Here is a 55706-nt window from a genome sequence, read left to right as displayed (position 1 = left end):
AACATCGAGATATTCCAGCGCCCGCCCAGCTTGGTGAGGAAGTTGAACAGCGCCCCCGGCCGCTCGGGGAACTCGAAGCGCAGCACGATTTCGTCGCTGGCACCGGCCGAATGGCCACCGACCATGTGGCGGATGTGCAGCTTGGCCAGTTCGTTGTCGGTCAGGTCGGTCACCGGGAAGCCCTGATCGATCAGGTTCTGTACCAGCGCGGCCCGTGGGTCGTTTTCCGGGTGGGTCTGCACGCCGACGAAGATGTGCGCCTCATCGGAGGTGTGCTTGCGGTAGTTGAACTCGGTGATCTGGCGCTTGCCAATGGCTTCGCAGAAGGCCTTGAAACTGCCCGGGCGCTCGGGGATGGTCACGGCGATGATGGCTTCGCGTTTCTCGCCCAGCTCGGCACGCTCGGCCACATGACGCAGGCGGTCGAAGTTGACGTTGGCGCCCGAATCGATGGCAACCAGGGTCTGCCCGGTCACGCCTTTGAGCTCGACATACTTCTTGATGCCCGCCACGCCCAACGCGCCCGCAGGTTCGGTGATCGAGCGGGTATCGTCGTAGATATCCTTGATCGCCGCACAGATTTCATCAGTGCTGACCGTCACCACCTCATCCACATGAAGACGGCAGATGTCGAAGGTGTGCTGGCCGATCTGGGCCACTGCCACGCCGTCGGCGAACAGCCCGACCTGCGGCAGCACCACGCGCTCGCCAGCTGCCATCGCGGCCTGCAGGCAGTTGGAGTCATCCGGCTCGACGCCGATCACCTTGATTTCCGGGCGCAGGTATTTCACATAGGCCGCGATGCCGGCAATCAGCCCACCGCCGCCCACCGGGACGAAGATCGCGTCCAGCTGCCCCGGGTGCTGACGGAGGATTTCCATCGCCACGGTGCCCTGGCCGGCAATGGTGTGCGGGTCGTCATAGGGGTGGATATAGACGAAGCCTTTCTCGTCGACCAGCTTCAGCGAGTAGGCCAGCGCCTCGGGGAACGAGTCGCCATGCAACACCACCTTGCCGCCGCGCGAACGCACGCCTTCGACCTTGATCTCCGGGGTGGTCTTGGGCATCACGATGGTGGCCTTGATGCCCAGCTCGCGGGCCGCCAGGGCCACGCCCTGGGCATGGTTGCCGGCCGAGGCGGTGACCACGCCGCGGGCCAGTTCTTCCGGGGTCAGCTGCGCCAGCTTGTTGTACGCCCCGCGGATCTTGAACGAGAACACCGGCTGCAAGTCTTCGCGCTTGAGCAGAATCTGGTTGCCCAGGCGCTTGCTCAGCTGCCCGGCGCTGTGCAACGGGGTTTCGACGGCGACGTCGTAGACGCGCGAGGTGAGGATCTTCTTGACGTACTGTTCGAGCATCGGGAAAGCATCACTGGCCGCGGGACAAGGGCTGCGAGTCTACCCCAGCGCTACGTCGGGCGACCACAGCAAAGCCGCCCGAGCCGTTATACTAGGCTCCTTTCATTACCGCCCTGCCCCTTTCCGGAGCCCGCATGACCCAGGACCAACTCAAACAGGCCGTCGCCCAGGCCGCTGTCGACTTCATTCTGCCGAAGCTGGATGAAAAGAGCGTCGTCGGTGTCGGCACCGGTTCGACTGCCAACTTCTTCATTGACGCCCTGGCCCAGCACAAGACCGCCTTCGATGGTGCGGTCGCCAGCTCCGAGGCCACCGCCCAGCGTCTGAAGGGCCATGGCATCCCGGTCTACGAGCTGAACAGCGTCAGCGAGCTGGAGTTCTATGTCGACGGCGCCGACGAAAGTGACGCACACCTGAACCTGATCAAAGGCGGCGGCGCGGCCCTGACCCGCGAGAAGATCGTCGCGGCCGTGGCCAAGACTTTCATCTGCATCGCCGACGGCAGCAAGCTGGTGCCGGTGCTGGGCGCCTTCCCGCTGCCGGTCGAGGTCATCCCGATGGCCCGCAGCCACGTGGCGCGTCAGCTGGTCAAGCTGGGCGGCGACCCGGTGTACCGTGAAGGCGTGGTCACCGACAACGGCAACGTGATCCTCGATGTGCACAACCTGCAGATCACCAACCCGGTGGAGCTGGAAGCACAGATCAACGCCATCGTCGGCGTGGTGACCAACGGCCTGTTCGCGGCGCGCCCGGCGGACCTGCTGCTGCTGGGCACCGCCGAAGGCGTGAAGTCCCTCAAGGCCGAGTAACGGCATTCGCAAGCGAGCCGAACGCCCCGGTCAGTCGTTCTTCTTGAAGCGATAGAACAGGTTCGGCTCGCTGACCATGTACAGGTTGCCCTGATCATCCATGGCAACGCCTTCGGCACGCGGGATGGTGTGCTGCAGGCCATTGAAGCCACCCAGCAAGGTCATGAAGCTGACCTGCTGACCTTGCTCGTCAAGCTCCAGCAGCATGTTGGAATCGGCCGACAACACCAGCAGATGCCCCGTGCGCGGGTCGACCCCCAGGGCCGACAGGTTGCGCAGGTCGAGTTCATCGTTGGCCAAGACCTGTTTGTCACCCTTGAGCGGGCCACGCCCGTCGCTGCTCCAGGTGTACAGCTTCGGCGGCCGCTCCTCGCCAATCACCAGACGCTGGCGCATCGGGTCCCAAGCCACGCCTTCGAAGCCCTTGTTGCGCTTCACCGACTCGCCGAGGTCGTAACTCGGGAAGTCTGCGTGGTTCAGCGAAGCGGTCTGCGCATCCACCTTGACCACGGTCAGGTCGTGCAGGCGCTCATCGGTGATCGCCACGTTGCCATCTTCCATCACGGCGACGCCTTCCGGGTTGCTCCAGCCTACCAGCGGGATCTTGCGCAGCACGTCGCCGTCGAGGCTGAGTTCGACCAGGAACGGGTTTTTACCCATCACTGCAAACAGCGTGCGGGTGTGCGGGCTGTAGGCAACGTCCGAAGCTTCGTCATCTTCCATGCCCGGCAGCACCTTGGCGTCGATGTCGACCTGATAGTCCGGCAGCCACACGCTCTCGCTGCGTTCGGCGCTGGTTTCGAATCCTTCCTTGACCCACAGCATGCCGCGGTCATCCCAGTGCATGGCCACGGCCACGCCGTAACCGATCACCGCCGCAACGGCCAGGCCGAAGGGCCAGCGCAAGTAGAAGCGGCGCTTGGGGGATGCGGATGCGCTGGAGGATGCTGGCATGCGAAATTCCTGGGGATATGGGCGAAGATCCGCGCATTATCCGGATGGGGTGTGAAAAAAAGATCAATATCAGCCTGGGCGCGCTCTTTGTGGGAGCGGCCTTGCGTCGCGAAAGGGCTGCAGAGCAGCCCCAAGATTTCAGCGTAACCGCTGATAATGTCGGGGCCGCTTTGCGGCCCTTTCGCGACGCAAGGCCGCTCCCACATGAATCGCGACAGACTTTGAGATCAGAGCACCCGGCTCTCGAAGCGGCAGACGCCTGGCAGCTCCAGTACCAGCTCGTCACCGACAGCGAACGGCCCGACACCGGCCGGGGTGCCGGTCAGGATCACATCCCCGGCCTGCAGCGAGAAGTGCGCCGCCATGTACTGGATGATCGGCACGATCGGGTTGAGCATCATCGCGCTGTTGCCGTCCTGACGCACTTCACCATTGATGGTCAGGCGCACCGGAATATCGGTCACATCTTCAAAGGACGCAGCGGAAACGAACGGTGGCAGTACGCAAGCACCGTCAAAGCTCTTGCACAGCTCCCAAGGCAGGCCCTTTTCCTTGAGCTTGGCCTGCACGTCGCGCAGGGTCAGGTCCAGCGCCGGGGCGTAGCCGGAGATGGCGTCCAGCACTTCTTCCTCGGACGCAGTGGACGACAGCGGCTTGCCCAGCAGCACGGCAATTTCGGCCTCGTAGTGCACCGAGCCACGGTCGGTCGGGATCTTGAACCCGCCTTCCAGTGGCACCACGCAGCTACCCGGCTTGATGAACAGCAGCGGCTCGGAAGGAATGGGGTTGTCCAGTTCCTTGGCATGTTCGGCGTAGTTGCGGCCGATGCACACCACTTTGCCCAGCGGGAAATGAATGCGCGTGCCGTCTACGTACTGGTGCTGGTAACTCATGGCCGACTCCTTTGATTACTGCTTTTATTCAGGAGCGAAGATCTTACCCGGATTCATGATGCCATTAGGGTCGAATACGGCCTTGATTGCCTTCATGCAGGCAATTTCATCCGGCGAGCGGCTGTAGCCAAGGTAGTCGCGCTTGGTCATGCCCACGCCGTGCTCGGCCGAAATCGAACCGTTGTAACGCTGGACGATCTCGAATACCCACTTGTTGACCTTGGTGCACGAGGCAAAGAAGTCATCCTTGCTCATGTGCTCGGGCTTGAGGATGTTCAGGTGCAGGTTGCCGTCGCCGATGTGGCCGTACCAGACCACTTCATAGTCCGGGTAATGCTGGCTGACGATGGCATCGATATCGCGCAGGAACGCCGGCACCTTGGAAACGGTGACGGAAATGTCGTTCTTGTACGGGGTCCAGTGGGAGATGGTTTCGGACAAGTACTCACGCAGCTTCCACAGGTTCTTCAGCTGGGTTTCGCTCTGGCTCATCACCCCATCCAGCACCCAGCCCTGCTCGACGCAGTGCTCGAAGGTGGCCAGCGCTTCGTTGGCCACGTCCTCGGTGCTGGCTTCGAACTCCAGCAAGGCATAGAACGGGCAGTCGCTGACGAACGGGGCAGGCACATCGCCACGGGCCATGATCTTGGCCAGGCCCTTGTCGGAGAAGAACTCGAAGGCGGTCAGGTCGAGCTTGCCCTGAAAGGCATGCAGCACCGGCATGATCGAGTCGAAATCCGGTGTGCCCAGCACCATGGCAGTGAGGTTGCGCGGGGCGCGGTCCAGGCGCATGGTCGCTTCGACCACGAAGCCCAGGGTGCCCTCGGCGCCGATGAACAGCTGGCGCAGGTCGTATCCGGTGGCGTTCTTGATCAGGTCCTTGTTCAGTTCCAGCAGTTCGCCCTTGCCGGTGACCACTTTCAGACCGGCCACCCAGTTGCGGGTCATGCCGTAACGGATGACCTTGATACCGCCGGCATTGGTGCCGATGTTGCCGCCAATCTGGCTGGAACCACTGGAAGCGAAATCCACCGGGTAATAAAGGCCTTGTTCTTCGGCGAAGGCCTGCAACTGACGGGTGATCACTCCCGGCTGGCATACCACGGTACGGTCGAAGGCATTGAAATCGACAATCTGGTTCATATGGTCGAAGGCGACGACCACTTCGCCATTGGCCGCCACGGCGCCGGCGGAAAGCCCGGTACGCCCGCCGGACGGTACCAGCGCAACCTGGTGCTGGTTGGCCCAGCGGACGATGGCCTGCACCTGCTCTACTGTCTTGGGGAACACGATGGCCGTGGGCGCAGGCGGGTAATGCTTGGTCCAGTCCTTGCCGTAGGCTTCCAGGGAAGCGGGGTCGGTCAGGACCTTGCCAGGGTCGACAAGGGTCATCAGTTCATCAATTACAGCGGGGTGAGTCATCGCTGGAACTCTCGACTTATTCATAGTCACCCTGAGCACTCTTCACCTGTCGGGATAAGCTCAGATTGTGTCGCGTATGCTAGCATAGCCCTCCCGCTGTTCATGCTAAGGCTGCCGTAGCGCCTGGCATCAGTCCTCGCCATTTTTTCTCCGGGATACAGGTTTACGCAGATGAGCAAGACTTCTCTCGACAAGAGCAAGATCCGGTTCCTTCTTCTTGAAGGTGTGCACCAGAACGCAGTCGATACCCTCAAGGCTGCCGGCTACACCAACATCGAATACCTCACCGGTTCATTGCCGGATGCCGAGCTGAAGGAAAAGATCGCCGATGCCCACTTCATCGGCATCCGCTCGCGCACCCAACTGACCGAAGAAATCTTCGACTGCGCCAAGAAACTGGTCGCCGTCGGCTGCTTCTGCATCGGCACCAACCAGGTTGACCTGGCAGCCGCCCGCGAACGCGGTATCGCCGTGTTCAACGCACCGTATTCCAACACCCGTTCGGTGGCCGAGCTGGTGCTGGCCGAGGCTATCCTGCTGCTGCGCGGCATCCCTGAGAAGAACGCTTCCTGCCACCGTGGCGGCTGGATCAAGAGCGCGGCCAACTCCTTCGAGATCCGCGGCAAGAAGCTGGGCATCGTCGGCTACGGCTCGATCGGTACCCAACTGTCGGTCCTGGCAGAAAACCTGGGGATGCAGGTGTACTTCTACGACCCGCTGACCAAGCTGCCGCTGGGCAACGCCGTACAGGTCACCAGCCTCAACGAACTGCTGGGCCTGGCCGACATCGTGTCGCTGCACGTACCTGAGCTGCCGTCCACCCAGTGGATGATCGGCGAGAAAGAAATCCGTGCGATGAAGAAGGGCTCGATCCTGATCAACGCCGCCCGTGGCACCGTGGTCGAACTGGACCACCTGGCCGCCGCGATCAAGGACAAGCACCTGATCGGCGCCGCCATCGACGTGTTCCCGGTTGAGCCGCGCTCCAACGACGAAGAGTTCGAAAGCCCGCTGCGTGGCCTGGACAACGTGATCCTGACCCCGCACATCGGTGGTTCCACCGCCGAAGCCCAGGCCAACATCGGCCTGGAAGTGGCCGAGAAACTGGTCAAGTACAGCGACAACGGTACTTCCGTTTCGTCGGTCAACTTCCCGGAAGTTGCCCTGCCGGCGCACCCTGGCAAGCACCGCCTGCTGCACATCCACGAGAACATCCCGGGCGTGCTCAGCGAAATCAACAAAGTCTTCGCCGAGAACAGCATCAACATCTCCGGTCAGTTCCTGCAGACCAACGAGAAAGTCGGTTACGTAGTAATCGACGTTGACGCTGAGTACTCCGACCTGGCGCAAGAAAAGCTGCAACAGGTCAAAGGCACCATCCGTTCGCGCGTCCTGTTCTAAGGTCGCTGGCGGTATGAAAAAGGGAGGCCCTGGTGGCCTCCCTTTTTTATTTCACTTCTACAGTGATTTTCTTCGACTCGACACTCGGCTTGAACGGCACGTGATACTGGTCACCCAGCACCAGTTGCAGGGTGTGCTTGCCCGGCGCCAGGGTGATGGTCGTTTCGGTCTGTGCCTTGCCGAAATGCAGCACTTGCGGGCCGGCCGGCAACGCGGTACCGGCTGCTGGCATCAGGCTGGTCGGCAGCGGCATGTCAGCTGCAGGTTCCTTGTCTACATCCACCAGCAGGTGGTGGTGGCCCGTATGCGGGGTCTGGTCGCCCGCAGGCTTGAGCTCCATGCCCTCGATGCCGAACTTGACGGTGAAGGTCGCGTCGACCTGCTCGCCGTCTTTGGGGGAAAGGATGGAAACCTTGGCACCCGCGGGCGGCTCCTGGCTCTTCAGGGCATCTGCGGCGCTGGCGAACACCGAGACCCCCATCAGCAGACCGGCAACGGCAGCACGCGAAAATAGGCTGTTCATTCACTTCTCCTGTGATTCACTTATTGACCGCTGCCAGTAAACGAATGGCGGCGGTAGTTCACGATAGCCCACAAAGAGAAATATTTCAGTTAGGGTTAAACCTCGCCAAGGCTTCAAGGTCATAGGCTGCGCTCGACCGCGACGGGGAAGAAAGTCGCGGCGAAAGTTATTCATCTGCTTAAGAAAAAAGGGGCACTACATGCGTTCGACCATAGGCGTACTGCTGGCAGTACTGATCACTCCATTGGCTCAGGCCGAGCTGATAGACGAAATTGCCGACCGGGGCGAATTGCGCATTGCCGTAGAGGCCGATAACGCGCCTTACTCGTTCAAGGAAAACGACCGCCTGACCGGCTTCGAAATCGAGTTCGGCCAGGACCTGGCCCGTGAACTGGACCTGCGCGCCGAATTTGTCGAGGCGACGTCAGCGGAAGTGCTGCCCGGCGTGGAAAGTGGCAAGTATGACGTCTCGCTGATCCCGTCGAGCGAGTCGCCCAAGGCCGATGGCCCGTTCGACGTGAGCCAGGCATTTGGCGAAAAGAAGCTGGTGATTCCGTTCCAGAAGGACAACCCGGCGTTCGAAAGCGCGGTGAACAATGCACTTGATCGCCTGAAGAACAGTGGCCGTACGGCAGAACTGGAACAGAAGTGGTTCAGCAACCGGCAGCCAGATCAGCCAACGCCTGCTGCGCTTGCTCCAGCTCCAACTCACTGAACACCTGCACTCCTGCACGCCGCAGCAAGGCTGCGGCAACCCCTTCGCCTGGCACCTTCTTCCCGCTGAAGGTGCCGTCGTAGACCAAACGGTTGCCGCACGAAGGGCTACCTGCCTTCAGCACCGCCACCCGAATGCCATGGCGCCGCACCAGCGCCAGCGCCTGCTGCGCCCCGGCCAGAAACTCGGCACTGACGTCATCACCGGCCACCGTCAGCACCTGCGCCCCACCATCGAGCACCTGCGCGCCCTGGCCACCGGGGATCTCCGCCGGCGGGCGCGGTGTCGGCAAGCCGCCAGCCACCTCGGGGCACAGTGGCACCACACGCCCTTCGGCCTGCCACTGCTGCAACAAATCGGGATGCCCGCTGGCCCGGCCGTCATAACGCACCGGCTGCCCCAGCAAGCAGGCGCTCACCAAGACTTTGGGCAGATCAGAACGGGTCATTGCCGCGGCGCCGGAACCAGCCGGTCAATGACAGGCGCTCGCGCCCGGCTGGCAATACTTCGTGCGGCACCTCACCGGACAGGAAGATCGCCAGGCAGCCCGCCACCGGCTGCACATCGTGCTCGACATCATCCGCCAGGAACATGCGCAGTTGCCCGCCGTCTTCCGGCTGCCAGTCTTCGTTGAGGTAAAGCACCGCCGACACCATGCGCCGGTCATCGTCGCGGAAGCGGTCCAGGTGCCGGCGATAGAACGCCCCCGGTGGGTACAGGGCGAAGTGGCATTCGAAATCTTCCAGGCCCAGGAACAGGCCCTGGTTGATGGCCTGCCGCAACTGGTCCATGGCCGCCAGGTACTGGTCGCAGGCCTCGGCCTGGCCAGGGTCGATCCACTGGATCTGGTCGCCGCGAATGCTCTCACGCACCTCCTGGGCGTCACCGCGCCCAACCCCGGCCGGGTTGAGTTCGCCTTCGGCATCACGGCGCCGGCATTCGGCCGCCAGCGCGCGCACCAGGTCGGCAGGCAGAAAGAGCGCCTGCTGCGACCAGCCATGGGTGGCCAGATCGTCGACGACGGCCGCAAGCATCGGGTTTTCGGGGGAGATGTGCATGGCGCGCATCATATCCATTCACCTTGTCGGCGCACAGCGCCACTTGGCTGAGAAGCGTTCGGATTGCTCGACAAAACGGCGCCGGGCCTAGGACAATAGCCACCTGCCGACAGGAGTCCTGAATGCACCGTCTGTTTTCCCTGCTTCTGCTGATGATCTGCACCATGCCTGTCTGGGCAGACAGCCTCGATCAACTGTACAAGGCCGCCGGCTGGCCCGACCAGCGCGCCCATTTTTCCGATGCCGTGAGCGCCGCCCAACAGCGCTACCGCAATAGCCTGCCGCCTGCGGTTTACCAGGCGCTGGTCAACAACAGCAACCAGCGCTTCCAGGCCCAGGCAATGGACAACCGTGCCTTGGCCAAACTGCGCAGCACGCTGGCGAACCCGGCGCCGGCACTGGCCTTCTTCCAGTCGCCGCTGGGGCGCAAGATTGTCGCCGCCGAACTGCTGGCCACGCGCAAGGACCAGCTGGCCAAGAACGCCAAAGGCCTGCCGAAGATGCAGGCCAGCGACAACCGCATGCTGGTTATCGGCCACCTGGCCCAGGCCCTGCCAGCCCGCGAAGCCGGCGCCGAAGTCAGCCTGGCGATCGCCGGGGTGGCCGCCGACAGCCTGAGTTCGATGATCCCCGGGCTGTTCGGCGCCAGCCAGGCCCAGGGCCTGCTCGACGGCCAGCGCCAGCGTCTTAAGGGGCAGATCGGCGAAGACCTGAACAACACCCTGCTGTACGTCTACCGCGACCTGTCCGACGACGAACTGGAAGAGTTCGCCACCTTCGCCGAGTCGCCAGACGGCAAGGCCTATTACCAGGCCGCCGTGGCTGCGGTGCGTGCCGGCCTGGCGGTGGGCCAGAACAGCGCCGACCTCAAGTGATCAGCCCAGGCGCTGCTTGATGAAGTCGAAGTAGCGCCGGCGAATGTCCGGCAGCTCGTTGGCCAGGTGATGGCGCGCTTCAGGCAACATCAGGATCTGCGGCTCGCTGAACTTGGCCTTGAGCACTTCGAGGTTGTGGGGCCAATCCACCGTACCATCCGCTTCCCCCTGCACGATCAACGGCCGTCGCGCACAATGCGGCGCCGCCTCGATGCGCTTGACCCAGGCGATCAAGGCGCCGACCCAGGCCGTGGGCAGCCGCCGCGGCTGCAGCGGGTCGGCTTCGAGGAAGGGCAGGAAAGTCGGGTCGTTGGTGTTCTCGCTGAAGCGCCGCTCGATGCCATTGACGAAGTGGCGCAGTACCCGATAGCTGAACTTAGACCAGCGCCACGAGCGCGGCCGCACCAGCGGCGCCAGCAGGATCACCTCGCCATCGATCGGGCTGCGGTCACCTTGGTGCAGCAAGTGGTCCACGGCGATGGCGCCACCGGTGCTCTGCCCGCAGAGGTGCCAGGGGCGTGGCAGTTCAAGGCCTCGCGCCTGTTCGAACAAGGCCTCCAGCACCTGCTGGTACACCGCAAAATCACTGATGCTGGCGCGCTCGCCACTGGACAGGCCATGGCCCGGCAAGTCACAGCTGATCACCGCATAACCGAGCTTCAACGCCCACTCGATCACATGCCGATAGAGGCCCATGTGGTCGTAGTAGCCGTGCAACAGGAACAGCGTCGCAACTGGCTTTTCCGGTAGCCAGACCTGCCCAACCAGCTCGAACCCCGCCGCCTGGAAACCGCCCAGCCAGCTCTGTGCCGACAGGTTCAGGCCATAGAAGCGCTGATAATCCTGCGCTTGCGTGGACAACGGCTGGCGTTTGACCAAGGGGGCGAGGCTGGCACGCAAGGTATCGGGGTGAAAGGCAGCGGGCATCGGGTACATCCAAGGCGGAGCGAGTATTGATCTGGGATATTCAGCTCTGGCCGGCGTCGTGGCAAGCTTGCACACCTCGAACAGGCAGCACAGATCAGTTGTGGGAGCGGCCTTGTGTCGCGAAAGGGTCGCAAAGCGGCCCCAGCGATGTCTGCAGCGCTGCTGAAATCCTGGGGCTGCTTTGCAGCCCTTTCGCGACACAAGGCCGCTCCCACAAAAATGCCGCGGACATTTCATGAAAATTCGAAACATCAAACAGATATCGTTGGGCCTCGCACTGGTGCTCTGTGCCATTGTGCTTTGGCAAGCCTACACCACCTTCCAGTCCCGCTATCTGCGCCCGTTCGACAACCAGACCACGCTATTCGACGGTAGCCAGCTGCAACTGCCCGCCGAACTCGCCGGCCCCGGCCCGATCCGCGTGGTGCACTTCTGGGACCCGGCCTGCCCGTGCAACGTTGGCAACCAGCAGCACCTGGGCGACCTGATTACCCAATTCGCCGGTCAAGGCGTGGCCTTCCACGTCGTGCAAAAGCCCGGCAGCCATGGGCAGCTACCCGCCAACCTCGCCAGCCTGCAAGCCATCGTCCACTTGCCCGGCAGCGAACACCTGCCCGCCTCCCCCGCCGTGGCGATCTGGGACCGACAAGGTAACCTGGCCTACTTCGGCCCCTACAGCGAAGGCGCCGTGTGCAACGCCAGCAACAGCTTCATCGAGCCGATCATCAAGGCCTTGATCGCAGGGCGGCCCGTGCAGGCCACCAATACCTTGGCCATAGGGTGTTATTGCCCCTGGTAGATAGCGGGTACCCGATAGATATCTACAGCGTTGCCCCGCAGGACAATTTTTAGCCTGACGACATACAGATCATTGGAGAAACTGTATGTCGCATCGAGACCCCATCGTACTACCCGAAAGCCCGATAGACAGTACCCGCCTACCTTTTGATTCCGGCGTCCTCTGGGGTCACAACCGAATACCACCTCATCACCTGGTGTCCGCTTTCCGCCCAGGCCTCCTGGTCATCGACCTGGTTCCGCAGATCGAAAACGACAAGAAAACGGTCAAGCAGGAACACGACCAGCGCTAGGCCACCCTCGAACCGGACCTGGATCAGGCCATTCTTGCGCAGGCGGGCTCACTGGCCGGCCTCAGCGAGTCCCAGGCCATCGAGCGAAGAATCGCTGCGGTCAATCAGCTGCAGGCACAACTCGGCCCACGCCTGGACGCTGCGCGCCAGCAAGCCAACCATTTTTTTGGCACAGACCCGGAGCATCGCACCTTTCGCGAGTTCCTGGCGGCAGGACGTGCGCTGGGGGCTCAGGCTGATCCCCGCCAAACCTGGCTCGCTTCCTACCGGGCAGCGTTCGAGGTCAAGTACCTCGAGCAACAGCGCGACCAGCTGGTCCGGCGCCAGCATCTGCTGCGCAGCAACTTGTCCAGCGCCAGAGCCCGGGAAAACAGTAACGCCAGCATCGCCCGGTCACCGGACCGGGTTGAGCAGACGATCGTCCGCACGCTCACTGCCAATCACGAGCTACAAGTGGCAAACAGCACGCTGCAGCGCATGCTCACGGCCTTCGAGCGGCACCGGCATGAGGACATCGCCGAAGCCGCAGCACTGGAACATAGCCGCGAGCTAGAGCGGGAAACATCCGACCTGCTCAAGGCGCGCGGACATCGACACGCCGCAGGCACCCACAAACGCGTGCAATATTGGCGTCTGGCGTCGGACATTTCGCGGCTCGACTTCGACCTGAAGTTTCATGGCCCCAGGGCCACCGAAGCTCACCGGGCGCAAGCGGCTGCCTTGCAGGCCCAGGCGTCAGCCCATGCTGCCGAGCATGCAAGTACCTCGGCGACCGAAGAAGCAGTGGAAAAGCAGCTGCACCTGCAGGCGAACAGTGCCGTTGAAGCAGCCTTCGATGAGCAGGCTCTGCTCAGCACACTGACAGGGCGTACGCCGAGCAACACCCCCGTCACGTTCAATGCCTGGGTCGCCAGCACTCACCACGCGCTGGTGGTGACCACCTCAAGCGGCGGTACGGCGTACTTCGAACCGGTCTGGGATGCGCTGGGCACCGCCATCGGCAACGCGGCGCTGCGGCTGCTACCCGGTGCGGCCAGGTATTTGACGTTGCTGCTCTACGCCGCCCGCCTGGGCGACGGCGAACGCATGGGCGTCACAGTCCCGCTCGCCATGATGACGCCCGGCGCAGACCTTACTCAAGAGGCGAACCGCAAGGTTGGCCAGACCCTTGAGCTGCCGCTGCGGATGAATGCCGTACCCCAAGGCACACAGACCGAGGTGTACCTGGCGGCTGCGGATGGCAGCAGCATCCTGCGCGATGTACGCGTGCGCCAGGCGCAATGGGACAGCACCCAAGGCGCCTACCGTTTCACCGCCGAGGGTCCAGGCGGCGCGACGCTACTCTGGCACCCCGCGACGCCGCCTTCGACGCTGGACACCGAGGGCGAGTTTGGCAGCGTCATCCCAGGCGCCACCATCGTCGAGGACCTGCAAAAACATCTGCCGGGCAACATCATCGTCCCGCCGCAGCCTGACATCCGCACCTTCCCCGAACTGCCCGACCTGCAGATCGATGACTACGTCATCATCTTCCCCGCAGATTCGGGGCTGGCACCGATCTATGTGATGTTGCGCAGCCCACGGTATCTGCCGGGGGTTGCCAGTGGGAATGGAGCAGTTACGCCGGACAGGGTGCTGGATGCGGCTACTACGGCGGCAGGGGCGCCGATTCCTGCAAGAATTGCGGAAAAGCTGAGGGGACGGCGGTTTAGCAGGTTCGATAAGCTCAAGGAAGCGATATGGAGAGAGATAGCTGCGGATGAAGTTCTAAGACACCACATTTTGCCGCAGAGCATCGACGACATGATGCACGGGAAAGCACCATATGCCCCAAAAACCCACTGGGTCGGCAAACGGGCCAAATTAGAGATACATCACAAGATCGAGATCTCGAAGGGAGGCGCTGTCTATGACTTCGACAATCTCGTATTCATGACCCCAAGAGTACACATAGAACACCATAAGGAGAACAACTAATGATCATGAAAGAAAGGCTAGAAGATTACACAGAAGTCGAGTTTCTTATGCTAATCAAAGAGCTCTATCACAATATCGATGGCCTCAACAGCAATGAGCTTGAACGACGACGCGATTCAATAGTGTTAAATTTTGAGAAATTGACTGAGCACCCTGACGGATCAGATGTCATCTACTATCCTCCCGAAGGGGCAGATACAAGCCCGCAGGGCGTCGTCAACCGCGTTAAGGAATGGCGCGCCGCAAACGGCAAACCTGGCTTCAAACCCGCCTGACTCAAAGCCCTGCGGCCAACACCACAGGGCTTTTCATATCACCCTCGTACCCGCGCCGGGTTACCTACAACCATCACCCCCGCCGGCACATCACGGGTCACCACACTGCCTGCACCGACGATGGTGTTGTCACCAATGGTCACCCCCGGCAGGATGATCGCCGCCCCGCCGATCCACACATTGTTGCCAATGGTCACCGGCCGCCCACTCTCCAGCCCGCTACGGCGCACCTCGGGGTCGAGTGGATGGTCGGCCGTATAGATCTGCACATTGGGGCCGATCTGGCAGTCGTCACCGATGCACACCGGCAAAGAAATCGCTCAAGGCGGTGCTGTTTATGACTTTGATAATCTTGTTTTTATGACGCCTCGAGTTCATGTCAAACATCACAGAGAAAACAATCAATGACACTCAAAGAAAAAATTACTGACTATACTGAGGCCGAGTTTCTAGCAGTCATCACAGAGCTGTATGAAAATCGGGCAGGCCGTGTAGGTAAAGACCTTGAGGCATTTAGGGATGAAATAGTTATAAACTTTAAACGCCTCACAGAACATCCCAATGGATCAGATGTAATTTCCTATCCTCCTGAGGGTGCGGAAAAAAGCCCGCAAGGCGTCGTCAACCGCGTAAAAGAATGGCGCGCCGCAAACGGCAAACCTGGCTTCAAACCCGCTTGATCCAAAGCCTTGCGGCCAACGCCGCAGGGCTTTTCATTTCAACCTCGCACCCGCGCCGGGTTAACCACAACGGTTGTCTCGCTGGCCAGTTTGCTGGATGTCGCTAGCACGGCGGCAGGAGCGCCGATTCCTTCAAGAATTGCGGAAACGCTGAGGGGGCGGCGGTTCAGCAGGTTCGATAAGCTTCGAGAAGCTATCTAGAAGGAAATTGCTGCGGATGAAGTTTTCAGAATGCATCTCTCTCGCGTAGACATTCAGAGCATGGAGAATGGTACTGCTCCCTTCTCACGAAAGGAGGACCGCGTAGGGAAGCGAATAAAACTGGAAATTCATCATAAACATGAGATCGCCGAAGGCGGAGCAGTGTATGACTTGGATAATCTTGTCCTCATGACTCCCAAGGTCCACATCAACGAACACAGGGGGAGCAACCCATGATTTTCAAAGACAGGCTGGAAGAATATACAGAGCAAGAGTTCCTATCGCTGGTGTCAGTACTGTTCGAAAATCGGACAGGGTTACATGGCATTGAACTCGAACAATATCGGGACCGGGTTGTTTATCATTTTGAAAAAATCACAGAGCACCCCGAAGGCCTGGATGTAATCTGCTATCCGCCACCCGGTTCGGAAGACAGCCCACAAGGCGTCGTAAGCCGCGTAAAAGAATGGCGCGCAGCCAACGGAAAACCTGGCTTCAAACCCGCTTGACCCTGAAGCCCTGCGGCCAACACCGCAGGGCTTTTCACTTCAACCTCCCACCCGCGCCGGGTTAACCACAACGGTTGTCTCGCTGGCCAGTTTGCTGGATGTCGCTAGCACGGCGGCAGGAGCGCAAATTCCTACAAGAATTGCGGAAAAGCTGAGGGCGCGGCGGTTTGCAAGGTTCGATAGGCTTAGAGAAGCCATATCGGTGGAAATCGCTGCAGATGAGGAGCTCAAGCAATATTTAGAATTGCTGGACGCTGACAACATGCGAAATGGACTTGCTCCGTTCGCACCTGAGAACCATTGGGTTGGAAGGCGGATGAAAATAGAAATCCATCACAAGCATGAAATCGCAAACGGTGGCGCCGTGTATGACTTGGACAATCTATTGCTCATGACGCCTCGAGTTCATATTGATCACCACAAGGAGAGCAATCTATGACCCTCAAGGAAAAATTGGAGGATTACGCAGAAGATGAATTCCTCACGCTCATAACAGAGCTGTACGAGAATCGCGCGGGCCGTCGTGGTGTTGAGTTGGAAAGTTTTCGAGACAAGATTGTTTTCAACTTTAGGAAAATCACAGAGCACCCAGATGGAGCAGACGTCCTTACACGGCCTCCAGCAGGCTCGGACAAGAGCCCTCAAGGTATCGTAAACCGTATCAAAGAATGGCGCGCCGCCAACGGCAAACCTGGCTTCAAACCCGCCTGACCCAAAGCCCTGCGGCCAAACCGCAGGGCTTTTCATTTCAACCTCGCACCCGCGCCGGGTTACCCACAACGGTTACCCCCGCTGGCACATCACGGGTCACCACGCTGCCGGCACCAATTACGGCGTTGTCACCAATGGTCACCCCCGGCAGGATGATCGCCGCCCCACCAATCCACACATTGTTGCCAATGGTCACCGGCCGGCCGCTTTCCAGCCCGCTGCGGCGGACCTCGGGGTCGAGCGGGTGGTCAGCCGTGTAGATCTGCACGTTGGGGCCTATCTGGCAGTCGTCGCCGATACGCACCGGCACCACGTCGAGGATCACGCAGTTGAAGTTCATGAACGTGTTGCGCCCGACGCTGATGTTGTAGCCGTAGTCGCAATAGAACGGCGGGCGGATCACCGTGCCTTCGCCGACATGGCCGAAGTGCTCGGCCAGCAGGCCGTTGCGCGCGTCGTTGAGCAGTTCGACGCTGTTGTTGTAGCGGTGCATCCAATGCTTGTTGGCGATCTGTTCGGCTTGCAGCTCGGGGCAGCCAGCGTGGTAGAGCTGGCCTGTGAGCATTTTCTGTTTTTCGCTGAGGGACATGGAAACTCCTTCCGGGGGCTATGCTCTGTTCGCGAATCCGTCGATGATCGGACCACAGTTTCCGCTCGAATGCACAAGGAGTCTCGATGAAGCGCAGCCTGACCCTGTTGGCCGTGGTCATTGCCGTGGCCGCTGGCACTGGTTACTGGTACGTGCAAGGCAAGCTGCCACAGCGCGAAGGCGAAGTGGCCATGGCCGGGCTGCAGGCGCCGGTCAGCGTGCGCTACGACGCCCGTGGCGTGCCCCATCTGCAAGCGCAGAGCGAGGCGGACTTGTACCGCGCCCTGGGCTACGTGCATGCCCAGGACCGATTGTTCCAGATGGAGATCATGCGCCGCCTGGCCCGTGGCGAGCTGGCCGAAGTGCTTGGCGACAAGCTGCTGCCCACCGATACCCTGTTCCGCAGCTTGCGCATCCGTGAACAGGCCGCACTCATGGCCCAGCGTCAGGACCACCAGTCCCCGGCCTGGCAAGCCCTGCAGGCTTACCTCGACGGCGTCAACGCCTGGCAGGCCAGCCACCCCAAACCGATGGAGTTCGACCTGATCGGCATCACGCCACGGCCATTTACCGCCGAGGACACCCTCAGCATCGCCGGCTACCTGGCCTACAGCTTCGCCGCCGCATTTCGCACCGAACCCGCACTGACCTACATACGCGATCAACTCGGTCCGCAATACCTGAAGATCTTCGACCTCGACTGGCAACCGCAGGGCGCCCTGGGCACGCCACTGGCAGCGGCCGACTGGCAAAGCCTCGAAACCGTGGCCCGCGCAAGCCACGAGGCCTTGGTGGAAGCCGGCATTCCGCAGTTCGAAGGCAGCAACGCCTGGGCCGTTTCCGGCAGCCACACCCGCAGCGACAAACCCTTGCTGGCCGGCGACCCGCATATCAGTTTTGCCGTGCCCGCCGTCTGGTACGAGGCCGAACTGTCAGCACCAGGCTTCAACCTGTATGGCTACTTCCAGGCGCTGAATCCGTTCGCGATGCTTGGGCACAACCGTGACTTCGGCTGGAGCCTGACCATGTTCCAGAACGATGACGTCGACCTGATCGCGGAAAAGACCAACCCTGCCAACGCTGACCAGGTCATGGTCGATGGCCAGTGGCGCACTCTGGAAAAGACCGAGCAGCAGATTGCAGTCAAAGGCGAGCAACCGGTCACCATCAACCTGCGCCGCTCACCCCACGGGCCGATCGTCAACGAGGTCCTCGGCGCGACGGCCGGGACCACGCCGATTGCCATGTGGTGGGCGTTCCTCGAAACCGAGAACCCGATCCTCGAAGGCTTCTACCAGCTCAACCGCGCCGACACCCTGGGCAAGATGCGCGAAGCGGCGGCCAAGGTGCAGGCGCCGGGGCTGAATTTCGTCTGGGCCAATGCCCGTGGCGATATCGGCTGGTGGGCGGCGGCGAAGTTGCCGATTCGCCCGGACGGCGTGAACCCGGCGTTCATTCTCGACGGCGCCAGCAGCCAGGCCGACAAACGCGGTTTCTACCCCTTCAGCGTCAACCCACAGCAGGAGAACCCGGCCAGCGGCTATATCGTCTCGGCCAACTACCAGCCACCGGCCGTGGTGCCGATACCCGGCTACTACAACCTCCCCGACCGCGGCCGCCAGCTCGATCGCCAGCTGGCCAACCCAGAGGTGAAATGGGACACGCAGAACAGCCAGGCGCTGCAACTCGACACGGCCAGCGATTACGGCCCGCGGACCTTGGCGCCCTTGCTGGCGACCCTGCGCCAGATCGCTCAGGGTGACGAGGAGAAGGAACTGGTCGAACAGCTGGCCGCCTGGCGCGGCGACTATCCGCTGGACTCCACCAGCGCCACGTTGTTCAACCAGTTCCTCTACGAACTGGCCTATGCCGCGTTGCACGACGAACTGGGCGACACCTGGTTCCCGGTGTTGATCAGCACCCGCGCCATCGATGCCGCGCTGCCGCGCCTGGCCGCCGACGCCGATTCGCCCTGGTGGAACACCCGCGGCGCCAGCCAGCGCACTGACCGCAGCGCCATCGTGCGCACGGCCTGGCAGAAGAGCCTTGGCCACTTGCGCGACACCCTCGGCAAGGACCCAGCCAGCTGGCAATGGGGCAAGGCCCACACCCTGACCCACAACCATCCACTGGGCGCGAAAAAGCCGCTGAACCTGCTGTTCAATGTCGGCCCGTTTGCCGCCCCTGGCACCCACGAGGTACCCAACAACCTGTCGGCGAAGATCGGCCCGGCGCCGTGGCCGGTGACCTATGGGCCGTCGACCCGGCGCCTGATCGATTTCGCCGATGCCGGGCAGGCACTGACCAGCAACCCGGTCGGCCAGAGTGGCGTGCCGTTCGACCGGCATTTCGCGGACCAGGCCGAGGGATACATCGAAGGGAAGTACCAGCGGGCGCAGATGGGCGTGATCCCGGCGCAGAGCACGCTCAGGCTCGTACCAACCCGCGAGTGATTTCAAATACCCTTGAGACCTTCCAATCGAGACCCTTCCATGCAAAAACATTTCATCGAAATCGACGGCGCACGCATGTGCTATGTCGACCAGGGCCAGGGCTTCCCGGTGCTGCTCGGCCACAGCTACCTGTGGTCGGCCGACATGTGGCAGCCACAGATCGAGGCGCTGTCTGAACATTTCCGCGTCATCGTCCCGGAGCTCTGGGGCCACGGCGACTCCGACGCCCCACCCGCCACCACCACCGACATGAGCGCCCTGGCCCGCCAGCACCTGGCGCTGCTGGATGCGCTGGACATCCCCCAGTGCCACCTGGTCGGCCTGTCGGTCGGCGGCATGTGGGGTGCGCAGCTCGCCATCGAACACCCCGAGCGGGTCGACCGCCTGGTGTTGATGGACACCTACCTCGGCGCCGAGCCAGAGGCGACCCGGCTGAAGTACTTCGGTTTGCTGGATGCGGCGAGTGCGGCGGGGCTGTTCCCGGAGCCATTGCTGGATATCGTCGTGCCGATCTTCTTCCATGCGGCTGGGCAGACCGTGCCCGCCGTGCGCGACGGCTTTCATGCAGCATTGAAGGCAAGCAGCGCAGAGGTGATTCGCAACAGCCTCGATCCGATGGGCCGGGTGATCTTCGGGCGACCCGACTTGCTGGCGCGGCTGGGTGAACTGAAGGGTGACAAGACCATTGTGGTCTGTGGTGACCAGGACATTCCGCGGCCGCCTGAAGAATCCAACGAGATGGCGCGGATCATTGGCTGCCTGGCGGCGCAGATTCCGTTTGCGGGGCATATCTCCAGCCTGGAGAACCCCAAGGTGGTGAATGAGTTCTTGTTGAACTGGCTGCCACGCAAACCCTGAGATAAACGACGCCGCCTGAATCTTTCCTGCAACACGCTCCTCAAAAAGCTTCAGACTGTGGCTTGGAAGGCCATCACCAACAAGGACGATAATGATGAACAGCCCCTGCTCGCCTGATGCCAACGAACAACTGCTGTGGCTGCTGGTACTGCGCCGGGCTTTGGGTGGACTGCCTTCGGCATGAGCCTGTCCTGGCCTCTTCGCGGGCAAGCCCGCTCCCACAGGCTTCGCACAGCTTCTGAACGTGTGCAGTACCTGTGGGAGCGGGCTTGCCCGCGAAGAGGCCAGTGAGGCCAGCCACAAACAAAAATGCCGACGCAAATGCGTCGGCATTTTCATACACCGATCAAACAATCAGAACGCAGGCAGTACCGCACCCTGGTACTTCTTGGCGATGAATTCCTTCACCTCAGGGCTGGTCAGCGCCTTGGCCAGCTTCTGGATGGCCTCGCTGTTCTTGTTGTCCGGACGGGCTACCAGGAAGTTCACGTATGGCGAGTCGCTGCCTTCGATCACCAGCGCATCCTTGGCCGGGTTCAGGCCGGCTTCCAGGGCATAGTTGGTGTTGATCATGTCCAGGTCGACCTGGTCCAGCACGCGCGGCAGCATGGCCGACTCAAGCTCGCGGAACTTCAGCTTCTTCGGGTTCTCGGCGATGTCTTTCGGGGTCGCCAGGGCGTTCTTCGGGTCTTTCAGGGTGATCAGGCCGGCTTTCTGCAGCAGGATCAGTGCGCGGCCGCTGTTGCTACCTTCGTTCGGGATGGCAACGGTAGCGCCGTCTTTCAGTTCGCTCAGGCTCTTGACCTTCTTCGAGTAGCCGCCGAACGGCTCGACGTGCACGCCGACCACGGTTTCCAGGTGGGTACCCTTGCCTTCGTTGAAGCTGGTCAGGTACGGCAGGGTCTGGAAGTAGTTGGCGTCCAGGCGCTTCTGGTCAACTTGTACGTTCGGCTGCACGTAGTCGGTGAAGACCTTGATCTGCAGGTCCACACCTTCCTTGGCCAGCGTCGGCTTGATCAGCTCCAGGATCTCGGCGTGCGGAACCGGGGTCGCGGCAACCACCAGCTTCTCGGCGGCAGATGCCAGGCCAGCGAACGACAGGGCGGCGGCCAGGGCAGTGGTCAGCAGGGTCTTCTTCATGGTTTTCCTTATTCTGGATCTGAGCCATCGGGGATGGCGAATTCGGGTGCCCAACCGTTTCACCGGCGGGCGTGAGGCGGACGATACCGAGATTTTTTATTCCGTAACAATATCTTTTAATTAGCTGCTTATTCCAAAAACAATCTGCCACCACCCAGTTTGCTTATTAGCTCGTCTAGCCTGCGGGGTTGAGCAGGTCGAGGTCCTCCGGCAGCAGCTCATCCCCGTCGTTCACCAACAGCGCGAAGTGGATCACGTTCTCCAGTTCGCGGGTGTTGCCCGGCCAGGCATGCGCTTCCAGCACCTGCTGCGCGGCCTCGCTGATCAGCGCCAGCGGGCGCTGCAGGCGAACGCTGTAGATACCCACGAAATACTCGGCCAATGGCAGGATATCGCCCGGGCGCTCGCGCAGCGGCGGCAGCTCCAGCGCGCCCTCGCGCAGGTACTGGTACAGGCGCTCATTAAAGCGCCCCGCCTTCACCACCCGCGCCAGGTCGATGCTGGTCGCAGCCACCAGGCGCACGTCCACCGGCTGTGGTTGCTGCGCGCCGACACGAGTGACCTCGCGGTTCTCCAGTGCCGCCAGCAGCTTGCCCTGGATCGCCAAGGGCAAGTCGGCGATCTCGTCCAGATACAAGGTGCCGCCATTGGCCGAACCGAACCAGCCGGCGCGGCTGCTGGCCGTACCACCCTGGCTGCCGGCGCTGTAGCCGAACAACTCGGCATCGGCATAGGTCGGGCTGATGGCCGCGCAGTTGACCGAGACGAACAGCCCGGGACGATCACTGGCCCGGTGAATCTGCCGGGCCAGCAGCTCCTTGCCGGTGCCGGTCTCGCCGCGGATCAGCACCGGTAACGGTTGTGGGGCCAGCTGCTCCAGGGCCTGGCGCAACTGCTGCGAGCGCGGATCGATGAACACCAGCGCCTTGGCACGGATGCTCAGGGGGCTCTTGTCCAGTTCAGGGAAGGTCAGCAGCGGCTGGCCGAACGGGCTTTGAAAAGTCATGACGAACTCCCGCCCCTGGCCATCGGTGGCCGGGCGTCAGGCAAATGGTGAACGGTCGGGGCCGATCAGGCGCGGCGCAATGCGCGCTGCTCGACCCGGCTTTGCAGGCGATACAGGTAGGCGAAGCCTTGTTCCCAGCGCTCGTGGCCGGACTTCACGTTGATGTGCCCGGCATTGCTTAGCAGGCCCGCCTCGGCACCCCAGGCCTGGGCCAGGTACAAGGCACGCGGCACGCTGACTGCCGGATCGTTGTCAGAGCTGACCACCTGGCTGGGGAACGGCAGCGCCTGCAACGGGATCGGCGCGAAGTTGCGCAAGGCCGGCGCGCAGGTGGGCCGCTCGACATCCGCCGGCGCCACCAGCAATGCGCCGCGCACCCGGCGCAGCAGGGCCGGGCTGGCCTGTGCGGCCCAGTGCGCGACGGTGACGCAGCCCAGGCTGTGCGCGATCAGAATCACCGGCGAGCGCTCGGCGGCAATCGCCTGCTCCAGCGCCTGCACCCAGTCGTGGCGCAGTGGGGTGAGCCAGTCATGCTGCTCGACCCGGGCGCTATTGGGCAGCGTGCGCTGCCAGTGACTCTGCCAATGGTTGTCTGGCGATCCTTGCCAGCCCGGCACAATCAGGTAACGAATCGACTCATTGCGCATGGGGACGCCTCCAGTAAGTTTGCGTGCTTGGGGACCAGTATAGGGAGGCAGTTATATTCGTAAAGGAATAAGAAGCTATTTATTAATAACCAAAAAAACTCAAAGATGACAGGCAAAAGAAAGGGCCAACCCCTGCCAAGAGATGTGGCCCCTAAGCACTTGCCTGAAGAGGATGAAGATTACCGTGCAGTTATTACCGCCAGTTTGCTGATCCCGGCGCGCTCGATCGCGGCCATGGCCCGCGCGACTTCGCCATAGTTCACGCCATCGTCGGCCTGCAGCTGCACACGCACGTCGGCGTCCTTGTCCTTGGCCGCCTTGAGGTTGCTTTCCAGCAGGTCCGGCTGTATCTCGTCCTTGTTGATGAACAGTTTGCCGCCACCGTCGATGCTCACCACCAGTGGGTCTTTCTGTTCCACCGGGGCCACGGCTTCGGTCTTGGGCAGGTTGATCGGGATGGCGTTGGTCAGCAGCGGCGCGGTGACGATGAACACCACCAGCAGCACCAGCATGACGTCCACCAGCGGCGTGACGTTGATTTCACTGAGGACTTCGTCGCTGTCCTGGGTCGAAAAGGCCATGTCAGGACGCCTCCTTCACCGGCTGGGTGAAGCCACCCTGGGCCTTGTGCACGGCCGGGTGCACCAGCACGCGGAAGGCACTCTTCTGCGCCAGGCTGTAGAAGTCGTGGGCGAAGTCATCGAGGTCGGCCGCGGTCAGTTTGAGGCGGCGCAGGAAGTAGTTGTAGACCAGCACCGCCGGCACTGCGACCGCGATGCCCACACCGGTGGCGACCAGCGCCGCACCGATCGGCCCGGCCACGGTTTCCAGGCTGGCGGAACCGGCCGCGCTGATGCCCTTGAGCGCTTCCATGATGCCCCACACGGTGCCGAACAGGCCGATGAAGGGCGAGGTGCTGCCGATACTGGCGACCACCGCCAGGCCGGTTTCCAGCGAGCGGCGTTCACGCACGATCTGCTGGCGCAGGGCGCGCTCGAGGCGGTCCTGGTGGTTGATGGCGTGGCTCAGGTCATTGCCGTGGGTGTCGCCGACCGCAATCGCGGCGTAACCGGACTGGGCGACGCGGGCGGCCGGGCCAGGCAGCTCGTGGCTAAGTTCCGCCGCCGAGTCGAGGCTCGATGCGGCCCAGAATTGCTGATGGAAGCGCTTGTCCTGATTCTTCAGCCGCACGAACTGGGCGACCTTGACCAGGGCCAGGCCCCAGGTGACGACGGAAAAACCGACCAGCAGCCAGATGACTGCGCTTTCAACGGATTCGAGGGGGGATGCCAGCAGGCTCATGATGATGTCTTCCTGTGTTCTGCGAAAAGTTAGCGAAGCTTGAAATCGATCGGCACGCTGACCCAGCCGGCCTGGGCCACATCACCCTGCTTGGCGGGGACGAAGCTCCAGCGCTTGACCGCGGCCAGTGCGGCGGCATCGAGGGCATCGCGGCCGCTGCTTTGCTGGATCTGGATCTGCCCCGGCTTGCCGCTGGGCAGCACCTCGACGCGCAGCAGCACAGTGCCTTCCCAGCCACGGCGCAGGGCCATCTGCGGGTACTCCGGTGCCGGGTTCTTCAGGTACGCGGCATTGGCCGATGGCGGCGTGACCGGGGCCGGTGCAGGTGGCGCAGGCGGCGCCGGGGCCGCAACCGGAGCAGGCGGCGGCGCCTCGACCGGCTTGGGCTGTGGCTTCGGCGGTTGCTTGGCGACCGGCTTGGGCACGGGTTTAGGCTTTGGCTTGGGTTTGGCGGCCAGCTCGTCGATCACCGGGGGCGGCGGCTCGACCACCGGCGGTGCGGGCGCGGGGGGTGGCGGTTGCACCACCGGCGGCGCGGGCGCGGCAAACTCGATGGTCATGGGTGGAATCTGTGGCGGCACCACGGGCAGCGCGGGCGTGGGCGCCTGGCTGACCCAGTAGGCGGCGGCGCCGTGCAGGGCCAGCACCAGCAGGCCCAGCGCCAGCTTGTCACGGCGCTTGAGGCCGCTGACCGGGGTGCGTTGCAGGCGCAGCTGGCCCAGTGGCAGGCGAAGCGTCCGTCCAAGCTCGACCAGGTCACCCGGGCTCGGGCGCCATGGCTGGTCGTAGGCCCTGACGGCCGACTGGACATTACCCATTGATCAAACTCCTGGGGGTTCTTGATTCAGGTGTGTGGCTGAATCATCGGGGGCAGGGACTTATCTCTGAAAGTAATGTTTAAAATTAAAGTTAGAGCTTTTTGGAATATTAATTTTGCCGGGTTGGCTCTAGGCCGCGGGTTTCGCGGGGTGTGGGTTTGCGGCGATCGGGCGATGCTTTGTGGGCATATGAAATATTCGTGCAAGGCATCAGATTGCCGCGAGGGCTGCGCCCTCGATCGCGGGTAAACCCGCTCCTACAGGAACCGCGTCAAGCTTGAGGCAATAAAAAACCCGGGACCAGGCCCGGGTTCTCATCACTCATAGCGGCTTAGATATCCGCCACCTTCTGCCAGACCTTCGGCCGGAAGAACAGCGTCTCCCCACGCGCCAGCCCAGTCAGGCTGTCATGATCCTTGACCACTTCGGCCTCGATCAGCTCACTCTGCCCTTCCACCTTCAAGGTCACCCGCGTAGTGGCGCCCAAAGGCCGGATATCACGCACCTCGGCCGCATGGTGGCCCTCGGTCTCATGCCGCGACAGCGATACCTCGTGCGGACGGAACAGCACATGGTGCCCCTCGCTCAAGGCCAGGCGGTTGGAATCACCAAGGAAGTGGTAGACGAAATCGTTGGCCGGCTTCTCGTACACCTCGCCCGGCGAGCCGATCTGCTCGATCACGCCCTTGTTCATCACCACGATACGGTCGGCCACTTCCATGGCTTCTTCCTGGTCATGGGTGACGAACACCGAAGTCAGGTTGATGTCCTCGTGCAGCCGCGCCAGCCAGCGGCGCAGCTCCTTGCGCACCTTGGCGTCGAGCGCACCGAACGGCTCGTCCAGCAGCAGCACCTTGGGCTCCACCGCCAGGGCACGGGCCAGGGCGATTCGCTGGCGCTGGCCGCCGGACAGCTGCTCGGGGTAGCGGTCGGACAGCCAGTCCAGCTGCACCATGTTCAGCAGTTCGTGGACCTTCTCGGCGATCTTGCTTTCACTCGGGCGCTCGCCCTTGGGCTTCATGCGCAGGCCGAAGGCGACGTTGTCGAACACGCTCATGTGGCGGAACAGCGCGTAGTGCTGGAACACGAAACCGACGTTGCGATCACGCACGTCATGGCCGGACACGTCCTCGCCATGGAACACGATGTTGCCCTGGTCCGGGGTCTCCAGGCCGGCGATGATGCGCAGCAGGGTGGTCTTGCCGCAGCCGGACGGGCCCAGCAGGGCCACCAGCTCGCCGCTGTTGATGTCCAGGTTGATGGCGTTCAGGGCCTGGAAGCTGTTGAAGCGCTTGCTGACGTTACGAACTTCGATCGACATGAATCATTCCTCCGCGGCGCTGTGGCGCAGGCGGTTAATACGGTTCTCGCTCCACTGCTTGAGCAGCAGGATGAAGAGCGCCAGGATCAGCAACAGGCTGGCCACGCTGAAGGCCGCGACGTGGTTGTACTCGTTGTAGAGGATCTCCACATGCAGCGGCAAGGTGTTGGTCACGCCACGGATATGGCCCGACACCACCGACACCGCGCCAAACTCGCCCATGGCCCGCGCGGTGCACAGCACCACGCCGTAGATCAGGCCCCACTTGATGTTCGGCAGGGTCACGTGCCAGAACATCTGCCAGCCGTTGGCACCGAGCAGGCGCGCGGCCTCCTCCTCCTGCGTGCCCTGTTCCTGCATCAGCGGGATCAGCTCACGGGCCACGAACGGCACGGTGACGAAAATGGTCGCCAGAACGATGCCCGGCAGGGCGAACACGATCTGAATGTCGTGGTCCTGCAGCCATGGGCCGAACAGGCCTTGCGCGCCGAACATCAGCACGTAGACCAGGCCGGCAATTACCGGCGACACCGAGAACGGCAGGTCGATCAGGGTCACCAGGATGCTCTTGCCGCGGAAGCTGTACTTGCTCACGCACCAGGCGGCGCTGACACCGAACACCAGGTTCAGCGGCACCGAGATGACCACGGCAAGCAAGGTGAGCTTGAGCGCCGACAGGGCATCCGGCTCGAAGATCGCTTCGAAGAAGGTGCCGAAACCGTTCTTCAGCGCCTGCGACACCACGATCACCAGTGGCAGCAGCAGGAACAGCGCAAACACCAGCCAGCCAAGGCCGATCAGGACGCGCCGCGAGGTGGCGCTGCCACGCCGGGCGGCGTTGGCGGCGGCGCTTGCACTCAGGGTTGAACTGGACATGCGGCCTCCTTCAAGGGGTTTCGATGCGGCGCTGCAGCAGGTTGATCAGCAGCAGCAGGATGAAGGAAACCACCAGCATCAACACGCCGATGGCAGTGGCGCCGGTGTAGTCGTACTGGTCGAGCTTGACCATGATCAGCAACGGCAGGATCTCGGTCTTCATCGGCATGTTGCCGGCGATGAAGATCACCGAACCGTACTCGCCAACGCCACGGGCGAAGGCCAGGGCGAAACCGGTGAGCCAGGCAGGCAGCAGCGCTGGCGCGAGGATATGGCGGAACACCTGCAACGGTTTCGCGCCCAGGCAGGCAGCGGCCTCTTCGACTTCACGCGGGATATCCGCCAGCACCGGTTGCACCGTGCGCACCACGAACGGCAGGGTGACGAAGGTCAGCGCCAGGGTGATGCCCAGCGGCGTATAGGCGATCTTGAAACCGAGGTCGGTGGCGAACTGGCCAACCCAGCCCGCAGGCGCGTACAGGGCGGTCAGGGCAATACCGGCAACGGCGGTGGGCAAGGCGAACGGCAGGTCGATCATCGCGTCGATGACCTTGCGCCCGGGGAAGGTGTAGCGCACCAGCACCCAGGCCAGCAGGGTACCGATCACACCGTTGATGATGGCGGCGAACAGGGCGGTGCCGAAACTCAGCTTGAGCGCGGCGATCACCCGCGGCGCGCTGATGACGTTCCAGAACTGCTCGAAGGTGAGCTGCGAGGCATGGATGAACATGGCCGCCAGCGGTATCAGCACGATCAGGCTGAGGTACACCAAGGTGTAGCCCAGCGTCAGCCCGAAGCCGGGTATGACGGGGGAAATGCGACGTGACATAAATATCCCTGGTTGAACGCACCTGGCCCGCTAATGATCCGGGGACGGTGCAGGCTTTTGAATCCTGGGGCCGCTTTGCGGCCCTTTCGCGACGCAAGGCCGCTCCCACAGGAGATCGCGGTTCCCAGAGGGTATCGCGGCTCTTTGTGGGAGCGGCCTTGCGTCGCGAAAGGGCTGCGCAGCAGCCCCCGCTTTTCCTTGGCCCTTACTGTGCCTGATAGATCTGGTCGAACACACCGCCATCATTGAAGAACTTCGGTTGTGCAGTCTTCCAGCCACCGAAGTCCTTGTCGATGGTCACCAGGTCCAGTTTCGGGAACTGCTTGCCAAATTCGGCAGCCACTTTCTCGTCACGCGGGCGGTAGAAGTTCTCGGCGGCGATCTTCTGCCCGGCCGGGCTGTACAGGTGCTTGAGGTATTCGGTGGCAATCTCGGTATTGCCCTTCTTCTCGGCGTTCTTGTCGACCACTGCCACGGGCGGCTCGGCGAGGATCGACAGCGACGGTACGACGATGTCGAACTTGTCGGCGCCACCGTCTTCCTTCAGCGCCAGGAAGGCTTCGTTTTCCCAGGCCAGCAACACATCGCCCTGGCCGTTGTTGACGAAGGTGATGGTCGAGCCGCGAGCGCCGGTGTCCAGCACTGGCACGTGCTTGAACAGCTCCTGCACGTAGGCCTTGGCCTTGTCTTCACTGCCGCCGGTCTTCAGGCCGTAGGCCCAGGCGGCGAGGAAGTTCCAGCGGGCACCACCGGAGGTTTTCGGGTTGGGAGTGATAACCGAGACGTCCTTCTTGATCAGGTCGCCCCAGTCCTTGATGCCTTTCGGGTTGCCCTTGCGCACCAGGAACACGATGGTCGAGGTGTACGGGGTGCTGGCGTCTGGCAGGCGGGTCTGCCAATTGTCCGGCAGAGTCTTGCCGAGCTTGGCGATTTCGTCGATGTCACCGGCCAGGGCCAGGGTCACCACGTCGGCGCGCAGGCCGTCGATCACCGCACGGCCCTGCTTGCCCGAGCCACCGTGGGATTGCTGGATCTTCACCTTGTCGCCCGGATGGGCCTGTTGCCAGTGCTTGATGAACTCGGCGTTGTACTGCTGGTACAGCTCACGGGTCGGGTCGTAGGACACGTTCAGCAGTTCGTAGTCCTTGGCGATGGCGGAACCGGCAAAAACAGCACTGGCCAGAGCGGCGAGCGCATAACGGCGGATGGACATGGTGAAGCTCCCGATTGGCATTTTTCTAGTTTTGGATGTTGTGGCGCGAATCAGCTGGCCTTGTTGCCAGGCTGTTGCAGGCGGAACTTCTCCTTGCGTTCGATCTGCACGACCTGGGCGTTGTGCACGGTGATTTCCACCGCACCGAAACGCAGGTCGCGCAAGGCGCTCTGGATCTCACGCAGAATGGTGGCTTCGTCCTGACCGTCGATGCTACGCAGCGATGCACTCATGCTCGTTCTCCTTGGAGTGAGGGTGCCGGGCAGGGATTTGAAGGGGGTTTATTGCCTGGCTTGAGGGCAATAGTAGTGAGGCGGAGTTATTCTTAAAAATACTATTTAAGAATGTTTATATAACCAAAATAAATTGATGATCTTGCGGGCGACAAATGCCTCTGTGGGAGCGGGCGTGCCCGCGAATACGGTAGTGAATCCACCATCGCATTCGCGGGCACGCCCGCTCCCACAGGGTTCAGTGTTGGGCTTTGGTGCTGTTTTCAGGCTCGCGGATCTTGTACCAGGCCACGTACAGCGCCGGCAGGAACAGCAGCGTCAGCAGGGTCGCGACGATGATCCCGCCGATCATGGCGTAGGCCATCGGCCCCCAGAACACCTCGCGGGCAATCGGGATCATGCCCAGGCTGGCTGCCGCTGCCGTCAGCAGGATCGGCCGGCGCCGGTGGTTGGTCGCCTCCACCACCGCATCCCACGGCGACAGGCCCTGGGCCTCGAACTCGTCGATCTGGGTCACCAGGATCACCGAGTTACGAATGATGATGCCCGCCAGCGCCAGGATACCGAGAATCGCCACAAAGCCCATCGGCGTACCCGTTGGCACCAGCGCCAGCACCACGCCAATCAGCCCCAGCGGTGCCACGCTGACCACCAGGAACAGCTTCTGCACACTGTGCAGCTGGATCATCAGGAAGGTCGCCATGAGGAACAGCATCAACGGAATGACCTTGCGGATCGGCCCCTGGGCCTTGGCGCTCTCCTCCACGGTACCGCCGGTGGCCACTTCGAAGCCCACTGGCAGCTTGCTGGCGAACTCGTCGATCTTCGGCTTGAGCTGAGCCACCAGGTCGGTGGGCTGGATATCGCCGTTGACCGAGGCCTTGATGGTGATGGTCGGTTTGCGGTCGCGGCGCCACACCAACGGTTGCTCCAGCTCGTAACGTACGGTGGCGAACGACAGCAGCGGGATCGAGGTACCGCTGGGAGTGAGGATCTGCAGGTTCTGCAGGGTATCGGGCGAGCCCCGCTCGCTGTCCTCGGCGCGGGCGACCACGTTGACCAGGTAGATGTTGTCGTTGACCTGAGTGATGTTCACCCCGCTGACGATGCTGTTCATCACGTTGGCCACGTCTTCCGACGACAACCCCAGCTGACGCGCCTTGTCCTGGGCAATTTCCACCCGCAGCACCTTACCGGGCTCGTTCCAGTCGTAGATCATCTCGCCGATGTGCTCGTTCTGGTCGAGCAAGGTGGCCAGGTCGATGGCGTGCTTGCGCACCTCGTCGATATTGGCGCCGCTGACCCGATACTGGATCGGCCGGCCTACTGGCGGGCCCATCTCCAGCGACTGCACGTTGACGCCGATGCCGACGAAGTCTTCATGGAGGATCTTCTGCAGCCGCTCCATCATGCCCTTGCGCTCTTCGAAGCCCTTGCTGACGATCACCAGCTGCGCGTAGTACGGGTTCTGCAACTGCTGGTCGAGGGGCAGGTAGAAGCGAATGGCACCCTGGCCAATGTAGGTGCTCCAGCTCACCAGGTCCGGATCGTCCTTGATGCGGGCCTCGAAGCGATCGACCACCTTGCGGGTTTCCTCGATCGAGGCGTTCTGCGGCAGGTTGAGGTCGACGAGAATCTCCGGGCGGTCCGATGACGGGAAGAACTGGTTCTGCACGAAGCGCTCGCAGAAGATTGCCAGGGCAAACAGCAGTATGGTGCCGATAATGGTCAGCCAACGGTTGCGCATGCACCACAGCAGGCCATGCTCGAAGGCACGGCCGACGCGCCCTGGCTCGGCTTCATGGGCCTTGAGCTTGGAGCTGCTGAGAATGTGCACGCCCAGCACCGGGGCGAAGAACACCGCCACCACCCACGACACCATCAGCGCCACCGCGATCACCGCGAACAACGTGTAAGTGTACTCGCCCGCGGAACTGGCGTTAAGGCCGATGGGCACGAAGCCGGCCACGGTCACCAAGGTACCGGTCAGCATGGGGAACGCCGTCGAGGTATAGGCGAACGTAGCCGCCTGCTCCTTGCTCTCGCCCATTTCCAGGCGCGTGACCATCACCTCGACGGTGATCATCGCGTCATCCACCAGCAGGCCGAGGGCGATGATCAGCGCACCCAGCGAAATCCGCTGCATGGTGATGCCGCTGTATTCCATGAACACGAACACCATCGCCAGCACCAGCGGGATCGAACAGGCCACCACCAGGCCGGCGCGCATACCCAGGCTGACGAAGCTCACCGCCAGCACGATCACCACCGCTTCGAACAGCGCGCTGGTGAAGCCGCCGACCGCCTGCTTGACCACCACGGCCTGGTCCGACACGGTGTGGACGCCAACGCCGACCGGCAAGTCTTCAATCACCCGGTCCATGCGCTTTTTCAGCGCCGCGCCAAAAACCTGCATGTTGCCGCCGGCCTTCATGCCGATGGCCAGGCCGATGGCGGTCTGGCCGTTGTAGCGGAACATCGGTGATGGTGGGTCGACGTAGCCGCGCTGGATGTCGGCGATGTCGGCCAGGCGGAAGAAGCGATCGTTGATCTTGAGGTTGACGGTTTGCAGGTCCTTTTCCGAGGCGAACTGCCCGGTTGTGCGCACCGAAATACGCTCAGGGCCAGCTTCGATCACCCCGGCCGGGGTCACCGCGTTCTGCTGTTGCAGGGCCTGCATGACCTGGCGCTGATCGATGCCCAGGGCTGCCAGTTTGCGGGTCGAGAAGTTCAGGTACAGCACTTCGTCCTGGGTGCCGACCAGCTCGATCTTGCCGATGTTGGGCACATCACGCACCTCGGCGCGCGCCTGTTCCACGTAGTCACGCAGCTGACGCAGGGTCAGGCCGTCGGCGGTGAAGGCGTAGATCGAACCGAACACGTCGCCGAATTCGTCGTTGAACCCGGGCCCCTGGATACCCTGCGGGAACTGGCCGCGGATGTCCTGGATCTTCTTGCGCACTTGGTACCAGATTTGCGGGATGTCCTTGGCCTTGGTGGTGTCGCGCAGGTACACGTACACCGTCGACTCGCCCGGTCGGGTGTAGCTCTTGGTGTAGTCGAGGGAATCCAGCTCTTCGAGCTTCTTCTCGATACGGTCGGTGACCTGGTAGAGGGTTTCGTCCTGGGTCGCGCCCGGCCAGCGGGTCTGGATCACCATGGTCTTGATGGTGAAAGACGGGTCTTCCTCACGGCCGAGGTTGAAGTACGAGAAAATGCCCATCAGCAGGCCGACGAACATCAGGTACCAGACGAACGATTGATGCTTGAGTGCCCATTCGGACAGGTTGAAGCTTCCTTTCATTGCGCATCCTCGTCGAAGGTGACCTTCTGGCCAGGCTTGAGGCTGTTCACGCCCGCCGTCACCACGCGCTCGCCCGGCTGTACGCCCGCGGCCAGGACGATGCTGTCGTCAGTGCGGTCGATCAGGGTGACGTCGCGGGTACCTACGGTTTTCTGCTGGGTGTCGATCACCCAGACCTGGGTCTTGCCGTCACGCTCCAACAAGGCACTCAACGGCAGCTCGCTGCGCGGGGACACTTGCGAGCTCAGGGTCACACTGATTGCAGTACCCAGGTGGAAGGCGGCGGGTGTGCTCGCCAGGGTCAGCCGGGCGCGGCGGGTACGGGTGGCGGCATCGGCCTGGGGCTCCAGTTCGCGCAGGGTGGCCGTGGTGTTGATGGTCGGGTCGAGTTGCGAGGCGACGGTGAAGGTCAGGTCTTTGTTCAACTGCTCGGCCAGGCCGATGGGCAAGTCAATCACGGCCTCTTTCACGTCCGGCCGGGCCAGGGTGACCACAGACTGGCCTGCGGTAACGGTTTGCCCGGCTTCGGCCTGCCAAGCCGTGATCACCGCGGCATGGTCGGTGCGCAGGGTGCTGTAGTCGAGCTGGTCACGGGCCTGGCTAAGCGCAGAGCGCGCCTGTTCCAGTGCTGCGCGGGTGGTTTTCAGGTTGGTCTGGGCAATGTCCAGCTGGGCCTGGGCGCCCACGCCGCGGTCGTACAGCTGTTGCTGGCGGCGGGCATCGGCCTGGGCATTGATCCACTGCGCCTGCACCTTGGCCAGGTCGCCTTCGGCGGCGCGCAGCTGGTTCTGCTGGTCGGTGGGGTCAAGCGTGGCCAGGGTGTCGCCTGGCTTCACCTGGGCGCCCACATCCAGCCAACGCCGGGCAATGCGCCCGCCAACCCGGAAGCCCAAGGTACTTTCAAAGCGCGCCTGGATAACGCCAGCGAAGCGGCCAAGCTGCGACTGCACCTGGGGTTCCACCTTCACCGACAGCACTGGCCGGATCGGCTCGGGCGCTTCTTCCTCAGCACCGCAGGCAGCCAGCAGCAGGCCGGCCGACAGTATCAGCAGGCGCTTCATAGCTCCCCCCCCTCAGTCTTGGCATCGACCTTCTGTACCTGCATGCCGGGGTGCAGCAGCTGGCTACCGACCACCACCACGGTCTCACCAGCCTTCAGGCCGCTGGCGACCACGATCTTGCCGGTCAGGTAGCGGCTGACTTCAACCTTGCGCAATTCGACCTTGTCGCCCTCGCCCACCACCCAGACTGCCGGCTCGTGCAGCGCCTTGGTCAGCGCCGACCACGGCAGCTCGATGCTTGGCCGCCCCACCGCATTGGTGCTGGCAGTGACCGGCGCACCCAGCTGCATGCCCGGTGGCACGTCCTTGAGCCCCACCTTGACCTGTACGGTGCCGCTTTGTGCCGACACGGTAGGGGTGATCTCGCGGACAAAACCGTGGGCCTGGACTTTGGGGTCGTCCAGCAAGCTCACGATGACACCGACGTCGCTCGGCGGCGCCACCAGCAGTGACTCGTAGACGTTGAACACCGCATCGCGGTCGCCGTCGCGGGCCAGGCTGAAGATCGGCATGGTCGCCTGCACCACCTGGCCGACCTCGGCCTGGCGCGCGGTGATCACGCCATCGGCTTCGGACACCAGCGCGGTATAGCCCAATTGCTCATTGGCATCGGCCAGTTCCGCCTGGGCAGCCTTGAGCGCGCTCTGGTCGCTGCGCAGTGCGGCCTCGGCGGAATCGTATTCGCTCTGGCTGGTATAGCCCTTGGGCAGCAGTTTCTGCTGGCGCACGAAGGCGGCGCTGGTCTGGGTGACCCGCGCCTGGGCAGCGAACACCTCGGCCTTGGCCGAGTCGACATTGTTCTGCAGGTCTTTCGGGTCGAGCCGCGCCAATACCTGGTTGGCCTTGACGTGATCCCCGACATCGACGCTACGGGAAATGATCTTGCCACCCACGCGGAACGACAGGTCGGTCTGCACCCGCGCCTGCACGTCGCCGGTCAGGGTGACCCTGGCGGCGAAATCGGTGGGGGAAACCTGTTGTACGCCAACCCTTGGCAGTGTTTCGGTGGTTTCTTCCTTGCTACAGCCTGACAACAGGGACAACAGCCCCAGGCAAACGACCAACAGCGGACGTATCAACGTCATGCAGGCTCCTTGCTTGCGCGCAAATGAATCGTGGAATGCGAGTGTCAGCGTAGTTCAGGGTTGGATAAACGGCACTGACTGGCGTCAGGTATGGGAGGGTGTTGGTGCATGCCGTGACATTTTTGGCGCCTGTGAATCCGAGCGCCGCCCGCGCGGCGCATCGCGAGCTGTGCTCGCTCCTACGTTTGTTTCGGGCCAATTACTCCTGCGGGATTTGCGCGCGAACGCCTTGGTGCATGGCTCGGTTTCGCGTCGTACAAACAAGGCGGCCGCGCGCGTCTGTCACAGACGTTACTGGCCAGAAACAAACGTAGGAGCGAGCACAGCTCGCGATGCGCCGCGCGGGCGGCGCTCGGTTTCACAAGCGCTGAAGATGTTGAGGCAGGCACCAGACACCCCACAGAGCCAAAGCCCTGCAGGGTGCCCTCAAGATCAGGCCGAAGCAGCAACCTGAGTCGGGCGCTTGACCTGTGGCTGCGAGGCATTCGCCGCCGCGCCCTCTTCGATCGCCTGCTGAATCGCCTTGCGACGACGCTCTTCGGCACGGCGGCTGAAGAACCAGACGAAGAAGGTCACCAACGACACCGACAGCAGAATCAGGCTGGCCACGGCGTTGATCTCTGGCTTCACGCCCAGACGCACTGCCGAGAACACTTCCATCGGCAAGGTGGTCGAACCCGGGCCGGACACGAAGCTGGCCAGTACCAGGTCATCCAGCGACAGGGCGAACGACATCATGCCGCCCGCCGCCAGCGACGGCGCGATCATCGGGATGGTGATCAGGAAGAACACCTTCCACGGCTTGGCACCCAGGTCCATCGCCGCTTCCTCGATCGACAGGTCCAGCTCACGCAGGCGAGCCGACACCACTACCGCCACATACGCCGCGCAGAACGTGGTGTGGGCGATCCAGATGGTGACGATGCCACGCTCCTGCGGCCAGCCGATCATCTGCGCCATGGCCACGAACAGCAGCAACAGCGACAGGCCGGTGATCACCTCGGGCATTACCAACGGTGCGGTGACCAGGCCGCCGAACAGCGTGCGGCCCTTGAAGCGGGTGACCCGGGTCAGCACGAAGGCCGCCAGGGTACCCAGCGCCACGGCAGCCACCGCCGTGTAGCAGGCGATTTCCAGCGAGCGCATCACCGAACCCATCAGCTGGGTGTTGTCGAGCAGGCCGACATACCACTTCACCGACCAGCCGCCCCATACCGTCACCAGCTTGGAGGCGTTGAACGAGTAGATCACCAGGATCAGCATCGGCAGGTAGATGAACAGCAAGCCGAGCACCAGCATCAGCTTGGAAAAACTGAAGCGCTTCATGCTCTGCCCTCCATTTCTTTGGCCTGGCTGCGGTTGAACAGCAGGATCGGCACGATCAGGATCGCCAGCATCACCACCGCCAGGGCAGATGCCACCGGCCAGTCACGGTTGTTGAAGAATTCCTGCCACAGCACTTTACCGATCATCAGGGTTTCCGGGCCGCCGAGCAGTTCAGGAATCACGAACTCGCCCACCACCGGGATGAACACCAGCATGCAACCGGCAATGATGCCGTTCTTCGACAGCGGCACGGTGATCTTCCAGAAGCTGTTGAAGGTGCTAGAACCCAGGTCCGATGCGGCTTCGAGCAGGCTCTGGTCGTGCTTCACCAGGTTGGCGAACAACGGCAGGATCATGAACGGCAGGTACGAATAGACCACGCCGATGTATACCGCCAGGTTGGTGTTGAGGATCTGCAATGGCTGATCGATCAAGCCAGTCCACAGCAGGAAACCGTTGAGCAGCCCGTTGTTGCTGAGGATGCCCATCCAGGCATAGACGCGGATCAGGATCGCGGTCCAGGTCGGCATCATGATCAGCAGCAGCAGGACCGTCTGGGTCTCCTTCTTGGCGTTGGCGATGGCGTAGGCCATCGGGTAGCCGATCAGCAGGCACAGCAGGGTGCTGAAGAAGGCCATCTTCAACGAGCCCAGATAGGCCGAGATGTACAGCTCATCCTCGGTCAGCAGGCCATAGTTGGCCAGGTTGAGCACCAACTGGATCTTGTCTTCGACGTAGGTGTAGATCTCGGTATACGGCGGGATCGCCACGTCGGCTTCGGCGAAGCTGATCTTCAACACGATGAAGAACGGCAGCATGAAGAACAGGAACAGCCAGATGAACGGCACGCCGATCACCAGGTGCCGTCCCTCCGGGATAAGGCGCTGGAAGGCTCGCTTGAGCTTGCGAGGTTTCATGACCGCAGTACCACGCCGCTGTCGTCTTCCCACCACACGTACACTTCATCGCCCCAGGTCGGGCGGGCGCCCTGGCGTTCGGTGTTGGCGACGAACGACTGGACGATCTTGCCGCTCGGCAGCTCGACGTAGAACACCGAGTGGCCGCCCAGGTAGGCGATGTCGTGAACCTTGCCGCGCGACCAGTTGTGCTCGCAGGTCGGCTGCTGGGAGGTGACCAGCATCTTTTCCGGGCGCAAGGCGTAGGTGATGTGCTTGTCTTCCACCGAGGTGGTGATGCCGTGGCCGACGTAGATCTTGCGCTCCAGTTCCGGGCTGGCAATGATCGCGTGGCCTTCGGCGTCGTCGACCACTTCACCATCGAACAGGTTGACGTTACCGATGAATTCGCACACCAGGCGGCTGGTCGGGGTCTCGTAGATATCCACCGGCGAGCCGATCTGGGCGATCCAGCCCAGGTGCATGATGGCGATGCGCTGGGCCATGGTCATGGCCTCTTCCTGGTCGTGGGTCACCATCACGCAGGTCACGCCTACGCGCTCGATGATTTCCACCAGTTCCAGCTGCATCTGCGAACGCAGTTTCTTGTCCAGCGCGCCCATCGGCTCGTCGAGCAGCAGCAGCTTGGGGCGCTTGGCCAGGGAACGGGCCAGGGCCACCCGCTGGCGCTGGCCACCGGAGAGCTGGTGCGGCTTGCGCTTGGCGTACTGGGTCATGTGCACCAGCTTGAGCATCTCGGCCACGCGGGCGTCGATCTCGGCCTTGGGCATCTTGTCCTGCTGCAGGCCGAAGGCGATGTTCTGCGCCACGGTCATGTGCGGGAACAGCGCGTAGGACTGGAACATCATGTTGATCGGCCGCTCGTACGGCGGCATATCGGTGATGTCGACGCCGTCGAGGAAGATCCGCCCTTCAGTCGGGCGCTCGAAGCCGGCCAGCATACGCAGCAAGGTCGATTTGCCGGAACCGGAGCCACCCAGCAGGGCGAAGATCTCGCCTTTGCGGATTTCCAGGGACACATCGTCCACGGCGACCGTTTCGTCGAATTTTTTTGTAACCCGGTCGATCTTGACCAGCACCTGCTTGGGTTGCTGGCCACCCTCGAGGGCTTTTTTATAGGCACCGGAGGCAACTGCCATGAGTGAAACTCCCAACAAGATTTTTGTGCCCGCGCGGCCTGTGTTCAGGTACCGCAGCGGGTCTGGATAATTACTTGCCCGACTTGACCTTGGTCCAGCTACGGGTCATCAGACGCTGCACCTTGGGCGGCAACTCTGAATTCACGAACATCTTGTCCAGCACTTCCTGCGGTGGGTAAACCGCAGCGTCAGTCCTCACGGCCTGGTCCATCAGGTCGCCAGCCTTGGGGTTCGGGTTGGCGTAACCGACGTAATCACTGACCTGGGCGATAACCTCAGGTTTCAGCAAATAGTTGATGAAGGCGTGGGCCTCCTTGACGTTCTTGGCGTCCTTGGGGATCGCCAGCACGTCGAACCAGAGGTTGCCGCCTTCCTTGGGAATGGCGTAGGCCAGGTTCACGCCCTTCTTCGCCTCGATGGCGCGGGCCTTGGCCTGGAACACATCACCCGAGAAACCTGCCGCGACGCAGATGTCGCCGTTGGCCAGGTCGGTGATGTACTTGGACGAGTGGAAGTAGGTCACGTACGGGCGTACGGCCAGCAGCTTCTGTTCGGCCTTGGCGTAATCCTTGGGGTCGGTGCTGTTGGGGTTGAGCCCCATGTAGTTGAGCACCGCCGGGAGCATTTCGTCCGCCGAGTCGAGGAAGGCCACACCGCACTTGGAGAGCTTCTTCATGTTCTCGGGTTCGAACAGCACGGCCCAGGAGTCGATCTTGTCCACGCCCAGCGCGGCCTTGACCTTGTCGACGTTGTAACCGATGCCGTTGGTGCCCCACAGGTAAGGCACGGCGTACTGGTTGCCCGGGTCGTTCTTTTCCAGGCGCTTCATCAGCGCCGGGTCCAGGTTGGAATAGTTGGGCAGCAGGTTCTTGTCGAGCTTCTGGAACGCGCCCGCCTTGATCTGCTTGCCGAGGAAATGGTTGGACGGCACGACCACGTCATAGCCGGTGTTGCCGGCCAGCAGTTTGCCTTCCAGGGTTTCGTTGGAATCGAAGACGTCCTGCACGGGCTTGATGCCCGTTGCTTTCTCGAAGTCCGCGAGGGTGTTCGGGCCGATATAGTCCGACCAGTTGTAGAAGTGCACCGTAGGCGCCGCTTGGACGCTGCATGCCAGCGTCAGGCCCGCTCCAGCCATCAAGGCCTTGCGTAATACAGAAATAGACAAGTGGGTGGTCCTCACAATCAGTGCCTTGGTGACGGCGTACTTATTGGGTACAAGCGTTGCCGCGCACTCAAAACCGGCGCGCAACTTACCTGCGCAGCTTCGATGCCGCAATCATCAATTGCCATTCACTGGCTCTGGGCCGGAAAACCCCGGCCCAGAGGTCACGCATCGGGGTTATTTGCCCGACTTGATCTTGGTCCAGCTACGGGTGATGTCACGCTGGACCTTGGCATCCGGTGCAGCAATTGCGTACAGCTGTTTCTTCACATCAGCTGGCGGATAGATGCTCGGGTCGCTGGTGATGGCCTTGTCGACCAACGGAGTAGCGGCCTCGTTGCCGTTCGGGAAGCGCACGGCGTTGGTGATTTCAGCCATGACTTCCGGCTGCATCAGGAAGTCCATGAACTTGTAGGCAGCGTCCTTGTGCTCGGCATCCTTAGGGATGGCGACCATGTCGTAGAAGGTACCGGCACCTTCTTTCGGAATGATGTAGTCCACTTTGACCTTGTCGCCAGCTTCGTGGGCACGTGCCTTGGCTTGCTCGACGTCACCCGAGTAACCGACGGCTACGCAGATGTTGCCGTTGGCCAGGTCGCCGATGTACTTGGACGAGTGGAAGTAGGTGATCGAAGGACGGACCTTGAGGAACAGGTCTTCGGCGGCCTTCAGGTCTTCCTTGCTGGTGCTGTTGGTCGGCTTGCCCAGGTAGTGCAGCGCGGCCGGGAGCATTTCGGTCGGGGCATCCAGGAAGCTCACGCCGCAGCTCTTGAGCTTGGCGATGTTCTCAGGCTTGAACACCACATCCCACGAGTCGATGTGGTCGACGCCCAGTGCGGCCTTGACCTTCTCCGGGTTGTAGCCGATGCCGATCGAGCCCCACATGTACGGGAAGGCGTGCTTGTTGTCCTTGTCGCTGGCGTCGCCGACGGCCTTGAGCAGGTCCTTGTCGAGGTTCTTCCAGTTAGGCAGCTTGGAGCGGTCCAGCTCCTCGTAGACGCCGGCCTTGATCTGCTTGGCCAGGAAGTTGTTCGAAGGCACGACGATGTCGTAGCCCGACTTGCCGGCCAGCAGTTTGGCCTCCAGGGTTTCGTTGCTGTCGAAGACGTCGTACTTGACCTTGATACCGGTCTGCTTCTCGAACTTGGCGATGGTGTCCGGAGCGATGTAGTCCGACCAGTTGTAGACGTTCAACACGGTATCGTCAGCGTGAACAGCGGTAGCCATGCCACCCATCAGGGCGGCGGCCAGCAACGTTTTGCCCATTTTATTCATGCGTAATGCTCCAGAATTTTTATGTTAGCAACTGTCCAGCAGCCAGAACCCACGGTGCAGAGCGCGCGGCGACTGAAACAACCGCTAGTCTGGCAAGTTACAAGGCTCTGTTTCAAGGAAAGCAGGGCCTTGTAACGACTTAATGTCACATCGCTAGCCTAGCAAACGCTTATCGAATCGCCTCAAGGGTCAAATCGAGGCATTTGCGCGCCTTTTCCACCAGTTCATCCACTTCGGCATGGCTGATTACCAGCGGCGGGGCGATGATCATGGTGTCGCCCACCGCGCGCATGATCAGGCCGTTCTCGAAGCAGAAGTTGCGGCAGACCATGCCGACACCTTTGCCCTCGTAACGGCTGCGGGTCGCCTTGTCCTTGACCAGTTCGATGGCACCGAGCATGCCCAGGCCGCGTACCTCGCCCACCAGCGGGTGGTCCTGCAGCTCACGCAGACGTTTCTGCAAGTAGGGTGCCACTTCCGTGCGCGCCTTCTCGACGATCTTCTCGTCGCGCAGGATGCGCAGGTTTTCCAGGCCCACCGCAGCCGCCACCGGGTGACCGGAGTAGGTGAAGCCGTGGTTGAAGTCGCCGCCTTCGCTGAGCACCTTGGCCACCTTGTCACGCACGATCACACCCCCCATGGGGATGTAACCGGAGGTGAGACCCTTGGCGATGGTCATCAGGTCAGGTTTGAGATCGTAGTAGTCGGAGCCGAACCACTCGCCGGTGCGGCCGAAACCGCAGATCACTTCGTCGGCGACGAACAGGATGTCGTACTTGGCGAGGATCTCCTTGACCTTTGGCCAGTAGGTTTCCGGCGGAATGATCACCCCGCCGGCGCCCTGGATCGGCTCGGCAATGAAGGCCGCGACGTTGTCTTCGCCGACTTCGAGGATCTTCTTCTCCAGTTGCTCGGCAGCCCAGACGCCGAACTCGTCCGGGCTCATGTCACCGCCTTCGCCGAACCAGTAAGGCTGCGGAATATGCACGATGCCCGGGATCGGCAGGCCGCCCTGCTCGTGCATGCCGCTCATGCCACCCAGGCACGCACCGGCGAAGGTGGAGCCGTGGTAGCCGTTGATGCGGCCGATCATGGTCTGCTTGTGCGGCTTGCCCTTCAGCGCCCAGTAGTGGCGGACCATGCGCAGCACGGTGTCGTTGCCTTCGGAGCCGGAGCCGGTGAAGAACACATGGGTCATGCCTTCCGGCGCCACGTCGGTGATCGCCTTGGCCAGCTCCAGGGCTGGCGGGTGAGCGGTCTGAAAGAACAGGTTGTAATACGGCAGCTCGCGCATCTGCTTTTCTGCCGCCTGCACCAGTTCTTCACGGCCATAGCCGACCGCCACGCACCACAGGCCGGCCATGCCGTCGAGGATCTTGTTCCCCTCGCTGTCCCACAAATGCACACCCTGCGCCTTGGTAATGATGCGCGGCCCCTTCTCCTTCAACTGCTTGTAGTCAGAGAAGGGTGCAAGGTGGTGCTCGCCGCTCAGGTTTTGCCATTCACGGGTTTGCGGGTTGTTGACGCTCATGTGCCTCTCCATTTTCCGGCGGCCGCACCAGCGGCCTCAGGGTTGATCAGACAGCGAATAGCAGGAATTCACGCTCCCACGAGCTGATGACGCGCTTGAAGTTCTCGTGCTCGGCGCGTTTGGTGGCGACGTAGCCGGTGATGAACTTCTTGCCCAGGTACTGCACCAGCGCACGGCTGTTTTCCATGCGTTCGAGGGCGTCCTCGATGGTCAGCGGCAGGCGCAGGTTGCGGCGTTCATAGCCACGGCCCTGGACCGGCGCACTGGCTTCGATGCCCTCGACCATGCCGATATAGCCGCACAGCAGGCTGGCGGCGATGGCCAGGTAAGGGTTGGCATCGGCGCCCGGCAGGCGGTTCTCGACGCGGCGGTTCTGCGGGCCGGCATCCGGTACACGCAGGCCGACGGTGCGGTTCTCCTCGCCCCACTCGACGTTCACCGGCGCCGAAGTGTCGGGCAGGAAGCGGCGGAACGAGTTGACGTTGGGGGCGAACAGCGGCAGCGCTTCGGGGATGAACTTCTGCAGGCCACCGATGTGGTGCAGGAACAGCTCGCTCATGCTGCCGTCTTCATTGCTGAAGATGTTCTTGCCGGTGGCCACGTCGACCACGCTCTGGTGCAGGTGCATGGCGCTGCCGGGCTCGCCGGTCATCGGCTTGGCCATGAAGGTGGCAGCCACGTTGTGCTTGAGCGCGGCCTCACGCATGGTGCGCTTGAACACCAGGATCTGGTCGGCCAGGTGCAGAGCGTCGCCGTGACGGAAGTTGATTTCCATCTGCGCGGTGCCGTCTTCGTGGATCAGCGTGTCGAGGTCCAGGCGCTGCAGTTCGCACCAGTCGTAGACATCTTCGAACAAGGGGTCGAATTCGTTGGCGGCTTCGATCGAGAACGACTGGCGACCGGTTTCCGGGCGGCCAGAGCGGCCGACCGGCGGCTGCAGCGGGAAGTCAGGGTCTTCGCTGCGCTTGGTCAGGTAGAACTCCATCTCCGGCGCGACGATCGGCTGCCAGCCCTTGTCGGCATAGAGCTTGAGGACCTTCTTCAGCACGTTGCGCGGCGACAGTTCGACCGGGTTGCCCTTCTTGTCGTAGGTGTCGTGGATCACCTGGGCGGTCGGCTCGATGGCCCACGGCACCAGGAATACGGCGTCCTGGTCGGGGCGGCAGATCATGTCGATGTCGGCCGGGTCGAGCAGGTCGTAATAGATGTCATCGTCGACATAGTCGCCGGTCACGGTCTGCAGCAGCACGCTCTCGGGCAGGCGCATGCCTTTTTCGGCGATGAATTTGTTGGTCGGCGAGATCTTGCCGCGGGTGATGCCGGTCAGGTCGCTGATCAGGCATTCGACTTCGGTGATCTTGTGCTCTTTCAACCAATCGGTGAGCTGGTCGAGGTTGTTACTCATAAATACCTCAGGAGGTAAGGTGGTCCGCGCTCTGATTCTGGAGGGAGTAGATTGCTAAAGCAAAAACCCACGCGCAGGCGCACTGTGGATACACTGAAAACAAGCGTGTCCGTAGTGGGATCAAAGGGCAGGAATACGAGAAGAGCAACGAAAAAGCGTTACGAGGTGTGGTCCAGATGCGCAAAGCGTCAATTATTGCGGCCATGCAGGCGACAACTCGACTGATGCGTGCGGGAACGGCAGGGATACCCGACTGCACTGCACAGGCAGCGCGCTCAGGTCGCGACAAGCGGACCATGTGACCCTCGTATTATTGTGTTTTGGGTTGAGTCCGAGCTTAGCCTTGTTAAATTTTTTACACAACACCTCCGTAAAAAATAAAACACGGCATGTCGGAGATAGCCCTTTGTGAGGGAAATAGCGGATAATGGCACGCCCCGATATGCAGCAAATCTGCCGTCGATGTGCCATTTCGAGGCATCATGGGGTTGGCTTGACATCAGTTTGTCTTTTCGATTGACTGGTCCTGCAAGCCCCCCTTGATTGATATTTTTAACAACAAAGGTGTTGCATCATGTCGGTACCCCCGCGTGCCGTTCAGCTTAACGAAGCGAACGCGTTCCTTAAGGAACATCCTGAGGTTCTCTACGTTGACCTTCTGATTGCAGATATGAATGGTGTGGTGCGTGGTAAGCGCATTGAGCGCACCAGCCTCCACAAGGTTTACGAGAAAGGCATCAACCTGCCTGCCTCCCTCTTCGCCCTGGACATCAACGGTTCCACCGTTGAAAGCACCGGGCTGGGCCTGGACATCGGCGATGCTGACCGCATCTGCTATCCAATCCCCGACACGCTCTGTAATGAGCCTTGGCAAAAGCGCCCGACCGCGCAGCTGCTGATGACCATGCACGAACTGGAAGGCGAGCCGTTCTTCGCCGACCCGCGCGAAGTGCTGCGTCAGGTGGTGAGCAAGTTCACCGATATGGGCCTGACCATCTGCGCCGCGTTCGAGCTGGAGTTCTACCTGATCGACCAGGAGAACGTGAACGGCCGTCCGCAGCCACCACGCTCGCCAATCTCGGGCAAGCGCCCACAGTCGACCCAGGTGTACCTGATCGACGACCTCGACGAATATGCCGACTGCCTGCAGGACATCCTGGAAGGCGCGAAAGAGCAAGGCATCCCTGCTGACGCCATCGTCAAGGAAAGCGCCCCGGCGCAGTTCGAAGTCAACCTCCACCACGTTGCCGACCCGCTCAAGGCCTGCGACTACGCGGTACTGCTCAAGCGGTTGATCAAGAACATCGCCTACGACCATGAAATGGACACCACCTTCATGGCCAAGCCCTACCCGGGCCAGGCAGGCAACGGCCTGCATGTACACATCTCCGTGCTGGACAAAGATGGCAACAACATCTTCACCAGCGAGGATCCCGAGCAGAACGCCGCGCTACGTCACGCTGTCGGCGGTGTGCTCGAGACCCTGCCTGCGTCCATGGCGTTCCTCTGCCCGAACGTCAACTCGTACCGCCGCTTTGGCGCGCAGTTCTACGTGCCGAATGCGCCGAGCTGGGGCCTGGACAACCGTACCGTGGCCCTGAGGGTGCCAACCGGTTCTGCAGATGCCGTGCGCATCGAGCACCGCGTAGCCGGCGCCGACGCCAACCCGTACCTGATGATGGCTGCCGTGCTGGCAGGCGTGCACCACGGCCTGACCAACAAGATCGAGCCAGGCACGCCCATTGAGGGCAACTCTTACGAGCAGCTGGAACAGAGCCTGCCGAACAACCTGCGCGATGCCCTGCGCGAGCTGGACGACAGCGAGATCCTGAACAAGTACATCGATCCGAAGTACATCGACATCTTCGTCGCGTGCAAGGAGAGCGAGCTGGAGGAGTTCGAGCACTCGATCTCCGACCTCGAGTACAACTGGTATCTGCATACCGTGTAAGCAAAACGCCGCCCACATTGTGGGAGCGGCCTTGCGTCGCGATTGGGGTGCGAAGCGCCCCCCAAGATTTGTGCATCAAGCTGAAATCGCCGGGGCCGCTTTGCGGCCCTTTCGCGACGCAAGGCCGCTCCCACAGAGGCTGCGGTACAGGCTTATAGGGATTTCTCGAAAATCTTCGAATTGCGCTGGTAGTTGTACAGCGAAGCCCGCGCAGCCGGCAGGCGCTCCACGCCGCTAGGCGCAAACCCGCGTTCACGGAACCAGTGCGCCGTGCGCGTGGTAAGCACGAACAAGGTATTCAACCCCATCTGCCGCGCCCGCCCCTCGATGCGCTCAAGCAGCTCATCCCCGCGCCCGCCATGGCGGTACTCCGGGTTCACCGCCAGGCACGCCAATTCACCCGCTTGGGAGTCGGCAATCGGGTACAGCGCCGCACAGGCGATGATCATGCCCTCACGCTCGACCACGCTGAACTGCTCGATCTCACGCTCAAGCACCTCACGGGAACGACGCACCAGAATGCCCTGCTCTTCCAGCGGGCTGATCAGCTCCAGCAAGCCACCGACATCGTCGATGGTCGCCTCGCGCACCACTTCGAACTGTTCCTGCGACACCAGCGTACCGCCACCTTCGCGGGTGAACAGCTCGGTCAGCAGCGCACCGTCCTCGGCATAACTGACGATATGGCTACGCGCCACACCACCTTTGCAGGCCTCGGCAGCGGCATCCAGCAGCTCGCCCTGGTAATCACTGCCCAGGCGCGCCAGGTGCGGGGCGATCTGCTGCGGGCGCAGTTCGCGCACCAGCTTGCCGTTCTCGTCCAGCAGGCCCGGCTCAGCACCGAACAGCAGCAACTTGTCGGCGCCCAGCTCGATGGCCGCGCGCGTGGCGACGTCTTCGCAGGCCAGGTTGAAAATTTCACCAGTCGGCGAGTAGCCCAGTGGCGACAGCAGCACGATGGAGCGCTCGTCGAGCAGGCGGCTGATACCCTTGCGATCGACCCGGCGCACTTCGCCGGTGTGGTGGTAGTCCACCCCTTCGAGCACACCGATTGGCCGTGCCGTGACCAGGTTGCCGGAGGCCACACGCAGGCGTGAACCCTGCATCGGCGAGGCGGCGATGTCCATCGACAGGCGCGCCTCGATGGCCAGGCGCAGGGCACCGACGGCATCAATCACGCAATCCAGGGTGGCGGCATCGGTAATGCGCATGCCCCTGTGGTAGTGCGGGGTCAGGCCGCGATCAGCCAGGCGGCTTTCGATCTGCGGACGCGAACCATGCACCAGCACCAGGCGCACACCCAGGCTGTGCAGCAACACCAGGTCGTGGACGATATTGCCGAAATTCGGGTGTTCAACCCCATCGCCGGGGAGCATCACCACAAAGGTGCAGTCGCGATGGGCATTGATGTACGGGGAGGCATGACGTAGCCAGTTGACGTATTCGGGCATGACAGGGCCTGTGGATAAAGTGGACGGAGAACGGTGAATCACACGGCGTTCAGGATCATCGTCGGAACAGGCTTGCGGTCACGCGCGGTCTCCTCTAGGCAAGAACGAATCAACAGGGTGGACGTTTAATTCAGGCAATAGTGCCGGATCAGGTCACGCAATAGACGCACGGTAGGCTCGATTCGTGACATTTCAAGGTATTCGCCAGGCTGGTGGGCGCAGGCGATGTCGCCGGGGCCCAGCACGATGGTCTGGCAACCCAGCTGCTGAAGATAAGGCGCTTCGGTACCGAACGCTACCGCTTCAGCCCGATGACCGGTGAGGCGCTCGGCCACTTGCACCAGCTCGGCATCGGCGGCCTGCTCGAAAGGTGGCACCTCAGGGAATAGCGGTGCGTAGTCGATACGCACCTCATGGCGCTCGGCCACCGGCTGCAGCTTGCCGCGAATGGCGGCCCGCAGCTGTTCGACATCCATGCCTGGCAGCGGCCGCAGGTCGAACTCCAGGGCGCACTGGCCGCAGATGCGGTTGGGGTTGTCACCGCCATGGATGCAGCCGAAGTTCATGGTGGGCGTAGGCACGGTGAACTGCGGGTTGCTGAAGGTTGCCTGCCACTGCCGGCGCAGGCCCATCAACTCGCCCATCACCTCGTGCATGGCCTCCATCGCGCTGTGGCCCAGGCTCGGGTCGGACGAATGGCCGCTGCGCCCGAGGATATCGATGCGGTCCATGAGGATGCCCTTGTGCATGCGGATCGGCCGCAAGCCAGTCGGCTCGCCGATCACCGCCGCGCGGCCGAGCGGCTGGCCGGCAGCGGCCAGGGCACGGGCGCCGGACATGGAGCTTTCTTCATCGCAGGTGGCGAGGATCAGCAGCGGCTGCTTGAAATCATGCTCCAGCAGCGGGATCACCGCTTCGATGATCAAGGCGAAAAAGCCTTTCATGTCGCAGCTGCCCAGGCCGACCCAGCGGCCATCGGCCTCGGTGAGCTTGAGCGGGTCGCTGGACCATAGCTGTTCGTCGTAAGGCACGGTGTCGCTATGCCCCGCCAGCACCAGTCCGCCAGGGCCGCCACCGCGGCTGGCCAGCAGGTTGAACTTGCCGGGGCTGACTTGCTGGATGTCACAGCTGAAGCCCAGATCGCCCAGCCAGCCGGCCAGCAGGTCGATGACCTGACGGTTGGACTGGTCCAGTGCGGGTTGGGTGCAACTGACCGAGGGCGCGGCGATCAAGGCGGCAAACTGGTCTTTCAGCGTCGGCAACGGCATGCGCATACTCCTCGGAAGCGTTGCCCATCATAGGACTATCCGCCGTCTGGAATAAACCGTTGCCGGCCGACTCCTGTAGACTGCCCTGCAACGACGCCCCTCCTTCGAGCCTGTGATGCACAAAGAAACCGAACTCAAGCTCCGCGCCAGCCGCGAGACCCTGGCCGCCCTGCGCGAGCACCCCCTGCTGAAAAAGCGCAACAAGTCCGGCTGGCAGACTCGCGAGCTGCTCAACCAGTACTTCGACACCCCCGAACGCGACCTCTCCGCTGCCCGTGTCGCCCTGCGCCTGCGCCGTGACGGCGAAGAAGTCATCCAGACCCTGAAGTGCCGCGGCCAGAGCGTTGCCGGGCTGTCCGAGCGCAACGAGTACGAATGGCACCTGGACAAGGTCAAGCTCGACCTGAAAAAGCTCGACGCCACCTGCTGGCCCGAGCAATTGGCCGAGCTGGACAAGAAAACCATCAAGCCGCTGTTCACCACCGACTTCACCCGCGAATACGCCGAGATCAGCTGGGGCCGCGGCAAGAGCAAGGTCGTGATCGAGGCCGCACTGGACCAGGGCTTCGTGATCGCCGGCAAGCGCAAGGAAGAGATCAGCGAACTGGAACTGGAACTGCGCGAAGGCGCCCCTGAAGCGCTGCTGGAGCTGGCCGCAGAGCTGGCCGCGAGCCTGCCACTGATGCCGTGCGACATCAGCAAGGCCGAGCGCGGCTACCGCCTGCTGGAGCCGGACAGCTACGAGCTGGGCCTGCCTTCCACCGAACTGGACGCCGAAATGGCCGTGGACGACGCGTTCACCGCGCTCGCCTGGCAGCTGCTGGGCAGCAGCCAGCGCCTGGCCGAGCAGTACCGCCACAATGGCCACTGGCGCCTGCTGCAGGACTGGGTACAGTGCCTGGCCGAACTGCGTGCACTGGTTGCCAGCCTGGGCCAGGCCGCCCCACGCTCGACCACCCGCGAGCTGCGCGCCAGCCTCGACGCGCTGCTGGAAGACTGGCGCCCGCTGGTGCAGGCCGGCAACGACGACGAAGACATCCGCCGTGCCGCACCCGAGCAGTTCATCGAAGAGCTCGAAGACGTACGCTGGGGCCAGTTCTCCCTGGAAACCTCGCGCTGGCTGCTGGCCCGTGCCTGGACCGTGGAGCGCAAGGGCCGTGGCGAGCGTCAGGGCAAGGCGCAGCTGGCCAGCTGGCTGGCGCACCTGCTGGGCGAAGAAGGCCGCTCGCTGAAGCTGCCGCTGTACACCCAGCGCCCGGAAGACCTGGCCGAACAGCTGCCGCGTATCGAACAGCTGCTGGCCTGGCTGCACCATGCACGCCAGGTGCTCGAAGCGCCGCAGATGGACCGCCTGTACGGCGACTTGAAGAAGCTGCATGAACTGGCGGAACTGCCGATCAGCGATGAAGTGCTGGAAGCGCGGATCGAGCAGGCGCGGGCTGTGGATCAGAGCCGGGGCTGGAAGCACTTGCTCAAGGCTTAAGACCGCGTCTGCTTCTTCGCGGGCTTGCCCGCTCCCACAGGTACTGCACCGCTCTCGCGGCTGTAGATAGCCTGTGGGAGCGGGCAAGCCCGCGAAGGCCTCACCTCGATAGTGGCAGGCTGGTGGTGGACTTGATCTCCGACAGCGCCACGATCGAGTTCACTTCCTGAATCCCTGGCACGTTCGACAGCTTTTCGAAGAAGAAGCGCTCATAAGCCTCAATATCCGCAGTGACGATGCGCAACAAAAAGTCCACCGCCCCCATCAACACATAGCACTCCAGCACTTCCGGAAAGCCGCGGATCGCCTCGGTGAATTCGGTGAAGTTGGAGCGACCGTGGGCGTTGAGTTTCACCTCGGCGAAGATCTGCGTATTCAAGCCGACCTTCTTGCGATCCAGCAGGGTCACCTGCCCGCGGATCACCCCCTCCTCTTTCAAGCGCTGAATCCTGCGCCAGCAGGGTGATTGCGACAGCCCCACACGCTCGGCGATCTGTGCACTGGACAGCGACGCGTCCTCTTGCAGGAGCTCAAGAATGCGCCGGTCGTAGGCATCCAGTTCGCCTTGCATGAATAATTCTCCAAAATACGCTTATTCGAATTGAACAATCTGCAATAACAGCAAATCGATGGAATCATAGCGAAAAAATACCGCCTTCGACGTGCAAGAATTTCTCCCACATTCGCGGAGACCCAGCATGAATGCACTCGAACGCCCCCTGCCCCGCAGCAATGCCTGGGCCGCCAGCGCCAGCCACAGCACCGTACGCTATCGCCTTCAGGCCGAAGCCGAGCCAGATACGCTGTGCCGGGTGCTCAACCTGTTTGCCCTGCAGTTCCTCACGCCGCACAGCGTGCAGGTCAGCCAGCAGCAAGACTGGCTCGACATCGAGGTCGGCATCGGCGGGTTGAGCTGGCACCGGGCGGAAGTAATTGCGCAAAAACTGCGCAACCTGGTGTGTGTCGGGGAGGTGAGCCTGGAAAACCTGGCGCGGCTGGAGTTGGCGGTGATCTGAAGCCTGGCGGCGCAAAATCCCGAAATCCTTTCCCGAACCTCGCTGCGCCAGGCACGGCTAGCCTTGACCCAGGACTCCCCCAAGGCACGGACGCCGCCGATGTTCACTCTCAACGAACAATCCCTCGATCTCAAAAGCCTGCTGGACGCCTTGCAGGCCGACCAGCACCTGACCGCCACCGACTCATGCCAGGTTCGCGAACAAGCGTCCCGTTACAGTGCTCACCACCCGCTCGAAACCATCGCGGCCCTGGGCCTGGAAGATCGTTGCCAGCCTGGCCAGCTACTGAACCTGGACGCCCTCTGCCAATGGCTGGCGCAAAAGGTCGGCCAGCCCTACCTGCGCATCGACCCCATGCAGCTCGACCTGGCCCAGGTCAATGGCCTGATCTCCCCCGCCTTCGCGCAACGCCACGGCATCCTGATCGTGGCCAACGACGCCAACGCCATCACCGTGGCCAGTGCCGAACCCTACCAACAGCTATGGCAGGCCGACCTGGCGCGTAGCCTTGGCAAACCGATCCGCCGCGTGCTGGCCAGCCCGCTGCAGATTCGCCAACTGGGTCAGTCGCTGTTTCGCCTGGCCCACTCGGTACAAGGTGCGCAGCACCAGCAAGCAACCAGCCTGGGCGAGCTCGAACACTTGCTTGAGCTCGGCAAGCGGCAAGCAGACGCAACGGCCGATGACGCGCACATCGTGCATATCGTCGACTGGCTGCTGCAGTACGCCATCGAGCAACGTGCCAGCGATATCCATCTGGAGCCACGTCGCGAACAAGGCCACCTGCGCTACCGCATCGATGGGCTGCTGCACACGGTCTACGCCTTCCCGGCCAGTGTCACCCTGGCCGTGGTCAGCCGCCTGAAACACCTGGGCCGGATGGATGTAGCGGAGAAGCGCCGCCCGCAGGACGGCCGGGTGAAGAGCAGCCTGCCAGGCGGCAGCGAAGTTGAGCTGCGCCTTTCCACGCTGCCGACGCCCTTTGGTGAAAAACTGGTGTTGCGCTTGTTCGACCCGCGCCAGCTGCAGGAGGACTTCGACCAATTGGGCCTGGAGGGCGAGCCACTGGCCCAGTGGCAAACGCTGCTGCAGCGCCGCCAGGGCATCCTGCTGGTCACCGGGCCTACCGGTTCCGGCAAGACCAGCACGCTCTACGCCAGCCTCAAGCAGCTGGCCACGCCGCAGGTCAACCTGTGCACCATCGAAGACCCGATCGAGCGGCTGGAGCCAGCGTTCAACCAGATGCAGGTGCAGCCGGCGCTGGGCCTGGGCTTTGCCGAGGGCGTACGCACCCTGCTGCGCCAGGACCCGGACATCATCATGATCGGTGAAATCCGCGACCGCGAGACCGCACTGGTAGCAGTTCAGGCTGCACTCACCGGGCACCTGGTACTCTCGACCCTGCACACCAATGACACCTGTAGCGCCATTACCCGCCTGCTTGAGCTGGGGGTGGCCGATTACCTGATCCGGGCGACCCTGGGCGGGGTCATGGCCCAGCGCCTGATACGCCTGCTCTGCCAAGCCTGCCAGGGCCGCCCATCGAACGATCCATGCCAGGTCTGTCGAGGCACCGGCTACTTTGGCCGTACTGGCTTGTTCGAACTGCTGATCCCGAGCGATAGCCTGCGTGCACGGATAGGCGCCAGCACCGATCTGGCCGAGCTGCAACGGCAGGCTCTAGCTGAAGGGTTACAGGATTTGCGCAGCTGTGGGGAGGCAAAAGTGGCCCGTGGGCTGACCCGTTCCGAGGAGGTGCTACGGGTCTGTTCGTGAGCAAAAAACCCTTGTATTCAAGGAACTTGCGCCCATTTTTCGGGATCAAAACGGCCATTCCCAACCCTCACCCTTCGAGGTGTTTCATCATGCGTCTCAAAACCGCCATCGCAGCTGCTGCCCTGCTTTCGCTGCCTGTTGGCTCTGCCATGGCCGATACCTTCTGGCGTAACGTAATGACTTCCGGCGCGACCACGGCGTCGAGCTACATCACTTCGCACGACCACAAGCTGGTACTCGCGGCGCAGGATGACGCCGGCAGCTTCGTCGCCAGCGAGGGTGCGATTCGCGGGCCGTTCCTGGAGCAGGCGCTGCAGCAGGTGCGTGCCGAGAACCCAGGGATGCAAGCCTCGGACATGGAACTGGCCAACGCCATCCTGGCCAAGAACGCGGTAGCCGAGTAACCGCGCCGCCTGCTTCGCGGGCAAGCCCGCTCCCACAGGGAAAGCACAAGCCTGAAGCCCGCGAGATACCTGTGGGAGCGGGCTTGCCCGCGAAGAATCCAGAACCGATCCCAAGCCTTACCGGTAAGCCTCCACCGGCACGCAAGCACAGAACAGATTCCTGTCCCCATACACGTTGTCGACCCGGTTCACCGCTGGCCAGTACTTGTGCAGGCGCACGTGAGTACTGGGCGCAACCGCCTGCTCCAGGCTGTAAGGCCGGTTCCACGGCGCCAGCACATCGGCCAAGGTATGCGGCGCATGCTTGAGCGGGTTGTCTTCCGCGGGCCAGTTACCCTCCTGCACCTCGGCAATCTCTGCCCGAATCGCCAACATCGCCTCAACGAAGCGGTCCAGCTCGGCCTTCGACTCGCTTTCGGTGGGTTCGACCATCAAGGTCCCCGGCACCGGGAATGACATGGTCGGGGCATGGAAGCCATAGTCCATCAGGCGCTTGGCGACGTCCTCCTCGGTAATGCCGGTCTGCGCCTTGAGCGGGCGCAAGTCGAGGATGCACTCATGGGCCACACGCTGGTTGCGCCCGCGGTACAGCACCGGGAACGCGCCGCCGAGCTGGCTGGCCAGGTAATTGGCCGAGAGGATCGCCACTTCACTGGCATCGGCAAGCTGTGGGCCCATCATGGCGATGTACATCCAGCTGATCGGCAGGATGCTCGCACTGCCCCAGGGCGCGGCGCTGACCGCCGTGTTATTCGGGTCCAGGCCCGGAACGGGCACTACCGGGTGGCTGGCGACAAACGGTTTCAGATGCGCACGGATGCCAATCGGCCCCATGCCTGGGCCACCACCTCCATGGGGGATGCAGAACGTCTTGTGCAGGTTCATGTGTGAAACATCGGCACCGATGTCCGCAGGTCGCGCCAGGCCGACCTGAGCGTTGAGGTTGGCGCCATCCATGTACACCTGGCCACCGTGCTGGTGAATCACCTCGCAGATCTCGCGGATGCCCTCTTCGTACACACCATGGGTCGAGGGATAAGTGACCATCAGGCACGACAGCTTCGCGCCGGCGGCATGGGCCTTGGCCTTGAGGTCTTCGAGGTCGACGTTGCCAGCATCGTCGCAATCGACGATCACCACCTCCATGCCCGCCATCTGCGCCGAGGCCGGGTTGGTGCCATGTGCCGACGACGGGATCAGGCACAGCGTGCGCTGAGGCTCATGACGGCTGCGGTGATAACGGGTAATGGCCATGAGCCCGGCGTATTCCCCCTGGGCGCCGGAGTTGGGTTGCATGCAGATGGCGTCGAAGCCGGTGATGGCGCACAACCAGCGTTCCAGCTCGTCGATCATCGCCTTGTAGCCCGTGGCCTGCGCGGCGGGGGCAAAGGGGTGAAGCTGGGCGAAAGCAGGCCAGGTGATGGGGATCATCTCGCTGGTGGCGTTGAGTTTCATGGTGCAGGAGCCGAGCGGGATCATCGACTGGTTCAGCGCCAGGTCCTTGCTCTCCAGCTGCTTGAGGTAGCGCAGCATCTCGGTTTCGCTGTGGTGCAGGTTGAACACCGGATGGCTGAGGAACGGCGTGCGTCGCACCAGCGCAGCGGGGATGCCTTCGGGCAGCGCGTGCTGGTCGAGCGTGGCGATGTCCAGGCCGTGATCGACGCCCAGGAAAATATCCAGCAGCCGCTGCACGGTGGCTTCACTGCAGGTTTCGTCCAGGCTTACGCCCAGGTGGCCGCGCCCCAGAATGCGCAGGTTGATGTGGGCAGCCTCGGCACTTTCGATGATTGCTGCCTGCGCGCCACCGACATCCAGGGTCAAGGTGTCGAAAAAGTGCTGATTGAGGCGTTTGATGCCTTTGGCCTCAAGGCCTGCGGCCAGCACGAAGGTCAGCCGGTGCACCCGCTGGGCGATGCGCTGCAACCCTTCCGGGCCGTGATAAACCGCATAGAAACTGGCGATGTTGGCCAGCAGCACTTGGGCGGTGCAGATGTTGGAGTTGGCCTTTTCGCGGCGGATATGCTGCTCGCGGGTTTGCAGGGCCATGCGCAGTGCCGTGTTGCCACGGGCATCGCGGGACACACCGATGATGCGCCCGGGCATCGCCCGCTTGTAGTCATCACGGCAGGCGAAATAGGCCGCGTGCGGGCCGCCGTAGCCCATCGGTACGCCAAAGCGCTGGGTCGAACCCAGTACCACATCGGCACCGAGTTCGCCGGGTGGTGTCAGCACAACCAGGCTGAGCAGGTCGGCGGCCACGCAGGCCAAGGCCTGTTGGCTGTGCAGCTGGTCGATCAACGGGCGCAGGTCGCGCACCTCGCCATGGGTATCCGGATACTGCAGCAAGGCACCGAAGACCTGGTGCCTGGCGAGGTTATCCACAGAGTCGACGATCAACTGAAAACCAAAGCCTTCGGCGCGGGTTTTCAATACCGACAAGGTCTGTGGATGGCAGTGCTCATCGGCAAAGAACGCATTGCTCTTGTTG

General features: G+C 62.3%; 54 protein-coding genes and 2 pseudogenes (2 of these 56 only partly in view). 20 read left to right on the top strand and 36 right to left on the bottom strand.

The genetic code is table 11. The features are described from left to right. Nucleotides 1-1358: the 5' portion of a threonine ammonia-lyase, biosynthetic gene (gene ilvA, locus N430_RS03430; RefSeq protein ID WP_110632826.1), read on the bottom strand. 157 nt of this gene lie to the left of the window's left edge; only the first 1358 of its 1515 coding nucleotides appear in the window; it begins with the start codon at nucleotides 1356-1358; its stop codon lies off the left edge, out of view. A gap of 134 nt (nucleotides 1359-1492) precedes the next feature. Here ilvA and rpiA point away from each other — a divergent pair, with 134 nt between their 5' ends. Beyond that, nucleotides 1493-2167, top strand: a complete 675-nt coding sequence (gene rpiA, locus N430_RS03425) for a ribose-5-phosphate isomerase RpiA (protein WP_016502110.1) — start codon at nucleotides 1493-1495, stop codon at nucleotides 2165-2167. A gap of 30 nt (nucleotides 2168-2197) precedes the next feature. Here rpiA and N430_RS03420 read toward each other — a convergent pair whose 3' ends face one another. The 3 genes from N430_RS03420 to N430_RS03410 all read right to left on the bottom strand — a co-directional run bounded on the left by N430_RS03420 (nucleotide 2198) and on the right by N430_RS03410 (nucleotide 5436). Continuing rightward, the gene (locus tag N430_RS03420) at nucleotides 2198-3121 is read right to left on the bottom strand and encodes an SdiA-regulated domain-containing protein (protein WP_110632823.1); all 924 of its coding nucleotides are present in this window, start codon (nucleotides 3119-3121) and stop codon (nucleotides 2198-2200) included. Nucleotides 3122-3348: 227 nt separating this feature from the next. Then, on the bottom strand, nucleotides 3349-4014 hold the full coding sequence (locus tag N430_RS03415) for a fumarylacetoacetate hydrolase family protein (RefSeq protein ID WP_110632820.1): 666 nt from the start codon (nucleotides 4012-4014) through the stop codon (nucleotides 3349-3351). Nucleotides 4015-4038: 24 nt separating this feature from the next. Next, nucleotides 4039-5436 carry an FAD-binding oxidoreductase gene (locus N430_RS03410; protein WP_110632817.1) on the bottom strand — a complete coding sequence of 466 codons (1398 nt, stop codon included), beginning with the start codon at nucleotides 5434-5436 and terminating at the stop codon, nucleotides 4039-4041. Nucleotides 5437-5607: 171 nt separating this feature from the next. On the opposite strand from N430_RS03410, the gene serA reads away from it, so the two are divergent. After that, nucleotides 5608-6837, top strand: coding sequence for a phosphoglycerate dehydrogenase (gene serA / locus N430_RS03405; RefSeq protein WP_110632814.1), 1230 nt, complete (start codon nucleotides 5608-5610; stop codon nucleotides 6835-6837). 46 nt (nucleotides 6838-6883) lie between these two features. Here the strand turns inward: serA and N430_RS03400 are convergent, their stop codons facing one another. Then, the gene (locus tag N430_RS03400) at nucleotides 6884-7360 is read right to left on the bottom strand and encodes a DUF4399 domain-containing protein (RefSeq protein ID WP_110632811.1); all 477 of its coding nucleotides are present in this window, start codon (nucleotides 7358-7360) and stop codon (nucleotides 6884-6886) included. Between the two features lie 199 nt (nucleotides 7361-7559). On the opposite strand from N430_RS03400, the gene N430_RS03395 reads away from it, so the two are divergent. Next, nucleotides 7560-8075: an ABC transporter substrate-binding protein gene (locus tag N430_RS03395; protein WP_110632808.1), complete on the top strand. Its 516-nt coding sequence runs from the start codon at nucleotides 7560-7562 to the stop codon at nucleotides 8073-8075. On the opposite strand, the gene N430_RS03390 is transcribed toward N430_RS03395, so the two are convergent. Further along, the gene (locus N430_RS03390) at nucleotides 8014-8523 is read right to left on the bottom strand and encodes a DUF523 domain-containing protein (RefSeq protein ID WP_110632805.1); all 510 of its coding nucleotides are present in this window, start codon (nucleotides 8521-8523) and stop codon (nucleotides 8014-8016) included. The two genes, N430_RS03395 and N430_RS03390, sit on opposite strands and share 62 nt — an antisense overlap. Next, nucleotides 8510-9142, bottom strand: a complete 633-nt coding sequence (locus N430_RS03385) for a 2OG-Fe(II) oxygenase (RefSeq protein ID WP_103446243.1) — start codon at nucleotides 9140-9142, stop codon at nucleotides 8510-8512. Before N430_RS03385 ends, N430_RS03390 begins: the two co-directional genes overlap by 14 nt. Nucleotides 9143-9255: 113 nt before the next feature. Between N430_RS03385 and N430_RS03380 the strand changes: the two genes are divergently transcribed. Next, on the top strand, nucleotides 9256-10008 hold the full coding sequence (locus N430_RS03380) for a DUF2059 domain-containing protein (protein WP_110632802.1): 753 nt from the start codon (nucleotides 9256-9258) through the stop codon (nucleotides 10006-10008). Here N430_RS03380 and N430_RS03375 read toward each other — a convergent pair whose 3' ends face one another. Continuing rightward, entirely contained in the window at nucleotides 10009-10935 is a 927-nt protein-coding gene (locus N430_RS03375; protein WP_110632799.1) for an alpha/beta hydrolase, read from the bottom strand. 235 nt (nucleotides 10936-11170) lie between these two features. On the opposite strand from N430_RS03375, the gene N430_RS03370 reads away from it, so the two are divergent. Further along, entirely contained in the window at nucleotides 11171-11734 is a 564-nt protein-coding gene (locus N430_RS03370; protein ID WP_110632797.1) for a DUF6436 domain-containing protein, read from the top strand. Between the two features lie 340 nt (nucleotides 11735-12074). Here N430_RS03370 and N430_RS29640 read toward each other — a convergent pair whose 3' ends face one another. Further along, entirely contained in the window at nucleotides 12075-12356 is a 282-nt protein-coding gene (locus N430_RS29640) for a hypothetical protein (RefSeq protein WP_256592060.1), read from the bottom strand. Nucleotides 12357-12371: 15 nt separating this feature from the next. Between N430_RS29640 and N430_RS03365 the strand changes: the two genes are divergently transcribed. Together N430_RS03365 and N430_RS03360 are read left to right on the top strand one after the other, a co-directional pair. Next, nucleotides 12372-14003 (top strand): S-type pyocin domain-containing protein, encoded by a 1632-nt coding sequence (locus N430_RS03365; RefSeq protein WP_256592059.1) that lies wholly within the window; start codon nucleotides 12372-12374, stop codon nucleotides 14001-14003. After that, complete coding sequence (locus N430_RS03360; RefSeq protein WP_110632794.1) at nucleotides 14003-14278, top strand: bacteriocin immunity protein; 276 nt, start codon at nucleotides 14003-14005, stop codon at nucleotides 14276-14278. Before N430_RS03365 ends, N430_RS03360 begins: the two co-directional genes overlap by 1 nt. 38 nt (nucleotides 14279-14316) lie before the next feature. Here N430_RS03360 and N430_RS29915 read toward each other — a convergent pair. Further along, a pseudogene (locus N430_RS29915) lies at nucleotides 14317-14469 on the bottom strand (DapH/DapD/GlmU-related protein); the annotation flags it as partial. A gap of 106 nt (nucleotides 14470-14575) precedes the next feature. Between N430_RS29915 and N430_RS29910 the strand changes: the two are divergent. From N430_RS29910 to N430_RS03330, 6 genes and pseudogenes are all read left to right on the top strand, one after another. Continuing rightward, on the top strand, nucleotides 14576-14686 hold the full coding sequence (locus tag N430_RS29910; protein ID WP_371922756.1) for a hypothetical protein: 111 nt from the start codon (nucleotides 14576-14578) through the stop codon (nucleotides 14684-14686). Then, complete coding sequence (locus tag N430_RS03350) at nucleotides 14683-14958, top strand: bacteriocin immunity protein (RefSeq protein ID WP_110632791.1); 276 nt, start codon at nucleotides 14683-14685, stop codon at nucleotides 14956-14958. The genes N430_RS29910 and N430_RS03350 overlap by 4 nt, the downstream gene beginning before the upstream one ends. 93 nt (nucleotides 14959-15051) lie before the next feature. Further along, nucleotides 15052-15396, top strand: a pseudogene (locus N430_RS29905) (HNH endonuclease signature motif containing protein); the annotation flags it as partial. Further along, complete coding sequence (locus tag N430_RS03340) at nucleotides 15393-15668, top strand: bacteriocin immunity protein (protein ID WP_110632788.1); 276 nt, start codon at nucleotides 15393-15395, stop codon at nucleotides 15666-15668. The pseudogene N430_RS29905 and the gene N430_RS03340, both read left to right, overlap by 4 nt. 91 nt (nucleotides 15669-15759) lie before the next feature. Further along, complete coding sequence (locus N430_RS03335) at nucleotides 15760-16107, top strand: HNH endonuclease signature motif containing protein (protein ID WP_371922755.1); 348 nt, start codon at nucleotides 15760-15762, stop codon at nucleotides 16105-16107. After that, on the top strand, nucleotides 16104-16379 hold the full coding sequence (locus N430_RS03330; RefSeq protein ID WP_110632781.1) for a bacteriocin immunity protein: 276 nt from the start codon (nucleotides 16104-16106) through the stop codon (nucleotides 16377-16379). Before N430_RS03335 ends, N430_RS03330 begins: the two co-directional genes overlap by 4 nt. Before the next feature lie 37 nt (nucleotides 16380-16416). Here N430_RS03330 and N430_RS03325 read toward each other — a convergent pair whose 3' ends face one another. Beyond that, nucleotides 16417-16968, bottom strand: a complete 552-nt coding sequence (locus tag N430_RS03325; RefSeq protein ID WP_110632778.1) for a sugar O-acetyltransferase — start codon at nucleotides 16966-16968, stop codon at nucleotides 16417-16419. A gap of 86 nt (nucleotides 16969-17054) precedes the next feature. Here N430_RS03325 and N430_RS03320 point away from each other — a divergent pair, with 86 nt between their 5' ends. Further along, the gene (locus N430_RS03320) at nucleotides 17055-19421 is read left to right on the top strand and encodes a penicillin acylase family protein (RefSeq protein WP_110632775.1); all 2367 of its coding nucleotides are present in this window, start codon (nucleotides 17055-17057) and stop codon (nucleotides 19419-19421) included. Nucleotides 19422-19460: 39 nt separating this feature from the next. Further along, a complete protein-coding gene (locus N430_RS03315; protein ID WP_110632772.1) occupies nucleotides 19461-20279 on the top strand; it encodes an alpha/beta fold hydrolase in 819 nt (272 codons plus the stop codon). Nucleotides 20280-20633: 354 nt separating this feature from the next. On the opposite strand, the gene N430_RS03310 is transcribed toward N430_RS03315, so the two are convergent. The 21 genes from N430_RS03310 to N430_RS03210 form a co-directional block, all read right to left on the bottom strand. Continuing rightward, complete coding sequence (locus N430_RS03310; RefSeq protein WP_110632769.1) at nucleotides 20634-21419, bottom strand: MetQ/NlpA family ABC transporter substrate-binding protein; 786 nt, start codon at nucleotides 21417-21419, stop codon at nucleotides 20634-20636. Nucleotides 21420-21594: 175 nt separating this feature from the next. Beyond that, a complete protein-coding gene (locus tag N430_RS03305; protein WP_110632766.1) occupies nucleotides 21595-22425 on the bottom strand; it encodes a sigma 54-interacting transcriptional regulator in 831 nt (276 codons plus the stop codon). 65 nt (nucleotides 22426-22490) lie between these two features. Further along, entirely contained in the window at nucleotides 22491-23072 is a 582-nt protein-coding gene (locus N430_RS03300) for an alpha/beta hydrolase (RefSeq protein ID WP_110632763.1), read from the bottom strand. A gap of 179 nt (nucleotides 23073-23251) precedes the next feature. Beyond that, nucleotides 23252-23653, bottom strand: a complete 402-nt coding sequence (locus N430_RS03295; protein WP_054885478.1) for a biopolymer transporter ExbD — start codon at nucleotides 23651-23653, stop codon at nucleotides 23252-23254. Nucleotide 23654: 1 nt separating this feature from the next. Then, complete coding sequence (locus N430_RS03290; RefSeq protein ID WP_110632759.1) at nucleotides 23655-24374, bottom strand: MotA/TolQ/ExbB proton channel family protein; 720 nt, start codon at nucleotides 24372-24374, stop codon at nucleotides 23655-23657. A 29-nt stretch (nucleotides 24375-24403) separates the two neighbouring features. Beyond that, nucleotides 24404-25192 carry an energy transducer TonB gene (locus N430_RS03285; RefSeq protein ID WP_110632756.1) on the bottom strand — a complete coding sequence of 263 codons (789 nt, stop codon included), beginning with the start codon at nucleotides 25190-25192 and terminating at the stop codon, nucleotides 24404-24406. Between the two features lie 331 nt (nucleotides 25193-25523). Then, complete coding sequence (locus tag N430_RS03280; RefSeq protein ID WP_054885475.1) at nucleotides 25524-26513, bottom strand: sulfate/molybdate ABC transporter ATP-binding protein; 990 nt, start codon at nucleotides 26511-26513, stop codon at nucleotides 25524-25526. Nucleotides 26514-26516: 3 nt separating this feature from the next. Further along, nucleotides 26517-27389: a sulfate ABC transporter permease subunit CysW gene (gene cysW / locus N430_RS03275; RefSeq protein WP_085676373.1), complete on the bottom strand. Its 873-nt coding sequence runs from the start codon at nucleotides 27387-27389 to the stop codon at nucleotides 26517-26519. Between the two features lie 10 nt (nucleotides 27390-27399). Then, nucleotides 27400-28218 (bottom strand): sulfate ABC transporter permease subunit CysT, encoded by an 819-nt coding sequence (gene cysT / locus N430_RS03270; RefSeq protein WP_103446160.1) that lies wholly within the window; start codon nucleotides 28216-28218, stop codon nucleotides 27400-27402. Between the two features lie 205 nt (nucleotides 28219-28423). Next, complete coding sequence (locus N430_RS03265; RefSeq protein ID WP_110632752.1) at nucleotides 28424-29431, bottom strand: sulfate ABC transporter substrate-binding protein; 1008 nt, start codon at nucleotides 29429-29431, stop codon at nucleotides 28424-28426. Between the two features lie 50 nt (nucleotides 29432-29481). Next, nucleotides 29482-29664, bottom strand: a complete 183-nt coding sequence (gene oscA, locus N430_RS03260) for a sulfur starvation response protein OscA (protein ID WP_110632750.1) — start codon at nucleotides 29662-29664, stop codon at nucleotides 29482-29484. Between the two features lie 238 nt (nucleotides 29665-29902). Next, the gene (locus tag N430_RS03255; protein WP_110632747.1) at nucleotides 29903-32968 is read right to left on the bottom strand and encodes an efflux RND transporter permease subunit; all 3066 of its coding nucleotides are present in this window, start codon (nucleotides 32966-32968) and stop codon (nucleotides 29903-29905) included. Then, nucleotides 32965-34029 carry an efflux RND transporter periplasmic adaptor subunit gene (locus N430_RS03250; protein ID WP_110632743.1) on the bottom strand — a complete coding sequence of 355 codons (1065 nt, stop codon included), beginning with the start codon at nucleotides 34027-34029 and terminating at the stop codon, nucleotides 32965-32967. The genes N430_RS03255 and N430_RS03250 overlap by 4 nt, the downstream gene beginning before the upstream one ends. Beyond that, the gene (locus N430_RS03245) at nucleotides 34026-35114 is read right to left on the bottom strand and encodes an efflux RND transporter periplasmic adaptor subunit (RefSeq protein WP_110632741.1); all 1089 of its coding nucleotides are present in this window, start codon (nucleotides 35112-35114) and stop codon (nucleotides 34026-34028) included. The genes N430_RS03250 and N430_RS03245 overlap by 4 nt, the downstream gene beginning before the upstream one ends. A gap of 432 nt (nucleotides 35115-35546) precedes the next feature. Beyond that, on the bottom strand, nucleotides 35547-36440 hold the full coding sequence (locus N430_RS03240; protein WP_110632738.1) for an ABC transporter permease subunit: 894 nt from the start codon (nucleotides 36438-36440) through the stop codon (nucleotides 35547-35549). Further along, nucleotides 36437-37318, bottom strand: coding sequence for an ABC transporter permease subunit (locus N430_RS03235; protein ID WP_178083369.1), 882 nt, complete (start codon nucleotides 37316-37318; stop codon nucleotides 36437-36439). The genes N430_RS03240 and N430_RS03235 overlap by 4 nt, the downstream gene beginning before the upstream one ends. A gap of 35 nt (nucleotides 37319-37353) precedes the next feature. Next, entirely contained in the window at nucleotides 37354-38496 is a 1143-nt protein-coding gene (locus N430_RS03230; protein WP_110632732.1) for an ABC transporter ATP-binding protein, read from the bottom strand. Nucleotides 38497-38566: 70 nt separating this feature from the next. After that, nucleotides 38567-39661 carry a polyamine ABC transporter substrate-binding protein gene (locus N430_RS03225; protein WP_110632729.1) on the bottom strand — a complete coding sequence of 365 codons (1095 nt, stop codon included), beginning with the start codon at nucleotides 39659-39661 and terminating at the stop codon, nucleotides 38567-38569. A 174-nt stretch (nucleotides 39662-39835) separates the two neighbouring features. Beyond that, on the bottom strand, nucleotides 39836-40933 hold the full coding sequence (locus N430_RS03220; RefSeq protein WP_110632726.1) for a polyamine ABC transporter substrate-binding protein: 1098 nt from the start codon (nucleotides 40931-40933) through the stop codon (nucleotides 39836-39838). Between the two features lie 169 nt (nucleotides 40934-41102). Further along, a complete protein-coding gene (locus N430_RS03215; protein WP_110632723.1) occupies nucleotides 41103-42464 on the bottom strand; it encodes an aspartate aminotransferase family protein in 1362 nt (453 codons plus the stop codon). Nucleotides 42465-42510: 46 nt separating this feature from the next. Continuing rightward, nucleotides 42511-43869: a glutamine synthetase family protein gene (locus N430_RS03210; RefSeq protein ID WP_110632720.1), complete on the bottom strand. Its 1359-nt coding sequence runs from the start codon at nucleotides 43867-43869 to the stop codon at nucleotides 42511-42513. Nucleotides 43870-44443: 574 nt separating this feature from the next. Between N430_RS03210 and N430_RS03200 the strand changes: the two genes are divergently transcribed. Next, nucleotides 44444-45820 carry a glutamine synthetase family protein gene (locus N430_RS03200; protein WP_027920891.1) on the top strand — a complete coding sequence of 459 codons (1377 nt, stop codon included), beginning with the start codon at nucleotides 44444-44446 and terminating at the stop codon, nucleotides 45818-45820. A gap of 152 nt (nucleotides 45821-45972) precedes the next feature. On the opposite strand, the gene argA is transcribed toward N430_RS03200, so the two are convergent. Together argA and argE are read right to left on the bottom strand one after the other, a co-directional pair. Beyond that, nucleotides 45973-47271 carry an amino-acid N-acetyltransferase gene (gene argA / locus N430_RS03195; protein WP_110632713.1) on the bottom strand — a complete coding sequence of 433 codons (1299 nt, stop codon included), beginning with the start codon at nucleotides 47269-47271 and terminating at the stop codon, nucleotides 45973-45975. A gap of 125 nt (nucleotides 47272-47396) precedes the next feature. Then, the gene (gene argE / locus N430_RS03190; RefSeq protein WP_110632710.1) at nucleotides 47397-48539 is read right to left on the bottom strand and encodes an acetylornithine deacetylase; all 1143 of its coding nucleotides are present in this window, start codon (nucleotides 48537-48539) and stop codon (nucleotides 47397-47399) included. A gap of 115 nt (nucleotides 48540-48654) precedes the next feature. Between argE and N430_RS03185 the strand changes: the two genes are divergently transcribed. After that, nucleotides 48655-50022, top strand: a complete 1368-nt coding sequence (locus N430_RS03185; RefSeq protein WP_110632707.1) for a CYTH domain-containing protein — start codon at nucleotides 48655-48657, stop codon at nucleotides 50020-50022. Between the two features lie 100 nt (nucleotides 50023-50122). On the opposite strand, the gene N430_RS03180 is transcribed toward N430_RS03185, so the two are convergent. Continuing rightward, the gene (locus N430_RS03180) at nucleotides 50123-50593 is read right to left on the bottom strand and encodes an Lrp/AsnC family transcriptional regulator (RefSeq protein ID WP_110632704.1); all 471 of its coding nucleotides are present in this window, start codon (nucleotides 50591-50593) and stop codon (nucleotides 50123-50125) included. 127 nt (nucleotides 50594-50720) lie between these two features. Between N430_RS03180 and N430_RS03175 the strand changes: the two genes are divergently transcribed. The 3 genes from N430_RS03175 to N430_RS03165 all read left to right on the top strand — a co-directional run bounded on the left by N430_RS03175 (nucleotide 50721) and on the right by N430_RS03165 (nucleotide 53218). Beyond that, on the top strand, nucleotides 50721-51038 hold the full coding sequence (locus N430_RS03175) for a hypothetical protein (RefSeq protein ID WP_110632701.1): 318 nt from the start codon (nucleotides 50721-50723) through the stop codon (nucleotides 51036-51038). Between the two features lie 99 nt (nucleotides 51039-51137). Then, a complete protein-coding gene (locus tag N430_RS03170) occupies nucleotides 51138-52814 on the top strand; it encodes a GspE/PulE family protein (protein WP_110632698.1) in 1677 nt (558 codons plus the stop codon). Between the two features lie 89 nt (nucleotides 52815-52903). After that, complete coding sequence (locus N430_RS03165; protein ID WP_110632695.1) at nucleotides 52904-53218, top strand: DUF2388 domain-containing protein; 315 nt, start codon at nucleotides 52904-52906, stop codon at nucleotides 53216-53218. A gap of 117 nt (nucleotides 53219-53335) precedes the next feature. On the opposite strand, the gene gcvP is transcribed toward N430_RS03165, so the two are convergent. Next, on the bottom strand, nucleotides 53336-55706 hold the 3' portion of the coding sequence (gcvP, locus tag N430_RS03160) for an aminomethyl-transferring glycine dehydrogenase (RefSeq protein ID WP_110632693.1). Its footprint extends 503 nt past the window's final position; 2371 of the gene's 2874 nt are visible here — the last part of the coding sequence; its start codon lies beyond the right edge, outside the window; its stop codon occupies nucleotides 53336-53338.

It is taken from the genome of Pseudomonas sp. CC120222-01a (assembly GCF_003097235.1).
Taxonomy (GTDB): Bacteria; Pseudomonadota; Gammaproteobacteria; order Pseudomonadales; family Pseudomonadaceae; genus Aquipseudomonas.
Note: the sequence above shows the minus strand (reverse complement) of the source record. Positions and strands in the feature narration are given on the sequence as shown.

Coding starts and splice junctions, on each gene's coding strand:
- rpiA (WP_016502110.1), top strand. CDS start 1,493: ATGACCCAGGACCAACTCAAACAGGCCGTCGCCCAGGCCGCTGTCGAC.
- N430_RS03420 (WP_110632823.1), bottom strand. CDS start 3,121: ATGCCAGCATCCTCCAGCGCATCCGCATCCCCCAAGCGCCGCTTCTAC.
- N430_RS03415 (WP_110632820.1), bottom strand. CDS start 4,014: ATGAGTTACCAGCACCAGTACGTAGACGGCACGCGCATTCATTTCCCG.
- N430_RS03410 (WP_110632817.1), bottom strand. CDS start 5,436: ATGACTCACCCCGCTGTAATTGATGAACTGATGACCCTTGTCGACCCT.
- serA (WP_110632814.1), top strand. CDS start 5,608: ATGAGCAAGACTTCTCTCGACAAGAGCAAGATCCGGTTCCTTCTTCTT.
- N430_RS03400 (WP_110632811.1), bottom strand. CDS start 7,360: ATGAACAGCCTATTTTCGCGTGCTGCCGTTGCCGGTCTGCTGATGGGG.
- N430_RS03395 (WP_110632808.1), top strand. CDS start 7,560: ATGCGTTCGACCATAGGCGTACTGCTGGCAGTACTGATCACTCCATTG.
- N430_RS03390 (WP_110632805.1), bottom strand. CDS start 8,523: ATGACCCGTTCTGATCTGCCCAAAGTCTTGGTGAGCGCCTGCTTGCTG.
- N430_RS03385 (WP_103446243.1), bottom strand. CDS start 9,142: ATGCGCGCCATGCACATCTCCCCCGAAAACCCGATGCTTGCGGCCGTC.
- N430_RS03380 (WP_110632802.1), top strand. CDS start 9,256: ATGCACCGTCTGTTTTCCCTGCTTCTGCTGATGATCTGCACCATGCCT.
- N430_RS03375 (WP_110632799.1), bottom strand. CDS start 10,935: ATGCCCGCTGCCTTTCACCCCGATACCTTGCGTGCCAGCCTCGCCCCC.
- N430_RS03370 (WP_110632797.1), top strand. CDS start 11,171: ATGAAAATTCGAAACATCAAACAGATATCGTTGGGCCTCGCACTGGTG.
- N430_RS29640 (WP_256592060.1), bottom strand. CDS start 12,356: ATGCTGGCGCCGGACCAGCTGGTCGCGCTGTTGCTCGAGGTACTTGAC.
- N430_RS03360 (WP_110632794.1), top strand. CDS start 14,003: ATGATCATGAAAGAAAGGCTAGAAGATTACACAGAAGTCGAGTTTCTT.
- N430_RS29910 (WP_371922756.1), top strand. CDS start 14,576: ATGCACACCGGCAAAGAAATCGCTCAAGGCGGTGCTGTTTATGACTTT.
- N430_RS03350 (WP_110632791.1), top strand. CDS start 14,683: ATGACACTCAAAGAAAAAATTACTGACTATACTGAGGCCGAGTTTCTA.
- N430_RS03340 (WP_110632788.1), top strand. CDS start 15,393: ATGATTTTCAAAGACAGGCTGGAAGAATATACAGAGCAAGAGTTCCTA.
- N430_RS03330 (WP_110632781.1), top strand. CDS start 16,104: ATGACCCTCAAGGAAAAATTGGAGGATTACGCAGAAGATGAATTCCTC.
- N430_RS03325 (WP_110632778.1), bottom strand. CDS start 16,968: ATGTCCCTCAGCGAAAAACAGAAAATGCTCACAGGCCAGCTCTACCAC.
- N430_RS03320 (WP_110632775.1), top strand. CDS start 17,055: ATGAAGCGCAGCCTGACCCTGTTGGCCGTGGTCATTGCCGTGGCCGCT.
- N430_RS03315 (WP_110632772.1), top strand. CDS start 19,461: ATGCAAAAACATTTCATCGAAATCGACGGCGCACGCATGTGCTATGTC.
- N430_RS03310 (WP_110632769.1), bottom strand. CDS start 21,419: ATGAAGAAGACCCTGCTGACCACTGCCCTGGCCGCCGCCCTGTCGTTC.
- N430_RS03305 (WP_110632766.1), bottom strand. CDS start 22,425: ATGACTTTTCAAAGCCCGTTCGGCCAGCCGCTGCTGACCTTCCCTGAA.
- N430_RS03300 (WP_110632763.1), bottom strand. CDS start 23,072: ATGCGCAATGAGTCGATTCGTTACCTGATTGTGCCGGGCTGGCAAGGA.
- N430_RS03295 (WP_054885478.1), bottom strand. CDS start 23,653: ATGGCCTTTTCGACCCAGGACAGCGACGAAGTCCTCAGTGAAATCAAC.
- N430_RS03290 (WP_110632759.1), bottom strand. CDS start 24,374: ATGAGCCTGCTGGCATCCCCCCTCGAATCCGTTGAAAGCGCAGTCATC.
- N430_RS03285 (WP_110632756.1), bottom strand. CDS start 25,192: ATGGGTAATGTCCAGTCGGCCGTCAGGGCCTACGACCAGCCATGGCGC.
- N430_RS03280 (WP_054885475.1), bottom strand. CDS start 26,513: ATGTCGATCGAAGTTCGTAACGTCAGCAAGCGCTTCAACAGCTTCCAG.
- cysW (WP_085676373.1), bottom strand. CDS start 27,389: ATGTCCAGTTCAACCCTGAGTGCAAGCGCCGCCGCCAACGCCGCCCGG.
- cysT (WP_103446160.1), bottom strand. CDS start 28,218: ATGTCACGTCGCATTTCCCCCGTCATACCCGGCTTCGGGCTGACGCTG.
- N430_RS03265 (WP_110632752.1), bottom strand. CDS start 29,431: ATGTCCATCCGCCGTTATGCGCTCGCCGCTCTGGCCAGTGCTGTTTTT.
- oscA (WP_110632750.1), bottom strand. CDS start 29,664: ATGAGTGCATCGCTGCGTAGCATCGACGGTCAGGACGAAGCCACCATT.
- N430_RS03255 (WP_110632747.1), bottom strand. CDS start 32,968: ATGAAAGGAAGCTTCAACCTGTCCGAATGGGCACTCAAGCATCAATCG.
- N430_RS03250 (WP_110632743.1), bottom strand. CDS start 34,029: ATGAAGCGCCTGCTGATACTGTCGGCCGGCCTGCTGCTGGCTGCCTGC.
- N430_RS03245 (WP_110632741.1), bottom strand. CDS start 35,114: ATGACGTTGATACGTCCGCTGTTGGTCGTTTGCCTGGGGCTGTTGTCC.
- N430_RS03240 (WP_110632738.1), bottom strand. CDS start 36,440: ATGAAGCGCTTCAGTTTTTCCAAGCTGATGCTGGTGCTCGGCTTGCTG.
- N430_RS03230 (WP_110632732.1), bottom strand. CDS start 38,496: ATGGCAGTTGCCTCCGGTGCCTATAAAAAAGCCCTCGAGGGTGGCCAG.
- N430_RS03220 (WP_110632726.1), bottom strand. CDS start 40,933: ATGAATAAAATGGGCAAAACGTTGCTGGCCGCCGCCCTGATGGGTGGC.
- N430_RS03215 (WP_110632723.1), bottom strand. CDS start 42,464: ATGAGCGTCAACAACCCGCAAACCCGTGAATGGCAAAACCTGAGCGGC.
- N430_RS03210 (WP_110632720.1), bottom strand. CDS start 43,869: ATGAGTAACAACCTCGACCAGCTCACCGATTGGTTGAAAGAGCACAAG.
- N430_RS03200 (WP_027920891.1), top strand. CDS start 44,444: ATGTCGGTACCCCCGCGTGCCGTTCAGCTTAACGAAGCGAACGCGTTC.
- argA (WP_110632713.1), bottom strand. CDS start 47,271: ATGCCCGAATACGTCAACTGGCTACGTCATGCCTCCCCGTACATCAAT.
- argE (WP_110632710.1), bottom strand. CDS start 48,539: ATGCCGTTGCCGACGCTGAAAGACCAGTTTGCCGCCTTGATCGCCGCG.
- N430_RS03185 (WP_110632707.1), top strand. CDS start 48,655: ATGCACAAAGAAACCGAACTCAAGCTCCGCGCCAGCCGCGAGACCCTG.
- N430_RS03180 (WP_110632704.1), bottom strand. CDS start 50,593: ATGCAAGGCGAACTGGATGCCTACGACCGGCGCATTCTTGAGCTCCTG.
- N430_RS03175 (WP_110632701.1), top strand. CDS start 50,721: ATGAATGCACTCGAACGCCCCCTGCCCCGCAGCAATGCCTGGGCCGCC.
- N430_RS03170 (WP_110632698.1), top strand. CDS start 51,138: ATGTTCACTCTCAACGAACAATCCCTCGATCTCAAAAGCCTGCTGGAC.
- N430_RS03165 (WP_110632695.1), top strand. CDS start 52,904: ATGCGTCTCAAAACCGCCATCGCAGCTGCTGCCCTGCTTTCGCTGCCT.